Annotated in this window: 36 protein-coding genes (1 of these 36 cut by a window edge); 18 read left to right on the forward strand and 18 right to left on the reverse strand. The window is 65.7% G+C overall.

Annotated elements, in window-relative coordinates; all coding sequences use genetic code 11:
- Positions 1-473: the 5' portion of an alpha/beta hydrolase gene (locus BME24068_RS28305; protein ID WP_096506601.1), read on the reverse strand. Its footprint begins 388 nt before the window's first position; only the first 473 of its 861 coding nucleotides appear in the window; its start codon is at positions 471-473; the stop codon falls past the left edge of the window.
- A 172-nt stretch (positions 474-645) separates the two neighbouring features.
- On the opposite strand from BME24068_RS28305, the gene ceoR reads away from it, so the two are divergent.
- Positions 646-1,650 carry a putative multidrug efflux transcriptional regulator CeoR gene (gene ceoR, locus BME24068_RS28310; protein ID WP_096506600.1) on the forward strand — a complete coding sequence of 335 codons (1,005 nt, stop codon included), beginning with the start codon at positions 646-648 and terminating at the stop codon, positions 1,648-1,650.
- Between the two features lie 447 nt (positions 1,651-2,097).
- On the forward strand, positions 2,098-2,394 hold the full coding sequence (locus tag BME24068_RS28315; protein ID WP_174928022.1) for a DUF4148 domain-containing protein: 297 nt from the start codon (positions 2,098-2,100) through the stop codon (positions 2,392-2,394).
- Between the two features lie 234 nt (positions 2,395-2,628).
- Here the strand turns inward: BME24068_RS28315 and BME24068_RS35325 are convergent, their stop codons facing one another.
- The gene (locus BME24068_RS35325; protein WP_275405007.1) at positions 2,629-2,811 is read right to left on the reverse strand and encodes a hypothetical protein; all 183 of its coding nucleotides are present in this window, start codon (positions 2,809-2,811) and stop codon (positions 2,629-2,631) included.
- A 314-nt stretch (positions 2,812-3,125) separates the two neighbouring features.
- Between BME24068_RS35325 and BME24068_RS28325 the strand changes: the two genes are divergently transcribed.
- Both BME24068_RS28325 and BME24068_RS28330 read left to right on the forward strand, forming a co-directional pair.
- Entirely contained in the window at positions 3,126-3,737 is a 612-nt protein-coding gene (locus tag BME24068_RS28325) for a M35 family metalloendopeptidase (protein WP_239008070.1), read from the forward strand.
- Between the two features lie 13 nt (positions 3,738-3,750).
- Positions 3,751-4,509, forward strand: a complete 759-nt coding sequence (locus BME24068_RS28330; RefSeq protein WP_096506597.1) for a hypothetical protein — start codon at positions 3,751-3,753, stop codon at positions 4,507-4,509.
- A 111-nt stretch (positions 4,510-4,620) separates the two neighbouring features.
- Here BME24068_RS28330 and BME24068_RS28335 read toward each other — a convergent pair whose 3' ends face one another.
- The 3 genes from BME24068_RS28335 to selD form a co-directional block, all read right to left on the reverse strand.
- Entirely contained in the window at positions 4,621-5,709 is a 1,089-nt protein-coding gene (locus BME24068_RS28335) for a purine-nucleoside phosphorylase (RefSeq protein ID WP_096506596.1), read from the reverse strand.
- Between the two features lie 236 nt (positions 5,710-5,945).
- Entirely contained in the window at positions 5,946-6,536 is a 591-nt protein-coding gene (locus BME24068_RS28340; protein ID WP_174928051.1) for a LysE family translocator, read from the reverse strand.
- Between the two features lie 83 nt (positions 6,537-6,619).
- Positions 6,620-7,684, reverse strand: a complete 1,065-nt coding sequence (gene selD / locus BME24068_RS28345) for a selenide, water dikinase SelD (protein ID WP_174928024.1) — start codon at positions 7,682-7,684, stop codon at positions 6,620-6,622.
- A gap of 114 nt (positions 7,685-7,798) precedes the next feature.
- On the opposite strand from selD, the gene BME24068_RS28350 reads away from it, so the two are divergent.
- Complete coding sequence (locus tag BME24068_RS28350) at positions 7,799-8,635, forward strand: DMT family transporter (protein WP_174928025.1); 837 nt, start codon at positions 7,799-7,801, stop codon at positions 8,633-8,635.
- 97 nt (positions 8,636-8,732) lie between these two features.
- Here BME24068_RS28350 and pdxR read toward each other — a convergent pair whose 3' ends face one another.
- Positions 8,733-10,241: a MocR-like pyridoxine biosynthesis transcription factor PdxR gene (gene pdxR / locus BME24068_RS28355; protein WP_174928026.1), complete on the reverse strand. Its 1,509-nt coding sequence runs from the start codon at positions 10,239-10,241 to the stop codon at positions 8,733-8,735.
- A 126-nt stretch (positions 10,242-10,367) separates the two neighbouring features.
- Here pdxR and BME24068_RS28360 point away from each other — a divergent pair, with 126 nt between their 5' ends.
- Both BME24068_RS28360 and gabD read left to right on the forward strand, forming a co-directional pair.
- The gene (locus BME24068_RS28360; RefSeq protein ID WP_174928027.1) at positions 10,368-11,651 is read left to right on the forward strand and encodes a 4-aminobutyrate--2-oxoglutarate transaminase; all 1,284 of its coding nucleotides are present in this window, start codon (positions 10,368-10,370) and stop codon (positions 11,649-11,651) included.
- A 90-nt stretch (positions 11,652-11,741) separates the two neighbouring features.
- Positions 11,742-13,211: an NADP-dependent succinate-semialdehyde dehydrogenase gene (gene gabD / locus BME24068_RS28365; protein ID WP_174928028.1), complete on the forward strand. Its 1,470-nt coding sequence runs from the start codon at positions 11,742-11,744 to the stop codon at positions 13,209-13,211.
- Between the two features lie 625 nt (positions 13,212-13,836).
- On the opposite strand, the gene BME24068_RS28370 is transcribed toward gabD, so the two are convergent.
- The gene (locus BME24068_RS28370; protein WP_174928029.1) at positions 13,837-15,144 is read right to left on the reverse strand and encodes an integrase catalytic domain-containing protein; all 1,308 of its coding nucleotides are present in this window, start codon (positions 15,142-15,144) and stop codon (positions 13,837-13,839) included.
- A 358-nt stretch (positions 15,145-15,502) separates the two neighbouring features.
- On the opposite strand from BME24068_RS28370, the gene BME24068_RS28375 reads away from it, so the two are divergent.
- Together BME24068_RS28375 and BME24068_RS28380 are read left to right on the forward strand one after the other, a co-directional pair.
- Entirely contained in the window at positions 15,503-16,084 is a 582-nt protein-coding gene (locus BME24068_RS28375; protein ID WP_174928030.1) for a hypothetical protein, read from the forward strand.
- Positions 16,081-18,657 (forward strand): RHS repeat protein, encoded by a 2,577-nt coding sequence (locus BME24068_RS28380; protein WP_174928031.1) that lies wholly within the window; start codon positions 16,081-16,083, stop codon positions 18,655-18,657. Before BME24068_RS28375 ends, BME24068_RS28380 begins: the two co-directional genes overlap by 4 nt.
- A 197-nt stretch (positions 18,658-18,854) precedes the next feature.
- Here the strand turns inward: BME24068_RS28380 and BME24068_RS28385 are convergent, their stop codons facing one another.
- Both BME24068_RS28385 and BME24068_RS28390 read right to left on the reverse strand, forming a co-directional pair.
- Positions 18,855-20,399 carry a methyl-accepting chemotaxis protein gene (locus BME24068_RS28385; RefSeq protein ID WP_174928032.1) on the reverse strand — a complete coding sequence of 515 codons (1,545 nt, stop codon included), beginning with the start codon at positions 20,397-20,399 and terminating at the stop codon, positions 18,855-18,857.
- 370 nt (positions 20,400-20,769) lie between these two features.
- On the reverse strand, positions 20,770-22,314 hold the full coding sequence (locus tag BME24068_RS28390; protein WP_174928033.1) for a methyl-accepting chemotaxis protein: 1,545 nt from the start codon (positions 22,312-22,314) through the stop codon (positions 20,770-20,772).
- A gap of 419 nt (positions 22,315-22,733) precedes the next feature.
- Between BME24068_RS28390 and BME24068_RS28395 the strand changes: the two genes are divergently transcribed.
- Positions 22,734-23,303: a GNAT family N-acetyltransferase gene (locus BME24068_RS28395; RefSeq protein ID WP_174928052.1), complete on the forward strand. Its 570-nt coding sequence runs from the start codon at positions 22,734-22,736 to the stop codon at positions 23,301-23,303.
- Between the two features lie 88 nt (positions 23,304-23,391).
- Positions 23,392-23,868, forward strand: coding sequence for a 2-thiouracil desulfurase family protein (locus tag BME24068_RS28400; protein WP_239008073.1), 477 nt, complete (start codon positions 23,392-23,394; stop codon positions 23,866-23,868).
- Positions 23,869-23,990: 122 nt separating this feature from the next.
- Here BME24068_RS28400 and pcaF read toward each other — a convergent pair whose 3' ends face one another.
- Positions 23,991-25,193, reverse strand: coding sequence for a 3-oxoadipyl-CoA thiolase (gene pcaF / locus BME24068_RS28405; RefSeq protein WP_174928035.1), 1,203 nt, complete (start codon positions 25,191-25,193; stop codon positions 23,991-23,993).
- A 227-nt stretch (positions 25,194-25,420) separates the two neighbouring features.
- On the opposite strand from pcaF, the gene BME24068_RS28410 reads away from it, so the two are divergent.
- Positions 25,421-26,206, forward strand: coding sequence for an IclR family transcriptional regulator (locus tag BME24068_RS28410; RefSeq protein WP_162826198.1), 786 nt, complete (start codon positions 25,421-25,423; stop codon positions 26,204-26,206).
- Positions 26,207-26,421: 215 nt separating this feature from the next.
- Here BME24068_RS28410 and BME24068_RS28415 read toward each other — a convergent pair whose 3' ends face one another.
- A complete protein-coding gene (locus BME24068_RS28415; protein ID WP_174928036.1) occupies positions 26,422-27,537 on the reverse strand; it encodes a succinylglutamate desuccinylase/aspartoacylase family protein in 1,116 nt (371 codons plus the stop codon).
- 57 nt (positions 27,538-27,594) lie between these two features.
- Positions 27,595-28,377, reverse strand: coding sequence for a transporter substrate-binding domain-containing protein (locus BME24068_RS28420; protein WP_174928037.1), 783 nt, complete (start codon positions 28,375-28,377; stop codon positions 27,595-27,597).
- Between the two features lie 145 nt (positions 28,378-28,522).
- On the opposite strand from BME24068_RS28420, the gene BME24068_RS28425 reads away from it, so the two are divergent.
- Positions 28,523-29,443 carry a LysR family transcriptional regulator gene (locus tag BME24068_RS28425; RefSeq protein ID WP_174928038.1) on the forward strand — a complete coding sequence of 307 codons (921 nt, stop codon included), beginning with the start codon at positions 28,523-28,525 and terminating at the stop codon, positions 29,441-29,443.
- A 44-nt stretch (positions 29,444-29,487) separates the two neighbouring features.
- On the opposite strand, the gene BME24068_RS28430 is transcribed toward BME24068_RS28425, so the two are convergent.
- Together BME24068_RS28430 and BME24068_RS28435 are read right to left on the reverse strand one after the other, a co-directional pair.
- Positions 29,488-30,819 carry an MFS transporter gene (locus BME24068_RS28430; protein WP_174928039.1) on the reverse strand — a complete coding sequence of 444 codons (1,332 nt, stop codon included), beginning with the start codon at positions 30,817-30,819 and terminating at the stop codon, positions 29,488-29,490.
- A gap of 60 nt (positions 30,820-30,879) precedes the next feature.
- Positions 30,880-32,070 (reverse strand): M20 aminoacylase family protein, encoded by a 1,191-nt coding sequence (locus tag BME24068_RS28435; RefSeq protein WP_174928040.1) that lies wholly within the window; start codon positions 32,068-32,070, stop codon positions 30,880-30,882.
- 240 nt (positions 32,071-32,310) lie between these two features.
- Between BME24068_RS28435 and acuR the strand changes: the two genes are divergently transcribed.
- The 3 genes from acuR to BME24068_RS28450 all read left to right on the forward strand — a co-directional run bounded on the left by acuR (position 32,311) and on the right by BME24068_RS28450 (position 34,642).
- Complete coding sequence (gene acuR / locus BME24068_RS28440) at positions 32,311-32,949, forward strand: acrylate utilization transcriptional regulator AcuR (RefSeq protein WP_174928041.1); 639 nt, start codon at positions 32,311-32,313, stop codon at positions 32,947-32,949.
- 45 nt (positions 32,950-32,994) lie between these two features.
- On the forward strand, positions 32,995-33,978 hold the full coding sequence (gene acuI, locus BME24068_RS28445; protein WP_174928042.1) for an acrylyl-CoA reductase (NADPH): 984 nt from the start codon (positions 32,995-32,997) through the stop codon (positions 33,976-33,978).
- An 85-nt stretch (positions 33,979-34,063) separates the two neighbouring features.
- Positions 34,064-34,642, forward strand: a complete 579-nt coding sequence (locus tag BME24068_RS28450) for a peroxidase-related enzyme (RefSeq protein ID WP_174928043.1) — start codon at positions 34,064-34,066, stop codon at positions 34,640-34,642.
- Between the two features lie 249 nt (positions 34,643-34,891).
- On the opposite strand, the gene BME24068_RS28455 is transcribed toward BME24068_RS28450, so the two are convergent.
- Positions 34,892-35,293: a winged helix-turn-helix transcriptional regulator gene (locus tag BME24068_RS28455; protein ID WP_096506569.1), complete on the reverse strand. Its 402-nt coding sequence runs from the start codon at positions 35,291-35,293 to the stop codon at positions 34,892-34,894.
- A gap of 145 nt (positions 35,294-35,438) precedes the next feature.
- On the opposite strand from BME24068_RS28455, the gene BME24068_RS28460 reads away from it, so the two are divergent.
- On the forward strand, positions 35,439-36,059 hold the full coding sequence (locus tag BME24068_RS28460) for an FMN-dependent NADH-azoreductase (RefSeq protein WP_174928044.1): 621 nt from the start codon (positions 35,439-35,441) through the stop codon (positions 36,057-36,059).
- A 107-nt stretch (positions 36,060-36,166) separates the two neighbouring features.
- Here the strand turns inward: BME24068_RS28460 and BME24068_RS28465 are convergent, their stop codons facing one another.
- Both BME24068_RS28465 and BME24068_RS28470 read right to left on the reverse strand, forming a co-directional pair.
- Complete coding sequence (locus tag BME24068_RS28465; protein WP_174928045.1) at positions 36,167-37,048, reverse strand: SDR family NAD(P)-dependent oxidoreductase; 882 nt, start codon at positions 37,046-37,048, stop codon at positions 36,167-36,169.
- 208 nt (positions 37,049-37,256) lie between these two features.
- A complete protein-coding gene (locus BME24068_RS28470; RefSeq protein ID WP_174928046.1) occupies positions 37,257-37,835 on the reverse strand; it encodes a TetR/AcrR family transcriptional regulator in 579 nt (192 codons plus the stop codon).
- 203 nt (positions 37,836-38,038) lie between these two features.
- Between BME24068_RS28470 and zwf the strand changes: the two genes are divergently transcribed.
- On the forward strand, positions 38,039-39,514 hold the full coding sequence (zwf, locus tag BME24068_RS28475) for a glucose-6-phosphate dehydrogenase (RefSeq protein ID WP_174928047.1): 1,476 nt from the start codon (positions 38,039-38,041) through the stop codon (positions 39,512-39,514).
- 97 nt (positions 39,515-39,611) lie between these two features.
- Here zwf and BME24068_RS28480 read toward each other — a convergent pair whose 3' ends face one another.
- On the reverse strand, positions 39,612-40,556 hold the full coding sequence (locus BME24068_RS28480) for a LysR family transcriptional regulator (RefSeq protein WP_174928048.1): 945 nt from the start codon (positions 40,554-40,556) through the stop codon (positions 39,612-39,614).
- Positions 40,557-40,598 lie beyond the last annotated feature (42 nt).

Genomic DNA, 40,598 nt, shown 5'->3' on the forward strand with positions numbered 1-40,598 from the left:
AGCGCCTGCGCGGCGATCGACACCTCACCGCGATCGCGCGCGATGAACGCGAGACAGTTCGCGAGCTGCCCGCCCGCGTCATGGCCCGCGACGCCGATCTTCTTCGGATTGCCGCCGAACGCGCGGGCGCGCGTCGCGGCCCACACGGCGGCGCGATACGCATCCTCCGGCGCGGCCGGAAAAGGAAAGGCCGGCGCGAGCGAATAATCGACCGACACTACGAGCGCTGGTAAGCGTTCTGCTAAAAAACGCGCGGCGAAATCCGCGTCTTCGAGCGTGCCGCGCACGAAGCCGCCGCCGTGGAAATAAAGCACTACCGGCAATCCGGTCTTGTCAGTGCGCCGATACAGGCGCAGCACGATGTCCTGCGCGTAGCCGGGGATTTCCACCTCCGCGACCGTCAGCGCCGCGCCGGCTCTGGCTTCGGCGGGCAATGCGGCTTGCAGGAATTTGCTGAATTCAGAAGCGTCCATGACGATGCAGCATCCATTTCGAGATGGAACGCATTCTGGGTCCGGCAGACATCCGGATAAATGCCTATAATCCGGCAACACAATTCAACGCCCCCGAACAATCCCAGGCTGCGTCGCCTACAAAGCGACGCAGCCTCTTTGTTCCCGGGCTCATTAGATTGCGGAGGTTGTGATGGACCGGCTTCAGGCCATGCAGGTGTTTACTCGCGTCGTCGATACAAGCAGCTTCACCAAGGCAGCAGAAACGCTCAGCCTGCCGCGGGCGTCCGTCACGACGATCATCCAGAATCTCGAAGCATTCCTCGGCGTGCGTCTGATGCACCGGACCACGCGCCGGCTGTCGCTGACGCCGGACGGCGCCGCGTACTACGAACGATGCGTGCGGATCCTCGCCGATGTCGAGGAAACCGAAGCAAGCTTCCAGAACAACAACCGGAAGCCGCACGGAAAGTTGCGTATCGACATGCCGGGCTCGATCGGTCGGCTGCTCGTGATTCCGTCGCTGTGCGAATTCCATACGCGCTATCCGGACATCGATCTGCAGCTCGGGCTGTCGGATCGCCCGGTCGATCTGCTGCAGGAAGGCGTCGATTGCGTGATCCGCGTCGGTGCGCTGCAGGACTCGTCGCTCGTCGCGCGCCGTGTCGGCCTGTTCGAAGGCGTGACGGTGGCCTCGCCCGACTATCTCGAGCGCCACGGCGAGCCGCAGACGATCGAGGACCTGAACGACCACAAGGCCGTCAACTATTTCTCGAGCCGCACCGGCCGCACGATCGACTGGTCGTTCCTGATCGACGGCAAGGAAACCGAGATCAAGATGAACGGCATCGTGTCGGTCAACGATGCGGATGCGTACGTGACCTGCGGCATCGAGGGTTTCGGGCTGATCCAGCCGCCGCTGTTCATGGTGCTGCCGCACCTGCGCGAAGGCCGGCTCAAGGAAGTGCTGCCCGGCATCAAGCCGCTGCCGATGCCGATCTCGGTCGTGTATCCGCATAGCCGGCACCTGTCGCCGAAGGTGCGCGTGTTCGTCGACTGGATCGCCGAAGTGTTCGACCGCTGCCCGCTGCTGAGCGGCAAGGGCAGCCTCGATGCGACGTGCAGCAAGCGCACGTTCGAGGAAGCCGAGCGCGCACCGGCGCTCGATACGCCGGTCATCAACGAGTGGGTCGCGTAAGCATCTGAATCGCGGCGCGCGGGCTGGCCGGCCCGCGCGCCGTGCCGCATTCGTGCGGCTTCGGCGCCGCCTGGGCGCCACTTTGTGCTGCTACGGCGTCGCGTTCGCGCCGCCCTCCCCGCCGTACCCGTCATCGTTCCCGGATCCGCATCACACCTTTGCGTCGCGCGCGGCAATCGTTCGTGCGTGTCGTTGCACGGGCAGCGTCGCATCGCTGCGAGGCCCGCTGCACGCGGCTGTGCGCGATTTTCGAATGCCCCCGTCGGCATGGCGGATTGCGATTGTTCCACCATCACGACAATTCAATTCGCGTCAGGCGCATTTATCGCGCCGGAACAGGTACCTAGAGTAAACCCTGTCGCGCACCTGTTGCGCATCGAACAGCCCGCTGGACGGGACCGGAGCAAGCGCTCACGCGCCAACTCCGACCAACACAGGAGTTACGTCATGAACCGCCGCCATCTTCTCTCCGCCGTCGCCCTCGCTCTCGTCGTGTCCGCACCGGCCTTCGCCGATACGAACACCCCGCATGCCGGCGACTACGGCAACACGTCGTGGTACTCGCAGCACACCAATGGCCCGCGCACCCGCGCCGAAGTCAGCGCGGAAGTCGTGCAGGCCCGCCGCGACGGCACGCTGGCCTGGCTGCGCAAGGCAAATTCGTATCCGCAAGGCCTCGAAGTCGCGCAAGGCCCGTATCGCCCGACGCCGGAAAGCAACCAGCTCGCCGGCGGGGGCCGCTAAACGCCCGTCAACGTGCAACGCCGCGCAACGGATGATCCGGTGCGCGGCGTCGCGATACCACCTACTCGATTAGTCAGTTAGTTGCAGGAGTCTGTGATGAACGATCAACTTCCTTCGCCGCTCGATCATTGGGACGACACCACGCCCGTCTGGACGCCGTTCCGTTCCGCACCGCGATCGCACTGAACCGTGCGTTGATCGGTGCATTGACCCGTCGACGGGATCGTCCGGCCATCAACGGCGCGGCACCCCGTCGCGCCATTCTCCCCAGTGCGTGACGATGTCCTGCACCAGCGGGTTGCCCGCGCGGTACAGGTTTTCGGTGCCAGGGGCGAAGCCACCGACCAGTGCAGCGTCTCGTGCGTTCGTTGCAGTAATGGTCGTAGCGACACAATTGTCGACGTTCTCCGAAGTCAATCCAGTGGACGAATCCCATCAGGCGCGGCTACATCGATTGACACCGGCCAGGAACGCTGGCGCGTCGTGCTCGCCGTCATTCCCGATGTTCCGTTGGCCGCATATCGCGCGCCCAAGCTGCTTCAATCCCGATCGTCACGTCGGTTGAGCAGGCGCAAGAACACGTGTGCGCCACGAAAAACCGCGGCCTTTCCCATCTCTCGTTCACACTTCCCAATCTTTGTTCGCTCCGCCGACCGAAATTGGGTACATCGTCGGTCGGCTTCAGGCACTTAGCATCGGCACTCCCAAAGATGTCCCTATGGAGCGTGCCTATGAATACGTCGCCACAACTCGATGTATCGTTCGACGAACCGCCAGTCTGCCCGAACATGACGGATGCCGCGTTCAGGAAACGGATGCTTGAATTGCGGGACGAAGCCGTCGAGATCACACTGCAACGGCGTCGGGAACTGATGCGATGGAATCCGGCCACCGAAGCTCGCGTCGTCGCGTGGTTCGGCTCGGCAAACATGAATGCAAGACGCAAACTCACGACGGGGCTCGACGCCCTTGCCAGAGTGATGGCTCGCCTCGGCCCAACGAACTTCGTCCGTGTCGGTTCCGATGCCGACCGGGAAACAGCATGTCTGCCGAACATGGAGAATGTCGACATCGAGGTTGCGCATGTCTGTCACCCCGACACTGCAACGCATACGATCGCCATCAGTCTCCCGTTCTGCTCGCTCCCGGAGCGATCGGCTGGAAACCTCTCCTCGCAGCAACTCACGATTGTTCATGAATGCGCCCATTTCGCGGACACCTTCGACGCCGGGGATCACCCGGCGGCATACGGTCGCCGGGCCTGCGCCCAGTTCGCCAAACGCTATCCGGGCATGGCGATCGGCAACGCGGACAACATCGCGTGGTTCATTCTGGCGCGGTGAACTGGAGCGACCGATGAAACATGCCCTCGCCGTCATACTCGGCGCCTTCCTGTCACTCCCGATCCAGGCCGATGCATGCACGATCTTGTTGACCGACAGCATGGAACTGCCGCTGAATTCGGCCGAGATCGCCAATAGCGACAGGCTCGCCGTCGCCAGGCATTACCTGGCCGCCCGGGAATGGACGCGCGAAGGGGCGACGGCCTCGATCGACGCGGCGGCCTACGAATGGGAAAACCGGCCCAAGCAGCTCGCGCGACAACGCGGTGCGCAGATGCAATCCTTTCTCGTGCAACTCGGCATGTCGCCCGATGACATTTACGTCGACGAGCGAATCGTATCGCGCAGGAACGGCAGGCTCGATCCCGACGACAAAAAGCAGCTCTGGATCCAGTTCGTCCCGAAATGCCCGCCGGCGGGCTGTCAGGATCTCTGCAACTCGGCAGGTGCACCAGGTGTCGCGAGTCATGCACTGACACCCGCGACGCCCGGGCCTGAGCCCGACTCGGTCCGCTTTTCGTGCGGCGACGTCCGGGAGCCCGCACCGGCGCGTTTTGTGACGACGGAACGCTGGACTGCGCGCACACGCCATCAGACGTTGCTTTTGCGAGATCAAGGCCGGAAGCCGTTGATGCACACCTGCTACCGGATCAGCACCAGTGCAACGCAATACATCGGCATGACGGACGAGCACGGCGAAACGGCGACCATGCAATTATTGGGCCCCGAATACACGCGCATCGAACTCAAGCTGCCCCAACCCGGGCCGTGATCCTCGGCACGGTTCCCGCGAGCCGCAATCCGATCGCTCCGGGCGATATTGACGCGCCCGGAGCTCCGCCATGCGTGGATGATGGAGTGACTTCAGCGCGTCGCCACACCGTTACCGGCGCGGCACCCCGTCGCGCCATTCTCCCCAGTGCGTGACGATGTCCTGCACCAGCGGGTTGCCCGCGCGGTACAGGTTTTCGGTTGCCGGGGCGAAGCCGCCCTGGTCCGCGTAGTTCAGCAGGTTGTCGGCACTCGTCTGCCCCGCATACGGCCGGTCGAAATCGGAACCCGTGCGCAACACCGCCACGCGCGACAGGTCGACGCGCTTCACGCTCGCCGCGCGCTTGAGCGCTTCGAACGTCGCGTTGTCTTCCTGCGCGGTCATGCAGTAGGTGCCCTTGCCGTCGGTCAGGATCTTGGTCCACTGGCGCGCACGCTCGCCGATCAGCGTGCCCGAGAACCACGTGTTGCCCGACGACGTGTCGCACTGGATCACCGTCGGCGGCCGGTTCGCCGGCGCGTACGTGAACTTCGCGCGCGCCGCCTGGGCCTGCGCGCTGTCGGCGAGCACGACGTTGCGCGACAACGCATACGCGGCATCGGTCAGCTTCGGGTTGAGCTGGAACACTTCGGTGCGGTAATCGAGCGGCGGTTTGTCGCTCGGGCTCTTCGTATTGATGCCGAGATAGCCCGTGTTCCAGCCGGCCGGAATCTCGCGTGCATCGAGTTCCCACTGCAAGCTGAAATCGACCAGGTATTTCGACCACGCGGCCGAGCCGACCGTGCCTTGCGCGGGGTCGACGCCCGCGATGCCGGAAACCAGGAAGTACGTGTGACGCAGATCGAAGCGCCGCGAGAACGTGAGCGCCATGATCGACGCGGTGGCGTTCGCGTAGCCCATGCCGGTCGTCACGACGCACACGTCCTGCTTGTTGCAGTGAACGGCCGGATAGTCGGGCGACAGTCCGGGCACGGCGATGTCGCGCCACGGCCCGATCCGGTCGAGCCATGCCTGGCCCTCCGGACCGAACATCGTGATGATCATCACCTTGACCGGGCGGCCCTGTGCACCGGTCTCGGCGAATGCAGCGTTGCCCGCATCGTTGCCTTGGTTGCCCTGGTTGTCCTGCGCGATCGACGGCGCGGTCGCACAGGCCGCCAGCGAGAATGCAGCAGCGGAAAGAATGGAGCGAGTCAGCATCGGCGTTCCTTGTTTCAATGATGTTGGGTGAGAACGGCTCTCGGAGACTGCGCGAGGGAGTATAGAACGCGCTTGCGCGATGCGGAACCCGACTACGAAACGGCCTGTGGCAATTGCCGACGTGACGTGCATGGATTGTGTCGCGCATCGGTCGATGCGATAAAAATCAGGAATGCTATCCGGTTGGCCTGCGCAGCGACGAAACGCCCTGCACCGAGGCTCACTGCCGCAAACCGCTATCCGCGCACGATCCCCGCCACGCCATAACCGAGCACGACGAGCGCGGCAACCACATGGCTCGCCGCCAGCCATCGCGGCGACTTCACGATACGCCCGATCATGCTGCCGCCGAAGGCGAACACGAGCTGCCCGACGAGGCTGCCGGCAAATACGCAGGCGGCACCGGCGAGCCAGTGCCGATGCGCACCGGCGGCAGCGGTGGCGTAGCCGTAGAACAGCAGGATGGTCAGCGGATTCGCGAGCGTGACGAAGAACATCGACGTGAACGGGCGCGTGCCCGGCGGCGGCGCAGCGCCGTCCAGCGTGCGGCGCCGATCCCTCGGCGCCTGCCACATCATGCGTGCGCCCATCGCGAGCAGCACGCATGCGCCGACGAAGCGAAACAGCGACAGGTGCGACGCGAGCGTGCCCGCCAGCATCGCACCGATCGTGAATGCGAGAACGGCATAGCAGCCGTCGGCCGACGCCACGCCCACCGCGGCGCGCACGCCGCTCGCGGTGCCGGCGCGCATGCCGTAATGCGCGATCATCAGCGCGACGGGCCCGACCGACAGCGCGATCATCAGCCCGAACAGGAAATCGCTCATCGGTTCGTCGATGCCGTCGAGGGAAGGCATCGATTCTACCGGCCGTCGGCGAACCACCGCGACTAAAGACGCGTCAGGACGCGTCAGGCGACGTCGACGCGCGACGGCCCGTCCACCATCTCGCCGATCACGGCCGCGCGGTCGAAACCGTCGGCGCGGAAGCAGGCGAGCACGTCGTCGACCGCGTCCGGCGCGCACGCGACCAGCAGGCCGCCGGACGTCTGCGGATCGGTCAGCAGGGCCTGCGCGACCGGCGGCAGCCCGTCGGCAAGCCGCACGTCGCTGCCGTACGCTGCCCAGTTGCGGCCCGATGCGCCGGTCAACACGCCGTCGGCGACGAAGGCCTCGACGCCCGCCAGCCACGGCAGCGACGCGTAGTGCACGCGCGCGGTGAGGTTCGCGCCACGTGCGAGCTCGAGCGTGTGCCCGAGCAGCCCGAAGCCCGTGACGTCGGTCAGCGCATGCACGCCCGGCAGCGCGGCGAGCGCCGCGCCGGGACGGTTCAGCTTGGTGGTCGTCGCGACCATCTGCGCATAGCCGGCAGCGTCGAGCTGGTTCTTCTTCAGCGCGGCCGACAGCACGCCGACGCCGAGCGGCTTGCCGAGCACGAGCACGTCGCCCGCACGCGCGGCCGCGTTGCGCTTCACGCGCGACGGATGCACGACGCCGATCGCCGCAAGCCCGTAGATCGGCTCGACCGAATCGATCGAATGGCCGCCCGCGACCGGAATGCCGGCCTCCGCGCACACCGATTCGCCGCCGCGCAGCACGGCCGCGATCGTCTCGTGCGGCAGCACGTTGATCGGCATGCCGACCAGTGCGAGCGCGAGAATCGGCTTGCCGCCCATCGCGTAGACGTCCGACAGCGCGTTGGTCGCCGCGATGCGGCCGAAGTCGAACGGATCGTCGACGATCGGCATGAAGAAGTCGGTCGTCGCGACGATTGCCTGCTCGTCGTTCAGCCGGTAGACGGCCGCGTCGTCGGACGTCTCGGTGCCGACCAGCAGATCGGGGAACAGCGCCGGCGGGGTCGCCCGCTTCAGCAGTTCGGACAGCACGCCCGGCGCGATCTTGCAGCCGCAGCCGCCCCCGTGAGACAGGCTCGTGAGGCGCGGAACGGCGGGCGGAGTGAGGGTGGCTTCGGTCATCGTCGGCATCCGGTGAATAACAACGTTCCATTATCGACAATTCCGTGCGAATGTGCCCGATACCCACATAATCGACCGTTCGCCCCGCTACGTTGCGCGTCCGCGCCCTCTTTCATGGATCACTTGTTCATCGGCCTCGTGCTGTGCTCCGCGCTGCTGCACGCGATCTGGAATGCCTTCCTTCATGTCAGCGAGGACCGGCTCGTCCAGCTCGGCACGATGTCGCTGCCGTATCTCGCGTTCGGCATCGCCGGCGTCGCGCTGCTGCCCGCGCCGGCGCGCGCCGCGTGGCCGTATATCGCGGCGTCGGCGGCGCTCGAGGTCGCATACTGTTTCACGCTGGCGCGGGCGTACCGCAACGGCGAATTCGGCCAGATCTACCCGATCGCACGCGGGATCTCGCCGCTGCTCGTGTCGGTGCTCGCGCTCGCCGTGCTGCACGAGCGACCGACGCCGTTCGGCTTCGCCGGCATCGCGCTCGTGTCGTTCGGGATCATGTCGCTCGCGCTGCGGCGCGGTTTCCGGTTCTCCGGGGAAGGCGTGCCGTATGCGCTGCTCACGGGCGTGTTCATCGCGTCGTATTCGATCTGCGACGGGATCGGCTCGCGCGTGTCGGGCAGCGCGCTCGGCTACATCGCGTGGGTATACGTGCTGTGGAGCGTGCCGCAGCTCGTGCTCGTCTGCGCGGTGCGCGGCGGCCCGCGCGCGGTGCTCGGCTCGCGCACCGCGCTCACGCAGGGCGCGATCGCCGGCACGATCTCGCTCGCCGCCTACGGGATCGTGATCCTCGCGTACCGGCACCTGCCGGTCGCGACGGTGTCGGCACTGCGCGAAACGAGTTCGATCTTCGCGGTCGCGATCGGCTGGTTCGTGATGCGCGAACGGCCCGGCGCGCAGCGGCTCGCCGCGTGCGCGCTGGTGGTCGCGGGCGCGGCGCTGATCCGGCTTTGAATACCCGAACGGTCGATGCCGCACGGCGGCAACGGCTGGCCGCTTGCGCGTCCGCAGCGCGCGCCGCATCGCGATACCGGCCGTCGTACCGCCGCACTCAAACCTCGGCGGCAACCTTGCCGAACGCCCGCTCGTCGATCGCTTCGGCCAGCGTTGCGAACGCGGTCGCGATCTCGTCCTCCGGCACGCACGCATAGCCGAGCAGCAGGCCCGACGCCGCGCGTTCGCGCTCGGCGTAATAGCCGGACAGCGGCCGCACGACGATGTTGCGTTCGAGCGCGGCCTGCGCGACCGCGCGATCGTCGACGCCGTCCGGCAACTGCGTGACGAGATGCAGCCCCGCATCGCTGCCGAGCGCGTGCAGCGTGTCGCCGTAGCGGCGCGCGACCGCATCGAGCAGCACCTCGCGGCGCTGCCCGTACAGCGTGCGCATCTTGCGGATATGCGACACGAAGTGCCCTTCCGCGATGAACTCGGCCAGCACGGCCTGCTGCAGCAACTGCCCCTCGCGGTACAGCTCGGCGCTCGCGGTCGCGAAGCTCTCCGCGAGCGGCTCCGGCGCGACGAGATAGCCGACCCGCAGCCCCGGAAACAGCGTCTTGCCGAAACTCCCGACGTAGATCACCTGCCCGGCCGTGTCGAGCCCCTGCAGCGACGCGAGCGGCCGGCTGCCGTAGCGGAACTCGCTGTCGTAATCGTCCTCGATGATCCAGCAGCCGTGCTGGCGCGCATATTCGAGCAGCATCCGGCGCCGCGCGAGGCTCATCACCATCCCGAGCGGATACTGGTGCGACGGCGTGACGAGCATCAGCTTCGGCGGCTCGGCGAGATCGGCCGCGGACGGCGCGATCCCTTCCTCGTCGACCGGAATCGGCCGCGTGGTGAGCCCCGACACGTTCAGCACGCTGCGCACGCCCCAGTAGCACGGGTCCTCGGTCCAGATCGCGTCGCCCGGATCGGTCAGCAGCCGCACCGCGAGGTCGATCGACTGGTGGATGCCGGTGGTGATCACGATCTGCTCGGGCGTGCAGCGCACCGAACGCGACGTGCGCAGGTAATCGGCCAGCGCCTCGCGCAGCAGCGCGAGCCCGCCGCCCGGCGCGTAGGTCAGCAGGTCCGGACGCAGGCGCCGCCAGTACTTGTTGTGCAGCCGCGTCCACACGCGCGCCGGAAATCGCGACACATCGGGCACGCCCGGCATGAACGCGCCGCCCTGGCGCTTCGACACGCCCGCGCCCTCGACGAGCCGCGTGCCGCGCGCGGACAGCCGCCGCGCGGACGGCAGCACCACCGCCGGGCCGGCGGCCGGATCGGGCGCCGCGCCGACGATCTCGTCCGGCGCGCTGTCGGCGACGAACGTGCCGCGGCCGGTCGCCGAGTTCACATAGCCTTCGAGCGCAAGCTGTTCGTAAACCTGCGTGACCGTGTTGCGGGCGATCCCGAGCTCGGCCGCGAGCAGCCGCGACGACGGCACGCGCGTGCCGGCCGGCAGTTCGCGCGACAGGATCGCCTGCTGCAGCAGACGGTGCAGCTGCCGGTAGATCGGCTGTGCGCCGCCGCGCACGAGGCGCTGCGCCAGCCAGTCCGACAACACGCTTGCGCGCATGATTGGCTCCTGAATATTTATTTAAATGGCTCTGATTGTCAGAGCCAAATGTGATTATAGTCGCCTCCATGGGCTGCCAACGCGGCCGATTTTTATCCCACCGGACAGAACATCAAGGAGATGACCGTGAAGAATGCCGACCTGCAGGCCCGCAAGAACGCCGCCACCCCGCGCGGCGTCGGCGTGATGTGTGATTTCTACGCAGCCCGCGCCGAGAACGCGGAGCTGTGGGATGTCGAAGGCCGCCGCTTCATCGATTTCGCCGCCGGCATCGCGGTGCTCAACACGGGCCACCGCCATCCGAAGATCGTCAAGGCGATCGCGGATCAGCTGAACAGCTTCACGCACACCGCTTACCAGATCGTCCCGTACGCGTCGTACGTCGAGCTGGCGGAAAAGATCAACGACCGCGCGCCGGGCGACTTCCCGAAGAAGACGGCGCTCTTCACGACCGGCGCCGAAGCCGTCGAAAACGCGATCAAGATCGCGCGCGCGGCAACCGGCCGTCCGGGCGTCATCGCGTTCTCGGGCGGCTTCCACGGCCGCACGATGATGGGCATGGCGCTGACCGGCAAGGTCGCCCCGTACAAGCTGAACTTCGGCCCGTTCCCGGGCGACGTGTTCCACGCGCCGTACCCGAACGCGCTGCACGGCGTGACGACGGCCGACTCGATCAAGGCGATCGAGATGCTGTTCAAGGCCGACATCGATCCGAAGCGCGTCGCCGCGATCATCTTCGAACCGGTCCAGGGCGAAGGCGGCTTCAACCCGGCGCCGGCGGAATTCGTGCGCGCGCTGCGCAAGATCTGTAACGAGCACGGCATCCTGCTGATCGCCGACGAAGTGCAGACGGGCTTCGCGCGGACCGGCAAGCTGTTCGCGATGCAGCACTACGACGTGCTGGCCGACCTGATCACGATGGCGAAGAGCCTCGCGGGCGGCATGCCGCTGTCGGGCGTCGTCGGCCGTGCGGACGTGATGGACGCGGCAGCGCCCGGCGGCCTCGGCGGCACGTACGCGGGCAACCCGCTGGCCGTCGCCTCGGCGCACGCGGTGCTCGAGATCATCGACGAAGAGAAGCTGTGCGAGCGCGCGACGCAACTGGGCGACGTGCTGAAGGCGAAGCTGAACGCGCTGCAGGCCGACGTGCCGCAGATCGCCGACGTCCGCGGTCCGGGCGCGATGATCGCCGTGGAATTCATGAAGCCGGGCACGGGCGAGCCGGACGCCGAGTTCACGAAGCGCGTGCAGGCGCGCGCGCTCGAGCGCGGGCTGCTGCTGCTCGTGTGCGGCGTGTACTCGAACGTCGTGCGCTTCCTGTTCCCGCTAACGATTCCCGAGGCCGTGTTCGACGAAGCGCTCGTGATCCTCGAGGAAGTGCTGAAGGAAACGGTCGGCGTGCCGGCCTGAGGTCCCGCTCACTTCAACTGAATGTGCCGCCGCCGTCGTGAAGACGGCGGCGGCCGTTTTCATCCGTCCTTTTCAAAGCAGGCGATTCATATGAGCACTGTTCAGGAAACCCTGGCACTGAAAGATCCGTCGCTGTTCCGCCAGCAGGCGTACGTCAACGGCGAATGGCAAGGCGCGGCGAACGGCGAGTCGTTCGACGTCCGCAACCCGGCAACCGGCGGCCTGCTCGGCACCGTGCCGGCGATGGGCACCGCCGAGACGCGTCACGCGATCGAAGCCGCGAACGCCGCATGGCCGGCGTGGCGCAAGAAGACCGCGAAGGAACGCGCGGTCATCCTGCGCAAGTGGCACGACCTGATGATGGAAAACGCCGACGACCTCGCGCTGATCCTGACGACCGAGCAAGGCAAGTCGCTGGCCGAAGCGAAGGGCGAGATCGGCTACGCGGCCTCGTTCCTCGAGTGGTTCGCGGAAGAAGGCAAGCGCGTGTACGGCGACACGATCCCGACGCCGGCGAGCGACAAGCGCATCGTCGTCACGAAGGAAGCGATCGGCGTGTGCGCGGCGATCACGCCGTGGAACTTCCCGGCGGCGATGATCACCCGCAAGGTCGGCCCGGCGCTCGCGGCAGGCTGCCCGATCGTCGTGAAGCCGGCGGAAGCGACGCCGTTCTCCGCGCTCGCGATGGCCGTGCTGGCCGAGCGCGCGGGCGTGCCGGCCGGCGTGTTCAGCGTCGTCACGGGCGACCCGAAGGCGATCGGCGGCGAACTGACGTCGAACCCGATCGTGCGCAAGCTGTCGTTCACCGGCTCGACGCCGATCGGCCGCCTGCTGATGTCGCAATGCGCGGCGACGGTCAAGAAGGTGTCGCTGGAGCTCGGCGGCAACGCACCGTTCATCGTGTTCGACGATGCCGATCTCGATGCGGCCGTGCAGGGCGCAATCGCGTCGAAGTACCGCAACAGCGGCCAGACGTGCGTGTGCACGAACCGCTTCTACGTGCACGAAGCCGTGTACGACCAGTTCGCGCAGAAGCTCGCGGCGGCGGTCGGCCAGTTGAAGGTCGGCCGCGGCACGGAGCCGGGCGTCACGCAAGGCCCGCTGATCAACGAAGCGGCCGTGCTGAAGGTCGAGGCGCACATCGAGGACGCGCTCGCGAAGGGCGCGACCGTCGTGACCGGCGGCAAGCGTCACGCGCTCGGCCACGGCTTCTTCGAGCCGACCGTGCTGACGGGCGTCACGCCGGCGATGAAGGTCGCGAAGGAAGAGACGTTCGGGCCGCTCGCGCCGCTGTTCAAGTTCAGCAGCGACGACGAGGTGATCGGCCTCGCGAACGATACCGAGTTCGGTCTCGCCGCGTATTTCTACAGCCGCGACATCGGTCGCGTGTGGAAGGTCGCCGAAGCGCTCGAATACGGGATGGTCGGCGTGAACACCGGCCTGATCTCGAACGAAGTCGCGCCGTTCGGCGGCGTCAAGCAATCGGGCCTCGGCCGCGAAGGCTCGCACTACGGCATCGACGACTACGTCGTGATCAAGTACCTCTGCCTGGCCGTCTGACGGTTCGCGGCCTGTCGCATCCGTGACAGGCCCTGACCGCCCGGCCGGAACCGGGCGGTCACGACGCGGGCCGGCGGCCCTCTCCGTCGCGCCCGCATCGTCTTCCTGTTCCCCAATACGTTCGCTACGTCTCGGTGAGACGTACGCCGCCTGAAACGCTTGATCTCCGCATCGCCCCATCCCGCTTTAATCTCGCCGCCGCGTGTTCGACATATGTCTCCTGCAGCAAATCCGGCAAGGTGCCTGACGAATCCCGGGATGCACCCAAGCATGGGTGGTTTACCAGGAAATCCCGTCCACGCTCCTCAATAGCTGTTCCGTTGCCATTCGGTCAGCATTCGCATTTCGCAGAGATCTGGGCGGGGGCGCCGGCCCGCTGGCGCGTCAAGGCCCGAATGAACCCGCGATAGCGGAACCATAGTCCGCTATCGGACGAAATTCGTCCGTTGCATTGCGCGAGGCGTAAGCCGCCCGCGAACTTCGGTGACAGTTCGTTCCGCGCCTCTCCAGAGCATGATCCTACGCGGAGCCGTCCAGTACATTCCAATTCCGAAAGGAGCCTGGCAGTCTCGGGGGTGTCGGTTCGGTCGATCCTTGCAAAGGAAAGGCATTTTAGGGCATTGACTCAAGTTCCATGAGTCTTCGCAAAGCTCCAAACATCGCCGTACAACGGTTTGGTTTCGACGGCCACCCGATTCATCATGGCGTCGCGCGCCTGGCGTACCTGACGTGCCACTTCGATGTCGGTCATGTTGCGCGCCTGTTCGAGCAACAGTTCGAGCGTGATTCCCGGGCGCAAATAGCGGTTGGCGTGCGCAAGGCTGGCGAGCTTTTCGAGCGGTGTCTGGACGTCCTGATGCCGGTGTATTCGCCGCAGCCGGCCCGGTTTTCGCGGGTCCGGCACTTCGGTGCCGAACAGACACGGCCGATGGAAATTCAGGAACGGATTCAGCAGGTCTTCGCAGAACGCGTTGAACTGCACGGCCCGCTCGGCGGGGATATAGGCGTAACCGAATTGCCGACGTACCACTGCGCCGTTCTTGGCCTCGGCCAGCGCATTGTCGTTGCAGCAGCGCGGCCGCGAGCGCGTGAAGTCGATGCGCGCCTGCTCAAGCATGGCGGCCACCTCGTAGTTGATGTATTCGGAACCGCCGTCCGAATGAAATCCCAGAATCTCGAACGGGAACTGCGCCAGCATCGCGCTCAGCGTGGGCAGCATGTGTTCGCGCCTGAGCGTCGGTACGGTGGCCACCACCTGCCATTGCGTGACGCAGTCGACTGCATTGATGTGATAGACGCTCCAGCGGCCGCGGAAGTCGCCCTGATGCACGCTGTCGATGCGGATGAAGCCCGGCCGGTTCTCGGGCGTCGGGGCCCGTCGAACAGCGATGGCGGCTGCCCTCGAATCCGCTCGCGTGCGCGTGCGAACCGTATGGCGGCCCTGATACTTGGCCGAGCGGCGCAGATTATAGAGATGTGATGACGACAGGTGCTGCAGCCGTACGAACCGTTGGTCGCCATAGACCTGATACATGCGCCGCAACACGGCCACCATGGCGGGGCCCGAAAGACGGCCGTACTCGCGCTCGGCCTCGGCCAGCGCATCCAGATCGGCCTCCGTATATCGCCTGGCGAACGCGTTCGAAGGTGCGCTTTTGGGACGAATCAGCGTCTTGAAATGCAACCAGCGCCACACCAGTCTCGTGACATGCGCACGGCTGAAGCCACTGAAGCGGCGCAAGTAGCGCAGCACCAGCCCCCGGTCATCACGTTTGAGTTCGCGGTAGCTCAAGCGCGCCAGAACCGACACGATCCACGCACAACGCGCTGGCGCGTTGGCCGCAGGCGTGAAATCCAGCGTCTGTATGCCGTCGAGTACGGCGCGCACCTGTTCGGGGGTGCGGATTCTTGTTTCGTCCAAGTCGATGATCATCCGACAGATGATCAACCATCCCCAACAGCCTGCCGCCCATCGGCAGTCAACACCCGGTGCGTTTCCTTCGCTCCAGGCTCATCGCCCGCTGGAAACGCGCGGCTACAGGCTCATTTGCCATTGGACAGTGCTGTCCCATAAAGGACTACGAATTTTCGTAATCGTCCGATTTCCATTCCGGGTTCAATCTTCTAATGTGGATGCCACGACATCATTGAACACGCACCATGACAAATAATAAATGTCTGAATTCGACTCAAAGATATAGCAAAACCGATCAGAAGCCTGCCGGCTCACACCTTACCAATTCAATTGCCCGGTCATTCCAAATCATTCGACACGGACTCGGATAGAAAAAATGCAAAGAAAAGCCACGAAATCCAGCCGTGACCTACATCGATCGACCGACCTCATCAACTGGATCAGCAGTCGAGAGATGATCCTGATATTTTCAGTCAGCGCGAGCATCGTAATTTTTTCATCAGACACCGTACTGTCTACTCACCCGCCTCTCGCAGCCTTCGTTGCAGCGATGACGCAATACTTTCCAGAGATTGGACACTATCAGGCCAGATCCCGATTCCCGGAAGTCACCGGCCTTTATTTCTCCATCATGCTTTTCATCACGCCAGCAGTTCTAGTTCAAATGATCCGTACTCGAATGCACGTATTGTCAGATATGCGGGCGCGACAAAAGCGACATCCGGTCAAATGGTTAATTTCATCAACGTTAATCATATCATTATTAATTTCATGTTTATATATTTTAATAAATCACAACAACGGTATTCAACTACCCGGCATGCCAATTGATCAATCAAAGTTCGCATTAACTGCATCCGGTTGGATTTTCGCAGGGGGAGCGATATGGGGAAGCATCGGCTTACTAATTAACTTATCAATGGCCTTTCTTAAATACACAAACAAGGAGGATGCATGAGCAGTTCAAAAGAATTTGACGAAATGATGCAAGGCACCATCCAGGAAACGATCATTGCATACGCAAGCAAGCTCTCCGAAAGAGCCGGGAGCGCGCTCCGTGCGAGCTACGATGACGTGCTACGCATGGCCCAAGCAAGTGCAGATCGCGCGAGTATCGCCAAATCATTGTTGGCAAATCTTGACACGTTGAACACTGCAACGTATCGGGAATTGAGTGCTATCGATCAGGATCGACTCTCAGCCTCATTAAAGAATCAAGTAAACGAGTACAAGTCAGCCTTATCTCGATCAGATGGATTTTTTTCCACCGCAGCACAGACAAAAAATATTGCCACCGCCTTCACGACATTAGGAAAACATCTTGGCTCGCTAGTAAGCGCCATCGACCTCGTTACGACACTTGCGGATCGAAATGCGACCGAATACACGGTGGGAGAAAAGGCCTTCGCTGTCGGAGCTGGCATGCTTACTGGAGCAGCAATTGCCATCATTACGACTTCCACGGCGGTAGCCATCTTTGTCGCGGTTCTTACAGGTATCGCCTCAAAGTTCGCATGGGAAGCATACGCGAAGTCCATTGGCATGCCATCCGATCATTCACCACCATTCTGGAAATCGTTAGCCGCAATTCTTGGACTCCATGCCGATATTGTCGCAACATCAGAAGCACCGCCGGCGATCCAACGCTACCTTCCTTCCGGCGGCTCCGGAACGCTTCTCAAGATATATGACGATCTGGCCGCCTACTCGTCGACATCGCCGACTCATACCGTAATCGCTGCACAACTACAGCTTGATCGCTGGGAAATCAGCACGTACTTCCCCGACGACTTCCTGGCAGGAAAACTCAATTCCAACCAACAGGGCGCTCCGATCGAGCAATTCATTTACATGTCTTCCGGAGCATTCAAGAAGCAGAAATTCGATCCATCATCTGAGCGACTGCTAGAAGAACAACATTTCAACTCGAGCGCAGCGCTACTCGAACAGAACGAATACCGATACGATGCAAGCGGCAATCGTCAAAGCATCACGACGCGCGACGCGAACAATAAGGTCACACAAGTCTCCCATCTCGATCCTTCACAGCAAGTAAAATGGATCGAAACATACAACTACGACGAAAAAGGCAACTTGACCTCCATCGTCAAGAGCGATGCCAACGGTGTGCCGATCACGGACACCGAAGCAGGCACGCCCTCCGGACCCACGGTACCGCCAAGCGGAATCCGCTCGGTCATCGACGGCCGTGACGCAATCGGACGCACGACACACGTCACTCATTTCAATTCGCGCGGTGCAAACATTGGTGCCGAATCGCTTACCTATGATGTCGCGGGCAGGATCGTGTCGTTTCGCCTGGACAGCGCGACTTATACGGATCAAACGGCCTATTCGACGACGGCGCCAGCCAGTGGCGGCTACTACTACAAAGCGCTCTGGAATCCGGACGGCACGCTCGGTGCCATGCTGGTAAATACCCCGGAAAATACATCGTATCCCGTTATCGACTTGACGTACCGTGATGACGGTAGCCGGACCATGGCGTTCCGCTCTCCGGACGGAAGACCGCTAATGAGTGCGAGCTTCGACACGGAGGGCCGCTTCACATCGTCCCGCCCTGCGGGAAGTCAGGCCCGCGTCGACTATGCGTCTCTGTCCAACGGTGAATACACGCTTACGAAGTACGACGATTCGAATCGGCTTACACAGATTGTTCATTACCGCTCCAACGGGACGGAAGTTTCCGTCACCTCATTCCGGTTCGGGCAGGACGGTTCACCTGAGAGTAAAACGGTGCTTCAGTACGCAAGAGATGCCGCAGGCTTTCGACAATCGACAACATATGACAACCGAGAGCGAGTCATTGAACGAGCGAAGATCGGCGACGGGAACGTCAAGGTGGAGGTCGAGCAGTATCGCTACAACGCCGATGGGAGCCGTGACGTCTATCGAACGGACGGGATGGGAAACATGTTGGCAACGGAGCACTACAATGCACAGGATCTGAAGCAAAGCAGTACCATTCAATTCCGCGACGCCCAAGGGCGCCTGCACGTCAAGATCACCAACGCAAACGGTCGATTTTTCGACGCCACTCACGCCAACTCGGATCCTCGTTCGCCTATCGTCGAACAAAACTGGCTGGACGATGCCGACCAATTGCATGTCCGTGTGCCAAACGGAAACGGATTTCGAGAAACATTCAACAGTCGGAAGTTCGGGCGCGTCCTTCTCACTCAGTTGAAGCCTGGTGGTGACGTCTACGCCCTGATCATGTACGGATTCACGATCTTGCCTCCCGGAGCGGCAGCCATCAATTTCAACATCGAATCGATCAGTCTTGCCGATTTGCAACGACTGCCGCCCGGTGTGACACTCCCGTCCGCACCCAACCTCGACACCAGCCCATTCCTCGGAGCAGGTGGAACCGGGAAATGGGCGGGCGTCAGTATCGGCTTCGGTACGGACATACAGTGGTCGCACTCCCCGCAGCACAGCGATACCCCGGATTTCGTCATCACACTTCCAAATGGAATCAAACCCAAAGATGTGATCGGAAACTGGTAGTTGCCCATCACGGCGGCGCAGAGATACGGTGCCGCAAGGCGTTCACCAATCCAATCTGTAGCAGAAGACGCCTGCCGGGGTAGTTCATGCATCAGTCAGAACGTGTCATCCCCGCGCTTTTTGCGCTGGGATGACACGCCGCTCAACGCAGCGAGACAGCATCGCCAAACGCCAGAAGGGCCGGCGCCACTGTCAGATCATCTGAACACGTTCACCGCATCCACCAACCGCGTCGCCTGCTGCTTCAGGCTCTCCGACGCCGCCGTGCTCTGCTCGACCAGCGCCGCGTTCTGCTGCGTGATGTTGTCCAGATGCACGACCGCCTGATCGACCTGCGCGACGCCCGTGCTCTGCTCGGCCGTCGACGAGCTGATTTCCGCGATCAGGTCCGACACGCGCTTCACCTGCGTGACGATGTCTTCCATCGTCTTGCCCGCGCCATCGACGATCCGCGCGCCCGATTCGACCCGCTCGACGCTCGCGCCGATCAGCGTCTTGATCTCCTTCGCCGCATTCGCACTGCGCTGCGCAAGCGCCCGCACTTCACCCGCGACCACCGCGAAACCGCGCCCCTGATCGCCCGCACGCGCCGCTTCGACCGCCGCGTTCAGCGCGAGGATGTTGGTCTGGAATGCGATCCCGTCGATCACGCCGATGATGTCGGCGATCTTGCGCGAGCTGCCGGTGATGTCGTTCATCGTCGTGACGACTTCGCTCACCGCCTGCCCGCCGCGCTCGGCCGCTTCGCTCGCGGACACCGACAACTGGTTCGCCTGCAACGCCGTCTCCGCATTGCTCGACACCGTGGCCGTCATCTCGGCCATCGACGCCGCGGTTTGCTGCACGCTGGTCGACGCCTGTTCGGTGCGTGCGCTCAGGTCGTTGTTGCCCTGCGCGATCTCGTTGCTCGCGCGCTGCACGTTGAGCACCTGCTCGCTGACGTCGTCGACGAGCCAGCGGAACATCAGCCCGAGCTGGTTGATCGTGCGCAGCGTCATGCCGATCTCGTCGACGCGGTTCATCGCGACGCCGGTACGGCTTTCGCCGGTCGCGACGCGCAACGCCTGGTCGCGCAACTGCATCAGCGGACGCGCGATCTGCGCATCGAGCCACAGCCCGGCCGCGATCGCCACCCCGGCCGTCGCGGCGGTAAATGCCGCAAGGCCGCCGCCGGTCAACCCGCATGCCCAGCCCGCGCCGACGACGGCCGGCGCCAGCACGCACAGCGTCGAATGCAGCCGCGCACGCACCGACATCGTCTGGAACAGCGATGCGACGCGCATCAGCCCGCCCCGGACGATCAGGCCCTTGTGGAAACGGCGGTTGCCGGCCTTGCCTTCGCGGAACGCGCGGTACAGCGCGTCGGCCGCCGCGATCTCGTCGCGCGACGCCTTGGTGCGCACCGACATGTAGCCGGTCGGCTGCCCGTTGCGCATGACCGGCACCGTATTCGAACGCACCCAGTAGTGGTCACCGTTCTTGCGGCGGTTCTTCACGAGCGCGGTCCACGGCTCGCCGTTCTTCAGCGTCGCCCACATGTCGGCGAACGCCTCCTTCGGCATGTCCGGGTGCCGCACGACGTTGTGCGGCTGACCTTCGATCTCCTCGGGGGAAAATCCGCTGACCTGAATGAATGCGGCGTTCGCGTACTTGATGTAGCTGTCCGCGTCGGTGGTCGACATCAGCGTCGCGTCGTCCGGAAAATCGAATTCGCGTTGCGTGACAGGCTGGTTATTGCGCATGGTATGGAGTCCCGTGTTGCGGATCTTGCGTCCGCCTGTGGATGGATGCGAGACCGTACGCATCGCGGGCGACCCGCATGCGTTCGATCAGACTCCTGCGCTTTCGGCAAATCTGGCGAAAACATTATGCCGACCGCGGGTAAATATGCATTAATCGTTCATCGCCTTGATTTAGCCGAACACTTTGTTTATACGTGAATCAAATACTCAGTTTTATCAAGCATTTGCACGCCAATCATCTGAACATTCAGGGCAATTCATTCGACCGGATTCGCGAATAAATCCGGCTTGATGCATTCGAATCCGATCGAACCGGAAAGAGATTTCGCCGCCTCGTCGCGACGGGATACGCAAGCACGCGCCCCGGCGATTACCGAAACACGTTCACCGCATCCACGAGCCGCGTCGCCTGCTGCTTCAGGCTCTCCGACGCCGCCGCGCTTTGCTCGACCAGCGCCGCGTTCTGCTGCGTGATGTTGTCCAGATGCACGACCGCCTGATCGACCTGCGCAACCCCCGTGCTCTGCTCGGCCGTCGACGAGCTGATCTCCGCGATCAGGTCCGACACGCGCTTCACCTGCGCGACGATGTCTTCCATCGTCCTGCCCGCGTCGTCGACCCGCCGCGCGCCCGATTCGACCCGCTCGACGCTCGCGCCGATCAGCGTCTTGATCTCCTTCGCCGCATTCGCGCTGCGCTGCGCGAGCGCCCGCACTTCGCCCGCGACCACCGCGAACCCGCGGCCCTGCTCGCCTGCGCGCGCGGCTTCGACCGCCGCGTTCAGCGCGAGGATGTTGGTCTGGAATGCGATCCCGTCGATCACGCCGATGATGTCGGCGATCTTGCGCGAGCTGTCGGTAATGTCGCTCATCGTCGCGACGACTTCGCTCACCGCCTGCCCGCCCCGCTCGGCCGCTTCGCTCGCGGACACCGACAACTGGTTCGCCTGCAACGCCGTCTCCGCATTGCTCGATACGGTGGCCGTCATCTCGGCCATCGACGCGGCCGTCTGCTGCACGCTGGACGCGGCCTGCTCGGTGCGCGCACTCAAATCGTTGTTGCCCTGCGCGATCTCGTTGCTCGCGCGCTGCACGTTGTGCACCTGTTCGCTGACGTCGTCGACGAGCCAGCGGAACATCAGCCCGAGCTGGTTGATCGTGCGCAGCGTCATGCCGATCTCGTCGACGCGGTTCATCCGCACGCCGCGCCGGCTTTCGCCGGTCGCGACGTTCAACGCCTGGTCGTGCAACCGCTTCAACGGACGCACGATCTGCGCGTCGAGCCACAGCCCGGCCGCGACCGACACGCCGGCCGTCGCGGCGGCAAACGCCGCGAGCCCGGCGCCGGCCAGCCCGCATGCCCAGCCCGCGCCGACGACGGCCGGCGCCAGCACGCACAGCGCCGAATGAACGCGCGCGCGCACCGACATCGTCTGCGGCAGCGACACGATGCGCAGCAGCCCGGTACGGACGACCAGTCCTTTGTGGAACGTGCGTTGCCCGGCCTTGCCGTCGCGGAACGCGCGGTACAGCGCGTCGGCCGCCGCGATCTCGTCGCGCGGCGCCTTGGTGCGCACCGACATGTAGCCGTGCGGTGCGCCGTTGCGCATCACGGGCACCGCGTTCGCGCGCACCCAGTAGTGGTCGCCGTTCTTGCGGCGGTTCTTCACGAGCGCGGTCCATGGCTCGCCGTTCTTCAGCGTCGCCCACATGTCGGCGAACGCCTCTTTCGGCATGTCCGGGTGCCGCACGACGTTGTGCGGCTGGCCGACGAGCTCATCGTTCGAGAAGCCGCTCACATGGGCGAACGTGGTGTTCGCGTACGTGATGTAGCTGTCGGCATCGGTGGTCGACATCAACGTGACGTCGTCGGGAAATTCGAATTCTTGTTGGGTGACAGGCTGGTTGTTGCGCATGCAGCAGGGCTCCGAAAGGCGGATCGGAAGGCAGGATCCGCGCGGCGCAGAAATCACGCTCAGTAGCCGAAAAACGGTTTATCGCTTTACGACGGTCTCGTTCCTACTGTCGGCAATTCCGGCAAAAACCTTACCCTTGAAATGCAAAAAATACCGGATTCGCTTATCAATATGACCTGGATCAAATAATCTCGCGATAATCGATGCCGCGCTGTTCCACCGCGGCTCGATGCGTTATGAGAGAACGCCGGGCGGCAAACCAATGCCGGCGGCCGCTACGCGCGGCAAAACGATTCGCCCCATTTCACCCCATTCAACCGACATTCGATCAATTCGATGAAAAAGATCCGGCACGAACTGAATCGGCCACACCGGCATACGACATGCCGCTCGCAACGCACCGCCGGCGGGGCAACCGGATGACGCGCCGCACCGCTACCGAACGCGACGCGCTGTCGGCCCGCCTGCTCGCGCGCGACGAACTGCCGCTCGTGTGGACCATCGACCGGCGCGAGATCATTCACCATCTGTACGCGCTGCGCGACGGCGAACTGCATCTGGTCCCGGACTTCTACGACGTGCAAGGCTGGCCCGACGGCGAAGCCGAACACTACACGCCGATCCTGCTCGACTGTCACGATCGCGGCGGCTGGTGCGTCGGGATGTTCGACGGCACGCGGCTCGTCGCGGCGGTCATCGTCGACGCCGATCCGCTCGGCGCGCAGCGCGACATGCTGCAGTTGAAGTTCCTGCACGTGAGCCATGACTGGCGCGGCTGCGGGCTCGGTGCGCGGCTCTACCGCGCGGCCCGCGCACAGGCGCGCGCGATGGGTGCGAAACGTCTGTACGTCTCTGCGACGCCGTCACGGCACACGATCGACTTCTACCTGCGGCTCGGCTTCACCGTCAGCGCGTCGCCCGACCCGGTGCTGCATGCGCTCGAGCCGGAAGACATCCATATGGAAGCGCCGACCGCGAGCCGCGCGTAGCATTTCCGTTCGACCCACGCCGCCAACACGGAGAACGACCGTGCAGCACGCACCGCAGCAGCCGGCCCCGCCGAAGATCCTCGTCAGCATGTGCGTGCTCGGTCACCCGGTCCGCTACAACGGCTCGGCCCGGACCGCCGCTCACGCAGCGCTCGAACGGTGGCAACGCGAAGGGCGTCTGGTGCCGGTCTGCCCGGAACTGGCAGGCGGATTGAGCGTGCCGCGCCCGCCCGCCGAGATCGCAGGCGGGGCATCCGGGCAACGCGTGCTGTCGGGTGCCGCGCGCATCGTCGACGTGCATGGCACGGACGTCACGGCAGCGTTCGTCGACGGCGCGCAAACCGCGCTGGCGCTCGCGCGCGCGCACGACTGCCGCTTCGCGATCCTCGCGGACGGCAGTCCGTCGTGCGGAAGCCGCTACATTCATGACGGGAGTTTCTCGGGCCGGCGGCATGCCGGTGCCGGCGTCACGGCGGCGTTGCTGCGCGAGCATGGCGTCGAGGTGTTCGCGGACACCGAGATCGACGCGCTCGTCGCCCGCCTTGCGCAACGAATGGAAGGCTGAACGACGAAGTGGCCGTCACGACGATCTCGTGACGGCCACTTCGTTGGCGTCGAAACTGCGATGAAGCGGCGCAGCGGCGTGGACCCGATCCTGCCGCCGCCGCGCGATGCGATCAGACGCGATCAGACGCGTTCGATCGCGATCGCGATGCCCTGGCCGACGCCGATGCACATCGTGCACAGCGCGAAACGGCCGTTGGTGCGATGAAGCTGGTACATCGCGGTCGTCACGAGACGCGCGCCCGATGCGCCGAGCGGATGGCCGAGCGCGATCGCGCCGCCATTCGGGTTCACGCGAGGATCGTCGTCGGCGACGCCGAGCATGCGCAGCACCGCGAGACCCTGCGACGCGAACGCTTCGTTCAGCTCGATCACGTCGAACTGGTCGATCGTCATGCCGAGTCGCGCGAGCAGCTTCTGCGTGGCGGGTGCCGGGCCGATGCCCATCACGCGCGGCGCGACGCCGGCCGTCGCGATGCCGAGCACGCGGGCGCGCGGCGTCAGGCCGAAACGCTTCGCGGTGGCTTCGTTCGCGAGCAGCAGCGCGGCCGCGCCGTCGTTGACGCCCGACGCGTTGCCGGCCGTCACCGAGCCGTCCGGGCGCACGACGCCCTTCAGCTTCGCGAGCGTCTCCAGCGACGTTTCGCGCGGATGCTCGTCACGCGAAAAGACGACGGGGTCGCCTTTCTTCTGCGGAATCGTGACCGACACGATTTCCTCGGCGAGCGTGCCGTCCTGCTGCGCACGTGCGGCCTTCTGCTGGCTGCGCAGCGCGAACAAATCTTGATCGGCACGGCTGATGTTGTAGTCGACCGCGACGTTCTCGGCCGTCTCCGGCATCGAATCGACGCCATGCAGCTTTTTCATCAGCGGATTGACGAAGCGCCAGCCGATCGTCGTGTCGTGGATCTCGGCCTGGCGCGCGAATGCGCTGGCAGCCTTGCCCATCACGAACGGCGCGCGCGTCATGCTTTCGACGCCGCCGGCCACCATCAGCGCGGCCTCGCCCGACTTGATCGCGCGCGCGGCCACGCCGACCGCGTCCATCCCGGAACCGCACAGGCGGTTGATCGTCGAACCCGGCACGCCCTCCGGCAAGCCCGCGAGCAGCGCGGACATGCGTGCGACGTTGCGGTTGTCCTCGCCGGCCTGGTTCGCGCAGCCGTAGATCACGTCGTCGATCGCGGTCCAGTCGACGTCGCGGTTGCGCTCGACGAGCGCCTTGAGCGACACCGCGCCGAGGTCGTCGGCGCGCACGCCGGACAGTGCGCCGCCGTAACGGCCGATCGGCGTACGAATCGCATCACACAGAAAAGCTTCAGTCATCAGTGTCTCCGGTCTCATGCAAGGCTGGGAAGTGAATGAAACGCGCCCCTTGCATTGCCCGCCGGGATGCGCTTAAATGTTCTATATACGAACATAAGATCGTGTATCGAACGTTCAACGCATCATAGGGAGTGCGGGGACGACCTGTCAAGCGCCCGGTCCGCGGTGCGGTTGGCGTGTCAGGCCCCATGCGCTATCTTCTCGGCTGCACGACAATTCGACCGTTCATGACAACCGAAGACATCCAGAAACCCGGCGACTCCTATGTGCAGTCGTTCGCGCGCGGCCTCGCGGTGATCCGCGCATTCGACGCCCAGCGCCCGGAGCAGACGCTTACCGAGGTCGCGTCGGCCACCGGACTCACGCGCGCGGGCGCGCGCCGGATCCTGCTCACGCTGCAGACGCTCGGCTACGTCGAGGCCGACGGCCGGCTGTTCCGGCTCACGCCGAAGATCCTCGAGCTCGGCTTCGCGTATCTCACGTCGATGCCGTTCTGGAATCTCGCCGATCCGGTGATGGAGCAGTTGTCCGCGCAGATCCACGAAAGCTGCTCGGCGGCCGTGCTCGACCGCACCGAAATCGTCTACGTGCTGCGCGTGCCGACCCGCAAGATCATGACGATCAACCTGTCGATCGGCAGCCGCCTGCCCGCGTACTGCACGTCGATGGGCCGCGTGCTGCTGTCCGCGCTCGACGACGCGGCGCTCGACGAGACGCTCGCGCAAAGCGGCATCCGCGCGCACACGCAGCGCACGATCACCGATCTCGGCGAACTGAAGGCGGCGATCGCGCAGGTGCGCCAGCAGGGCTGGGCCGTGGTCGACCAGGAACTCGAAGTGGGGTTGATGTCGCTTTCCGCGCCGATCCGCAACCGGCGCGGGCAGGTGATCGCCGCGATGAACATCAGCGGCAACGCGCAGCGGCACACCGCGAAGCAGATGGTGAAGGAGTTTCTCGGGCCGCTGCAGCAGGCCGCGCAGACGGTGTCGGATCTGGTGGCGCGACGCGGCTGAGCGGCAGGCTCGGCGATACGGCATCTCGTGGACAAAAAAGACGGGCGGCTTGTGCCGCCCGCTCAACTCTCTGACTCTGCTGCAACTCCTTCTCACGGAACACGGAGCACGCTCCGCACCGCCCAATTTAGCGACGCGGCGCAAGCCGGTCAATTTGACGAGAACGAAATTGCCCGGCGCCTTTCGGACGCCGGAGGGCCTCAGCGCGCCGCCGCTCACGCGCCGAGCAACATCCCCTTGCGCACCGGCACCGTGCCCGTCACGCGGCCGAGCGGCGCGCCGGCCGTCACGAAGCGGATCGCGCGGCGCATGTAGAACACGCCGTCGGTGCGGCTCGACACGGTCGTGACCGCATCGGTCAGCGGATCGACGATGTCGAACAGCGGATCGCCGGCGCGAATCGTCGCGCCGATCGCCGCGCGATGCACCAGGATCCCGCTCGCCGGCGCGTAGAACTGCTCGCTGCCGGCAAGCGGCGTGGCCGGCGCGGCCAGCGGCGGCAACGGCGCGCGCTCGCCGCGCACGGCGCCGCACCACACCAGATAGTCGACGAGCGCATCGGCGTCGCGCTCCGCGTATTCGTACGTCACGTCGCGCTGCCCGCGGCATTCGACCGTCACGGCCACCGTGCCCGCCGCCATCGGCGTGTGCGCCGGCAAATGCTGCCGCAGTTGCGACCACAGCAGGTGATGCGCGTCGTCGAACGCGTGGCCGCCCGAATCCTCGGCGAGCAGCGACACCTCGGCACCGAGATAGCGCGCGAGCGGCTCGACCTGCGGCCACGCGGTGTCGCTCGTGTACACGTGCATCACCGCTTCGAGCGAACAATGCAGGTCGATCACGACATCGGCATCGTGCGACAGCTTCAGCAGCGCGAGCTGCAACGCATCGAATTCGGTGCGCGGCGCGATGGCGTCGAGCGCCGCGCCGACGCATTCGCGCACGATCGCGCGATTGCGCGCCGGGTCCGCGCCGAGCCGGTCGCGAGCCTGCGCGGCGATCTCCGCGAGCGGCAGGAAGCCGCGATTGAAGTTGCGTCCGCTCGCGAGATCGAAGCGGCCGATGAATTGCCCGAGCAGATGATGGTTGAGGCCGACCGGGTTCGCGACCGGCACGAGCACGATTCCGGCCGTGAGCCGGCCGTCGGCGTCGAGCTGCGCGAGACGCTGCTTGAGCACGACCGCGGCGAGCATCGCCGGGGTCTCGTCCGCGTGCAGCGCGGCCTGCAGGTAGATCTTGCGGCCGGCGTCGGCCGGCCCGAAATGGAAGCTCGTCAGCGTGCGCTGCGTGCCGATCGACGGCGACAGGAGCGGCATAGTGCGAATCTGCATCGATGATCCCGAATGAGAAAGAACGGAGAAAACGGAGAAACAGGAGAATGGCGCGGCTCAATCGCCGTACGGGTTGAAATCGAAGTACTTCTTCGCGATCCGGTCGTACGTGCCATCCTTCAGCATCGACGCGATCGCGCCGTCGATCGACGCCTTGAGCGCCGTGTCCGACCGGCGCATCCCGATCCCGACGCCGCGATCGCCCATGTCGAGCGGCGCGCCGACGAACGCGAAGCCCTTGCCCTTCGGCTGGCGCAGGAATCCGTAGTCGGCTTCCACCGCGCCGAGCAACGCCGCGTCGAGCCGGCCGTTGACGAGATCGGCGAACACGTCGTCCTGGCTCTTGTACGGCACGATGCTGACCCCGGCCGGCGCCCAGTGCGCGAGCGCCCACGATTCGAACTGCGTGCCCGACTGCACGCCGACGCGCTTGCCGGCGAGCGACGCGGTCGTGCTGCCGAGCCCGAGCGCGGGCCGCGCGACGAGGCGCGACTTGAAGCGGAACAGCTTCGACGAGAACAGGATCTGCTTCTCGCGCTTCTCGGTGATCGCCATCGACGACAGGATCGCGTCGATCTTGCGCGCCTGCAGCGCCGGAATCATCCCGGAGAATTCCAGCTCGACCCACTGGCAGCGCAGTTGCGCGCGGCGGCAGATCTCGTTGCCGAGATCGACGTCGAAGCCCTTCAGGCTGCCGTCGGGTGCCTTCGCGTCCATCGGCGGATAGGTCGGGTCGATGCCGAGACGCACCAGGTGCGCGTCGAGCGCATGCGCGGGCGCGGCCGCGAATCCGATGCACAGGGAAACCAGCGGAAAGAGGAAGCGACGGAAGCGTTGCATGCGTTTCATGGTCGACGGAGGGCAGGAAGAGGAGCAAACGGCATGAGCCGGACTGCCTGCGATCGTAGTGCGCGCCCGTCGCCGCCGGAACGCGCGGCTGTCTTATCATGATCACTCTTTCCGATCACCGGCACCGCGCTCGACCATGGCGTTCACGCTGTCCCAGCTTCGCATCTTCCAGGCCGTCGTCGAGCATGGCAGCCTGCGCGCCGCCGCACGCGCGCTCGATCTCGCGCAAAGCGGCGTCACGCAGCAACTGCAGAGTCTCGAAGCGACGCTCGGCGCGACGCTGTTTACGCGCACCAATCGCGGGATCGTGCCGACCGCCGTCGGCCAGCGGCTGCTTGCGCGTTCGGGCGCGATCCTCGGCGAATGCGAACAGGTCGAGCACGAGATCCGGCAACTGAGCGGCGCCTTCGAAGGCACCGTCACGCTCGGCCTCGTGGCCGAACCGCTGATCGACGCGTTCGCGCCGGTGCTGACGGCCTTCCGCGCGCGCTTCGCGAAGGTCGACGTGCACCTGCGCACGGGCACGTCGCGGATGATGATCGGCTGGCTGCGCGAAAGCGCGGTGGATTTCGCGATCGCGCTCGTCGCGAAGCAGACCGACACGATCGATCTCGCGGTCACGCCGCTGCATGCGTCGGCGCCGGTGGTCGTCTGCCGCAGCGGCCATCCGAAGCGGCACGCGCAATCGCTTGCCGAGCTGGCCGACTACGCGTGGGTGTCGACGCGTTCGCCAAACCTGAGCGCCGATCCGGTCGTCAACCGGCTGCTCGCGTACTTCGACGCGCACGGCCAGCCGCCGCCGACGATCATCGCGACCGTCGAAGGGATGTTCGAGACGCTGCAGCTCGTCACGCAGACCGATTGCCTCGCGCTCGAAACCGAAGCCGTCACGCGGCACGGGCCGTTCGCCGGCGCGCTCGCGAAGGTGCCGGTGCGCGAGCACGCGGAATCGCAGGAAATCTGCCTGCTGCAGCGCGCGGCCGTGCCGTTGACGCCGGCCGCGCAGGAACTGGCGACGATGCTCGCGTCGTACCTGAGGACCGTGCGCGGGCGGTAAGCGCGGCGCGCGGCGCCGCCCGAGGCACGGCCGGTCACGTCGTGTCAGTCCATCGACTCGCGCGCCGTCTCGCGCAGCATCGCGACCGCGATCAGCGACAGCACCACGCACGCCGCCACATAGCCGGCCGGCGCGAGCTTGCTGCCTGTCGTCTTCACGAGCCACGTCGCGATCAGCTGCGCGGTGCCGCCGAAAATCGTCACCGCGAGCGCATATGCGATCGAGATGCCCGTCGCGCGCACGTGGCGCGGCAGCGACTCGCACATCAGCGCCATTTCCGATGCCGACCCGAGCGAATAGAACAGCAGCATCAGCGCGGTCAGCGGCAGGATCACCGACAGCGTCGGATGATGGTTCATCAGCCAGAACGCGGGAAACAGCAGCAGCACCAGCACGCCGCGCCCGACGAAGATCGGCATGCGCCGGCTGCCCAGGCGGTCCGACAGCCAGCCGAACATCGGACACGTGACCAGCATCACGCACCCCGACGCGACGCCGACGAACATCGACAGCTTCATCGGCAGGCCGAGCGTATGGATCGCATAGGTCGGCATGTAGAACGTCAGGATGTAGGTCGACACCGTGCCGCCCATCACCGTCAGCATCAGCAGCACCACCGTGCGCGTGTGCCGCGAGAACAGCTCGCGCAGCACGCCGCGTTCGATGCCGTGACGGCTGTCGCCGGGCGCATCGTCGGCAAGCCGGCGGCGCAGATACATGCCGACCGGCGCGATCAGCACGCCCACGAGGAACGGCAGGCGCCAGCCCCAGCCTTCGAGCGCCTCCTTCGTCAGCGTGTTCGACAGCAGCGCCGCGAAGCCCGAGCCCATCAACGCCGCGCCGCCTTGCGTCGCGAGCTGCCAGCTCGCGCGGAACGCGCGGCGCGACGTGCCGCCCTGCTCGATCAGCGTCGACGTCGCCGCGCCGAACTCGCCGCCCTGCGAGAAGCCCTGCATCAGCCGCGCGCAGACGACCAGGATCGGCGCGGCCACGCCGACCTGCGCATAGGTCGGCGCGATCGCGATCAGGCCGGTGCCGAGCGCCATCAGCATGATCGTCAGGTTCAGCGCGGCCTTGCGGCCCTTGCGGTCCGCATAGACGCCGAGCACGACGCTGCCGAGCGGCCGCGTGAAGAAGCCGGCCGCGAACGTCGCGACCGACAGCAGCAGCGACGTGGTCGGATCGCTCGACGGGAAGAACAGCTTGCCGATCAGCACCGCGAAGAAGCCGTACACGGTGAAATCGAAGAACTCCAGCCAGTTGCCGATCACGGCCGCCGCGATCGCGCCGCGCCGCGTGACGGCGGGTGCGCCGTGCGTCCCGGTTCCGGCTGCCCCCGTCGACGCGGGGTGCAGCGCGAGATGGTCTTTCTGCATGCTTCGTGTCTCCTCTCAATGCGGCCGGAAGCGCCGGCCGCCCGCCGTCTCCCGCCGCGCTCACTGCCCCAGGTAGCGCTCCACGAGACGCGTCCAGAACGCCGCGCCGATCGGCAGGTTGCGGTCGTTGAAGTCGTATTTCGGGTTGTGCACCATGCAGCCGTCCTCGCCTTCGCCGTTGCCGAGCCTCACGAACGAACCCGGCCGCTGCTGCAGCATGAACGCGAAATCCTCGCTGCCCATCAGCAGGTCGGCCTGCTCGACCACGTGCGCATCGCCGACGAGTTCGCGCGCGACCTGCGCGGCGAAATCCGTTTCGGCATCCGTATTGACGACGACCGGATAGCCTTCGATGTACTCGACGTTCGCCGTCGCGCCGTAGCTCGCGGCCTGCGACTCGGCGAGCGCGACGATGCGGCGCTTGAGCAGCGCGCGCACTTCCGGGCTGAACGAACGCACGCTCAGTTCGAGGCGCGCACCGTTCGGAATCACGTTGTTCGCGGTGCCCGCGTGCATCGAGCCGACCGTGACGACCGCCGGCTGCGACGGGTCGACGTTGCGCGCGACGATCGTCTGCAGCGCCATCACGATGCTCGCCGCGACCACCACCGGGTCGACCGTCAGATGCGGGCGCGCCGCGTGGCCGCCGACGCCTTCGATCGAGATGATCGCCTTGTCGCCGGCCGACATGAACGGGCCGCGCCGCGTGAGGAACACGCCCGGCGCCGCGCCCGGATGGTTGTGCATGCCGTATACGGCATCGCACGGAAAGCGCTCGAACAGGCCGTCGTCGATCATCTTCTTCGCGCCGCTGTCGACGCCGTGCTCTTCCGCCGGCTGGAAATACAGATGCACGGTGCCGGAGAAGTTGCGCGTCTTCGCGAGACGCTGCGCGGCGCCGAGCAGCATCGTCGTGTGGCCGTCGTGGCCGCACGCGTGCATCTTGCCGTGCGTGCCGCTCGCGTACGGCAGGCCGGTCGCTTCGAGGATCGGCAGCGCGTCCATGTCCGCGCGGATGCCGATGCTGCGCGTGCCGTCGCCCACGCGCAGCGTGCCGACCACGCCCGTCTTGCCGACCCCGCGCGTCACCTGCCAGCCCCATTGCTCGAGCTTGTCCGCGACGAGCGCGGCCGTTTCGTGCTCCTCGTACGCGAGCTCGGGGTGATGGTGGATGTGGTGGCGAATCTCGCGCAGCCCGCCGGCGGCGGGCATCAGGTCTTCGATTTCGGTGAAGCGGACGTCGGTGGTCATCAAGCGGCTCCTGCTGTTTGTCGGCGTATCTGCGCACGCGGGCGATTGCGTGCGGTAAAGCGAGCCACTATATCGAGCCGATACCGGTTCAATAAGATGCGGAATTTTTCACCGCGATAAGATTTTTTAATCAGGGTTAATACGGGCGAGCGCTGCCCGGGCGGCGCCGCTCGCCCTGCCGTTCGTCCCGATCGCCGCGTCGGTCATTGATTTTTGAGACGAACGGTCTATTATTCGCGCATGGACGTTCGAACCGACCCGCCTCGCCGTCGCGGCAGGCCCCCCAAACGACACGAGGATCTCGTCGCCACGCGTGACGTGCTGTTGCGCACCGGGCTGGAGGTGCTCACCGAAAAGGGCTTTTCCGCCACCGGGCTCGACGAGATCCTCGGTCGCGCCGGCGTGCCGAAGGGCTCGTTCTATCACTACTTCGACAGCAAGGACGCGTTCGGTCTCGAGCTGATCGACCGCTACGCCGAATTCTTCGCCCGCAAGCTGGACCGCCATTTCAGCCAGCTCGACCGCACACCGCTGGAGCGCGTGCGCGCGTTCGTCGACGACGCGTGCGAAGGGATGGCCCGCTACGCATACAGCCGCGGCTGCCTGATCGGCAACCTCGGCCAGGAAATGGGCGCGCTGCCCGAGCGTTTCCGCGCGCGGCTGCGCGCCACGTTCGAGGACTGGCAGCACCGTCTGGCCGGCTGCCTGGCCGCCGCGCAGCAGGCGGGCGAGCTGGCGGCCTCGGCCGACGTCGCCGAGCTGGCCGCGTTTTTCTGGATCGGCTGGGAAGGCGCCGTGCTGCGCGCGAAGCTCGAACGCAGCGACGTGCCGCTCAAGCTGTTCGCACAGTTTTTCTTCAACGGCCTGCCGCGCCCGTGAGTTTTTTTGCCATTGACTAGACGATCGGTCTAAAAAGGAGAACGCATGTTCCAGGGCATCGTGATCGACAAGGACGAAACCGGCCAGCACGCGCGGCTGCAAACGCTGGACGACGCGCAGCTGCCCGCGGGCAACGTGACGATCCGCGTCGGCTATTCGACACTGAACTACAAGGACGGGCTCGCGATCACCGGCAAGAGCCCGGTGGTCCGCAAGTTCCCGATGGTGCCGGGCATCGATCTGGTCGGCGAAGTCGAGCACAGCGCGCATCCGGATTACCGCGCGGGCGACCGGGTCGTGCTCAACGGCTGGGGCGTCGGCGAAACGCACTGGGGCGGCCTCGCGCAGAAGGCGCGTGTCGACGGCGACTGGCTCGTGCCGCTGCCGGCGGCGTTTTCGCCGCAACAGGCGATGGCCATCGGCACGGCCGGCTACACCGCGATGCTATGCGTGATGGCGCTGGAACGGCACGGCGTGCGGCCCGGCGACGGCGACATCGTCGTGACCGGCGCGGCAGGCGGGGTAGGCAGCGTCGCCACGGCCATCCTCGCGCGGCTCGGGTATCGCGTCGTCGCCGTGACCGGCCGGCCGGCGGACGCCGACTATCTGCAACAGCTCGGCGCCGCCGAGATTCTCGATCGCGCGCAATTCAGCGAACCCGGCAAGCCGCTCGGCAAGGAACGCTGGGCCGGCGCGGTCGACGTGGCCGGCAGCCACGTGCTCGCGAACATCTGCGCAACGACGCGCTATCGCGGCGTCGTGACGGCCTGCGGCCTTGCCGCCGGCATGGATTTCCCCGCCACCGTCGCGCCGTTCATCCTGCGCGGCGTCACGCTCGTCGGCATCGACAGCGTCATGTGCCCGCGCGCCGAGCGGCTCGAGGCGTGGCGCCGGCTCGCGACCGATCTCGACGTCGCGAAGCTGGGCGCGATCGGTCATCAGGTCGGCCTCGGCGACGCCCTTCCGCTCGCCGGCGAACTGATCGCCGGCAAGGTGCGCGGCCGCATCGTCGTGGACGTCAACGCGTGACACGCGCCACGGCCACCCGTCGCTGCTTTTCAGGCCGGCGGCTCGTGCATCGAGACCGGCCGGGCCACTTCATCCAGGAGACGCCATGACCGCTGCAGACAACGCTCCCATCAGCCGCTTCCCGGTGCCCGCACTGGAAGACCTGCCCGACGACATTCGCGAACGCATCGCGGCCGTCCAGGAAAAGTCGGGCTTCATCCCGAACGTGTTCCTCACGCTCGCGCATCGCCCGGACGAGTTTCGCGCGTTCATGGCGTATCACGACGCGCTGATGGACAAGCCGGGCAATCTCACGAAGGCCGAACGCGAAATGATCGTCGTGGCGACCAGCAGCGTGAACCAGTGCCAGTATTGCGTGATCGCGCACGGTGCGATCCTGCGCATTCGCGCGAAGGATCCGCTGATCGCCGATCAGGTCGCGACCAACTACCGCAAGGCCGACATCACCGCGCGGCAGAAGGCGATGCTCGACTTCGCGATGAAGGTGTCGCAGACCGCGCATCAGGTGGGCGAAGCGGACTTCGACACGCTGAAGTCGCAGGGTTTCGCCGAAGAGGACGTGTGGGACATCATGGCGATCTCGGCATTCTTCGGCATGTCGAACCGCATCGCGAACGTGACGAACATGCGGCCCAACGCGGAGTTCTACGCGCTGGGGCGTTAAGCGCGCGCGCCGTGCGGCCTCGCCGGCCGCGCAGCAACCGATGCGCGGGATGGCCACAGGACCGCCGCGCTTCGCCGCGTTTTTCCATGTGCCGGGCCCGACGCTCACGCGGCTGGAACCGGCGCCGGCGCATGGCCTTGCGATTGCCCGTACGCTCGCGGTTCAGGCCGTGCGCCGTACCGGATGCGCGGGCCGATCGGCGTACCGACCGGGCAGGCAAGACCGGCAAGCCGGCGCACGTCGGGCCGGCTACCGGCTCCGATGCACGATACGCCCGCCCGGTTCCGGCGCCGCGGCGGCCGCATCGTCGAAACGCTCGTGCGCTTGCGCGATCGACTGCTTGTTTTTCTCCGCCCACTGGACGAGCGCCATCACGGGCTCCAGCAGCGTTTCGCCGAGCGGCGTGAGCGCGTAATCGACGCGCGGCGGAATCGTCAGGAACACCGTCCGCGTGACCAGCCCGTCGCGCTCCAGCCCGCGCAGCGTCAACGTCAGCATCCGCTGCGAAATCCCGTCGATCTCGCGTTTCAGCTCGTTGAAACGCCGCGCGCCGTCGTTCAGCGTCGCGATGAGATAGAGGCTCCACTTGTCGCCGATCCGGTCGAGGATCTGGCGCGTCGCCTGGCAGTCGTTGTCGCTGGGTCGAGGCATGGTGTCGGGTTACATCGATGTGACTGGGGCACAGCCATGTGCGTTCTTGTGGCGCCCGGGCGCGAACCCTAGCATTCCACATGCATTTCGGTAACCAAGTTATCAAAAGTTACCGGGTGCTCATCTTATCCCGAAAGGAACGCTCATGAGCCGCATCCTGCTGATCACATCCAGCCCCCGCAGCACCGACAGCCTGTCCACGCGCTTCGCGCACGACCTCGCGCGGCAACTCGCGGCGCGCGACGCTGCCGGCACGGTCACCCTGCGCGACCTGTCCGCCGATCCGCTGCCGCATATCGACGACGCATACATCGTCGGCCGCACGCTGCCGCCGGATGCGCGCAGCGCGGAACAGGCACGGGCCGTCGCGCTTGCGCAAACGCTGGTCGACGAACTGCGCGCCGCCGACATCGTCGTGATCGGCTCCGCGATGACCAACTTCGGACCGTCCACGCAGCTGCGCGCGTGGTTCGACCGCGTGATCTGGCCGCAGGTCACGTTCCGGTACGGCGAAAGCGGGATCGCCGGCTTGCTGGAAGGCAAGAAGGTGTACCTGGTCACCGCCAGCGGCGGCATCTTCTCCGAAGGCCCGTACGTGCCGTTCGACTACCAGTCCGGCTATCTGAAGCATCTGCTCGGCTTCATCGGGATGACCGACATCCGCGAAGTGCGCGTGGAAGGCGTCGCACAGGGTGCCGACGCGGCGCAAGCGGCGATTGCGAAGGCCGGGCAGGCATTGCAGGCGCTGGTGGAAGAAGCTGCCTAGGACAGCAGCCGCGCCCGGCGATTGCACGGGCGCGCCCGGCCGCTGCCTGAAAGCACGCGCCGCACCGGCTTGCCGCTCGACCTGCATCGGCTGCAAGCCGGAGCAGGTCAGTGCTCGTTCCACTTCTTCAGCGCCTCCAACCCGTCCGGCAGTTTCGCGTCCGGGAACATCGTCGACAGCGTGGCATCCCGCCACCGCCCCGCCTCCTCCGCGCGCTGCGTTTCCGCCTGCTCGCACACGAACAGCGCATCGCCGCCGAGCAGCAGGCGCATCGGCACGTCGTCGCGACGCGACAGTTCGACGATCAGCGCCGCGATCCGCGCAGGATCGCCGACCTCATGGCCGCCGTACGCGCCGAGCAGTTCGAGAATCTTCCCGACCGACGGCTGGTAGTCGGGTAGCAGGCCGTCGACGTCGCGCTTCGCCTGCGCGGCCCATTCGGTCCGCATCCCGCCCGGCTCCAGCGTGCACACGCGCACGCCGAACGGCGCGACTTCCTTCGACAGCACGTCGCTGAACCCGCCGACCGCCCACTTCGCGGCCTGGTACGCGGACAACCCGGCCGTCGACGTGCGCCCGCCGACCGACGACACCTGGAAGATGTGCCCCGCGCGTTGCGCGCGCATCGTCGGCAGCACCGCGCGCGTCAGGTTGACCACGCCGAACAGGTTCGTTTCGATCTGGTCGCGGAAGTCGTCGGCGCCCATCTGCTCGAACGGCGCCGTATGCCCGTAGCCCGCGTTGTTCACCAGCACGTCGATGCGGCCGAATGCGTCGCGGGCGGCCGCCACCGCATGCGCGGCGGCCGCTGCGTCGGTCACGTCGAGTTCCATCGGCAGCACGCGGTCGCCGTACCGTTCTTCCAGATCCGCGAGTCGCGCGGGATCGCGCGCACCGGCCACCAGCCGGTCGCCCGCCGTCAGCACCGCCTCCGCAATCGCGCGCCCGAGGCCGCGTGCGGCCCCCGTTACCAGCCAGACTTTCGACATTTCTCACACCTCGATGAAGTTGAAACAACAAAATGAATGATTACTCACTCATTAATTTGAGCGATGACGCAATCATTCATGCGACCCATCGCCCTGCCTGAAATCCCCGCCGCCGCGAGCGCATCGCGGTCGCCGTCACCGTCGCCGTCACCATCGCCCGAACCGCGCGCCGCCGACCGTCCGCCGGTTCGTTACGCCCGCCGCCCGCTCACACCGCGTGCAACACGGCCCACAACGCCCGAAACCCGGCTTCCCGATACGCATCGGCCAGCGCCGGCTCGCGCGCGATCGACTCCATCGCCGTTTCAGCGATCGACGTGAACAGCGCCGCGCAGAACGCATGCGCGTCGTCGGCCCCGAGTCCGCCCGCCGCAGCGACCTGCGCGCGCAGCAACGCGCTGATCGCGCCGAACCCTTCGGCCCCGGCCGCGCGATGCGCATCGTCGATGCGGCCGCTCACGCCGAGCTGCTGCAGCGCGCGCCGCCCGTCCGGGTTCGCGACGCCCCACGACACATAGCCGTTCCACGCATGCCGCATCGCCCGTTCGGCCGGCGCGTGCTCCGGATACCCGGTCATCATCGCGTCGCGCATCCCGGCCTTCAGGCTCACGTACAACGCGTTCAGCAGCGCGTCCTTGGTGTCGAAGTACGTGAACACCGTGCCCTCCGCGACGCCGGCGAGCCGCGCGATGCGCGCGGTGGTCGCGCTCGCGCCGTCCTCCGCGAGCGCGCGGGCGGCGGCGGCAAGGATGGCGTCGTGCTTGTCGGGACTGCGCGGTCGGGCCACGTTCGATTCCTTTAATGAGTGAGCGCTCAATCATAATCACACCAACGTATGAAAAACAAGCGCCGTTACATATGGGCGAACCCATACGCAATCGCCCAAAAGCGTGCACTATTAGCGTTTTTACGTACTGGCGCGCCAACGCACCGGCGCCCGGCGCTTCGACATTCGTTCCACGCTCACCCGTTTCAGACCGCGAACCACTCATGACGAATCAGCCCAACCAGACCGAAGCCGACCGTCCCGTCGACATGATCATCTTCGGCGGCGGCGGCGACCTGGCCGCCCGCAAGCTGTTGCCCGCGCTGTACATGGCGCACCTGCACTGCAACCTGCCGCCGGAGACGCGCATCATCGCGGTCGGCCGCCGCGACTGGGGCATCGACGGCTACCGCCGGTTCATGGACGAGCAGTCGCGCCCGTTCATCGACGACAAGGCCTTCGACGCCGACGCGTGGGCCCGCTTCCTCGACCTGTTCAAGTACGTGCTGATCGACGTGAACGCGCCGGAAGACTACGCGCGGCTCGCGGAAGCGGCGCGCGGCGACGCGATCCGCGTGTTCTACCTGTCGACGTCGCCGGAGCTGTTCACCACCATCTGCGACAACCTGTCGGCCGCGAACCTCGTCGATTCGCGCTCGCGCGTCGTGCTCGAAAAGCCGCTGGGCCACGATCTCGCGTCGGCGAAGGCCATCAACGATGCGGTCGGCAAGCACTTCGAGGAATCGCAGATCTATCGGATCGACCACTATCTCGGCAAGGAAACCGTGCAGAACCTGATGGTGCTGCGCTTCGGCAACCCGATCTTCGGGCCGCTGTGGCAGGCGCCGAGCATCCGCAGCGTGCAGATCACGGTCGCGGAGACGGTGGGCGTGGGCAGCCGCGCGGGCTTCTACGACCATACCGGCGCGCTGCGCGACATGGTGCAGAACCACCTGCTGCAACTGCTGTGCATCGTCGCGATGGAGCCGCCGGTGTCGCTCGACCCGGACGCGGTGCGCGACGAAAAGCTGAAGGTGCTGCGCTCGCTGCGCCCGATGGCGCTGTCGGACGTCGCGCGCGACACGGTGCGCGGCCAGTACACGGCCGGCGCGGTCGACGGCCAGCCGGTGAAGGGCTATCTCGAGGAAGACAACGTGCCGGCGGACAGCCGCGCGGAAACCTTCGTCGCACTGCGCACGCACATCAACAACTGGCGCTGGGCGAACGTGCCGTTCTTCCTGCGCACCGGCAAGCGGCTGCAGCGCCGCCAGTCGGAAATCGTGATCGAATTCGCGGACATGCCGTTCTCGATCATCCCGAGCGGCCCGCGCCACTACAGCAACCGTCTCGTGATCCAGCTCCAGCCTGAAGAATCGATCCAGCTGCAGATGCTCGCGAAGGAACCGGGCAGCGGGATGAACATGGTGCCCGTGAGCCTGAACCTCGATCTGCAGCAGGCGATTCCGGAACGGCGCGCCGAAGCGTACGAACGGCTGCTGATCGACGTGATCCGCGGGCGCCTCACGCACTTCATGCGTCGCGACGAGCTCGAAGCCGCATGGTCGTGGGTCGAGCCGATCCTCGACGGCTGGAAGCAGCTCGGCGACCGTCCGCGCCTCTACACGGCCGGCACGTTCGGGCCGGCGGCCTCGTCGGCGCTGCTCGCGCGCGACAACATGTCGTGGTCGGAAGAGGCATAAGGCGCACAACGCGCGACGGCGTGCCCGCGGCGCAAGCGCCATGCGGCACGCCGGTGCATGACGGCGGCCGCCCGTCTGCCCGCCCCGCCCGCCGCGCTTACAGCGGCCCCACCCACGCGGCCTTGCGCCGCGACGGCGCATCGCCGCCGCTACCGGTGCCGCCCAGCACCTCCACCATGTAATCGACGAACGACGCGATCCGCGACGAAATCGCCGTGTTCCGGTAATACACCGCGTTGATCGGCTGTTCGACGTCGAGCGTCTGCCGCGCGAGCACCTGCACGAGACGCCCGGCATCGCGATCCTGCGCGGTCATGAAATCCGACAGGCACACGACACCCGCGCCATCCAGCGCGAGCTGCCGCAGCGTCTCGCCGCTCGACGACCAGATGCCGGGCTCGATGCGCGACGGCTCGCCGTCCGTGCCGAGGATCGGCCACACGTTCAGCGATTCGGGCTGCGTGAAGCCGAGCAGCGTGTGCTTGTCGAGATCCTCGATCTTGCGCGGCTGGCCGTGCGCTTCGAGATACGCGGGGCTCGCGAGGATGCGCAGCCGGCTGTTGCCGATCCGCCGGCTGTGCAGCGTCGAATCCTTGAGCCGGCCGATCCGGATCGCGACGTCGGTGCGCCGCTCGAGCAGGTCGATGATCCCCTCGTTGCTGTTGAGCTCCAGATCGACCTTCGGGAAGCGTTCGCGGTAGCCGCGCACGAGCGGCACGATCACGTGCAGCATGAACGGCGTCGCGGCGTCGACGCGCAGCCGCCCCGACGGCATCTCGCGCCGCGCGAGCATCTGCTCCTCGGCATTCTCGACCGATTCGATGATCGCGCGCGCGTTCTGCAGGAACGCGCGCCCTTCTTCCGTCAGCTCCAGCCGGCGCGTGGTCCGGCGCAGCAGCGTGGTCTTCAGCTTCTCCTCGAGCCGCGCGAGCGTGCGGCTGGCGGCCGATACGGTGAGGTCGAGCTGCTGCGCGGCGGCGGTGATCGAACCGGAGTCGACCACGGCCGCAAAGGCCTGGAGTTCGTCGAGCGTAATTTTCATTGTTGATCTGAAATCAAAACAATTTGATTTATAGGCTGGTTT

Origin of the sequence: Burkholderia anthina (genome assembly GCF_902498995.1) — a bacterium.
GTDB lineage: Bacteria > Pseudomonadota > Gammaproteobacteria > Burkholderiales > Burkholderiaceae > Burkholderia > Burkholderia anthina.

Bases quoted from the DNA above. Each gene is read 5' to 3' on its own strand.
- BME24068_RS28430 (WP_174928039.1), bottom strand. From the start codon at position 30,819: ATGCAGAAAGACCATCTCGCGCTGCACCCCGCGTCGACGGGGGCAGCC.
- BME24068_RS28315 (WP_174928022.1), top strand. From the start codon at position 2,098: ATGAACCGCCGCCATCTTCTCTCCGCCGTCGCCCTCGCTCTCGTCGTG.
- BME24068_RS28415 (WP_174928036.1), bottom strand. From the start codon at position 27,537: ATGCAGATTCGCACTATGCCGCTCCTGTCGCCGTCGATCGGCACGCAG.
- BME24068_RS28340 (WP_174928051.1), bottom strand. From the start codon at position 6,536: ATGAGCGATTTCCTGTTCGGGCTGATGATCGCGCTGTCGGTCGGGCCC.
- BME24068_RS28375 (WP_174928030.1), top strand. From the start codon at position 15,503: ATGCAAAGAAAAGCCACGAAATCCAGCCGTGACCTACATCGATCGACC.
- BME24068_RS28390 (WP_174928033.1), bottom strand. From the start codon at position 22,314: ATGCGCAACAACCAGCCTGTCACCCAACAAGAATTCGAATTTCCCGAC.
- gabD (WP_174928028.1), top strand. From the start codon at position 11,742: ATGAGCACTGTTCAGGAAACCCTGGCACTGAAAGATCCGTCGCTGTTC.
- BME24068_RS28465 (WP_174928045.1), bottom strand. From the start codon at position 37,048: ATGTCGAAAGTCTGGCTGGTAACGGGGGCCGCACGCGGCCTCGGGCGC.
- BME24068_RS28380 (WP_174928031.1), top strand. From the start codon at position 16,081: ATGAGCAGTTCAAAAGAATTTGACGAAATGATGCAAGGCACCATCCAG.
- pcaF (WP_174928035.1), bottom strand. From the start codon at position 25,193: ATGACTGAAGCTTTTCTGTGTGATGCGATTCGTACGCCGATCGGCCGT.
- BME24068_RS28410 (WP_162826198.1), top strand. From the start codon at position 25,421: ATGACAACCGAAGACATCCAGAAACCCGGCGACTCCTATGTGCAGTCG.
- BME24068_RS28425 (WP_174928038.1), top strand. From the start codon at position 28,523: ATGGCGTTCACGCTGTCCCAGCTTCGCATCTTCCAGGCCGTCGTCGAG.
- BME24068_RS28455 (WP_096506569.1), bottom strand. From the start codon at position 35,293: ATGCCTCGACCCAGCGACAACGACTGCCAGGCGACGCGCCAGATCCTC.
- BME24068_RS28385 (WP_174928032.1), bottom strand. From the start codon at position 20,399: ATGCGCAATAACCAGCCTGTCACGCAACGCGAATTCGATTTTCCGGAC.
- acuI (WP_174928042.1), top strand. From the start codon at position 32,995: ATGTTCCAGGGCATCGTGATCGACAAGGACGAAACCGGCCAGCACGCG.
- BME24068_RS28330 (WP_096506597.1), top strand. From the start codon at position 3,751: ATGAAACATGCCCTCGCCGTCATACTCGGCGCCTTCCTGTCACTCCCG.
- BME24068_RS28325 (WP_239008070.1), top strand. From the start codon at position 3,126: ATGAATACGTCGCCACAACTCGATGTATCGTTCGACGAACCGCCAGTC.
- BME24068_RS28395 (WP_174928052.1), top strand. From the start codon at position 22,734: ATGACGCGCCGCACCGCTACCGAACGCGACGCGCTGTCGGCCCGCCTG.
- BME24068_RS28350 (WP_174928025.1), top strand. From the start codon at position 7,799: ATGGATCACTTGTTCATCGGCCTCGTGCTGTGCTCCGCGCTGCTGCAC.
- acuR (WP_174928041.1), top strand. From the start codon at position 32,311: ATGGACGTTCGAACCGACCCGCCTCGCCGTCGCGGCAGGCCCCCCAAA.
- zwf (WP_174928047.1), top strand. From the start codon at position 38,039: ATGACGAATCAGCCCAACCAGACCGAAGCCGACCGTCCCGTCGACATG.
- BME24068_RS28460 (WP_174928044.1), top strand. From the start codon at position 35,439: ATGAGCCGCATCCTGCTGATCACATCCAGCCCCCGCAGCACCGACAGC.
- BME24068_RS28400 (WP_239008073.1), top strand. From the start codon at position 23,392: ATGTGCGTGCTCGGTCACCCGGTCCGCTACAACGGCTCGGCCCGGACC.
- BME24068_RS28420 (WP_174928037.1), bottom strand. From the start codon at position 28,377: ATGCAACGCTTCCGTCGCTTCCTCTTTCCGCTGGTTTCCCTGTGCATC.
- BME24068_RS28435 (WP_174928040.1), bottom strand. From the start codon at position 32,070: ATGACCACCGACGTCCGCTTCACCGAAATCGAAGACCTGATGCCCGCC.
- ceoR (WP_096506600.1), top strand. From the start codon at position 646: ATGGACCGGCTTCAGGCCATGCAGGTGTTTACTCGCGTCGTCGATACA.
- pdxR (WP_174928026.1), bottom strand. From the start codon at position 10,241: ATGCGCGCAAGCGTGTTGTCGGACTGGCTGGCGCAGCGCCTCGTGCGC.
- BME24068_RS28335 (WP_096506596.1), bottom strand. From the start codon at position 5,709: ATGCTGACTCGCTCCATTCTTTCCGCTGCTGCATTCTCGCTGGCGGCC.
- BME24068_RS28450 (WP_174928043.1), top strand. From the start codon at position 34,064: ATGACCGCTGCAGACAACGCTCCCATCAGCCGCTTCCCGGTGCCCGCA.
- selD (WP_174928024.1), bottom strand. From the start codon at position 7,684: ATGACCGAAGCCACCCTCACTCCGCCCGCCGTTCCGCGCCTCACGAGC.
- BME24068_RS28370 (WP_174928029.1), bottom strand. From the start codon at position 15,144: ATGATCATCGACTTGGACGAAACAAGAATCCGCACCCCCGAACAGGTG.
- BME24068_RS28480 (WP_174928048.1), bottom strand. From the start codon at position 40,556: ATGAAAATTACGCTCGACGAACTCCAGGCCTTTGCGGCCGTGGTCGAC.